Here is a 57,671-nt window from a genome sequence, read left to right on the forward strand (position 1 = left end):
GTACGCATGTCCGGTTCCAATGACGCCACGCTGTACGAGGTCCTGGACGACCGGTTCCGTACCGGGAAATGTGCCAGCGGCGACGACCGCCTCGAGAAGCTGCACGGCGGCTGCCGCTGGGCCGAAGGGCCGCTCTACCTCCCCGCCTGGCGCCAGCTGATCTGGAGCGACATCCCCAACGACCGCATGCTGCGCTGGGACGAGGAGACCGGGGCCGTCTCGGTCTTCCGCCGCCAGGCCGGGCACAGCAACGGCAACACACTTGACCGTGAGGGCCGCCTGATCTCCTGCGAGCAGGGCAACCGCCGGGTCACCCGCACCGAGCCCGACGGCACGGTGACCGTGCTCGCCGACCGCTATGACGGCAAGCGGCTCAACAGCCCGAACGACGCCGTCGTACGCTCCGACGGCTCGGTGTGGTTCTCCGACCCCGACTTCGGGATCACCAGTGACTACGAGGGCTTCCGCGCCGAGCGCGAACTCGACGGTCTGAACGTCTACCGGATCGACCCGAAGACGGGGGAGGTGCGTCTGGTCGCCGACTGCTTCGAGGCGCCGAACGGACTCGTCTTCTCGCCCGACGAGCGGCAGTTGTACGTCTCCGACACGCGGGCCCAGGTCATCCGCGTCTTCGACGTCCGCGACGACGGGACGCTCTCCGACGGCGAGGTCTTCGCCCGCGTCACGGACGGCGTGGGCAGCTTCGACAACATCCGTTTCGACGACGGCGGCCGGCTGTGGGCGGCGGCCATGGAGGGCGGCGTGCACTGCTACGCCCCGGACGGGACGCTCATCGGCCGCCTGAACATTCCCGAGCCGGTCTCCAACATCGCTTTCGGCGGCCCCAAGAACAACCGCCTCTTCATCACCGCGACGACCTCGCTGTACTCACTGGTGATGGGAATCACCGGCCAGCCGCGGGTGCCGCGCCGGCCCTGACCTCGGGCCGCCCCTGACCTCGCGCCGACCCAGGGCGTCGGGCCTTCCCTGACCGCGGGCCTTCCCTGACGCGCTGCCGGCCGGCGGCGCGCTCTTCCGGGGGACCGCGCCGCCAGGACTTCGTCCACGGCGACTCAAGGCCCACCGGCGCATGACCGCCCAGTACGCGGTGGCGGGCGCGCACGAGAGCCTGGTGGTCGGCCGGACCACGCCGCCGATGCGGTCTCCGGGTTCTTCGCCCAAGTTCGGCGACGGCGGCGCGGACGCCGTGCCGCGCGCCGGTCTCGCCAAGCGGCGGGTGCAGGCCGTGTGCCACGGGCCCTCGGCGCGCCGCCGTCCGCGCCGGTCGAGAACGTCCCGGCGGCGGATCCGGAGACCTGGCGCCGGGCACGCCGGACGACGAGGCGATCGGGGTCTCCCGCGATGACACCGACGGCACGGAAGGCAGCAACGTCATCGACGACTCCCTGGGGGCGGACCGGTGGCGGATGGCGCCGCCGCGGCTATCGTCACCATTACCGGCTCACCGAGCACAAGCGGCGGCCGCCGATCGCCGCCCGAGGCGTCGGCGACGCCGACGAGGAGGCGCCGTGCACCACGGCACACTGTCCCTGCCCGCCCGGATCCTCCTGCTGGCGTGGGACACGGACCGGGGCAAGTTCACCGGCGGCCCCGACCTCCACCTCGCCGTCCGCACGGGCGCCCTGGCCGAACTCGCCCAGCGCCGCGTGCTCGGCGAAGCGGGCGGGGTCGTCGTCACCCCAGCCACCGGCGCCCGCACCGGAGACGTGGTGCTCGACGCCCTCCTCGACCTCGTCGAGCGGTCGAAGCCGCGCAAGTGGCGGGGCTGGATGACGTACCGCTCCCGCACCACCCTCGCCGCGGTCCGCGACCAGCTCGCGGCCGAAGGCCATCTGCGGGAGGAGCGCAGGCGGGTCCTCGCCCTCTTCCCCTCCCGACGGTGGGTCCTGGAGCGCACCGGACACGCCGAGGCCCTACGAACGGACGCGCTGGCGGTACTCCGTGCTCAGCGGCCCGTCACGGAGGTGTCGCCCGGCGACGCGGCCCTCGTCGTGTGCGCGGCCACCGGCAAGGTGCGCACCTTCGTCGGCGCCAAGGACCGCAGGCGGTACAAGGACCGGCTGGCCGAGCTGACCGACCGCGCGGGCGGCGACGACCCGGAGCTGCGGACGCTGATGCGGAACCTGCGCAAGGCGCACGCCTCGGCGGTCACGTCCGCCGAGATGGCGCGTTCGTCGAGCGGCGGTGACGGAGGCGGCGACTGAGACCACTGCGGCCCCCGACGCAGATGTCGGATTCTCGCCAGACCCCGGGCGTGCGGCGTTGATTGAGTACGCCGCATGACGACGAACCTCCATGACGCCGCCCTCGCCTTCCACGCCCTGCACACCGCCGGCCGCCCCCTCGTGCTCGCCAACGCCTGGGACGCCGCCAGCGCCCGGATCATCGCGGCCGCGGGAGCCCCGGCGATCGCCACCACCAGCGCGGGCGTCGCCTGGGACCTCGGTGCCGCCGACGGCGACCGGCTCGACAGGGACCGCGCGCTCCACGCCGTGGCCACGATCGCCGCGGCGGTGGAGGTGCCGGTGACCGCCGACATCGAGAGCGGCTATGCCGCGGACCCGGCAGGCGTCGCCGAGACGGTGCGGGCGGTGCTGGCGGCGGGGGCGGTGGGCGTGAACATCGAAGACGCCGCAGACGCCGCAGACACTGCCCGCGCCGCGTACGAGGGGCACGCGCCGCTGAGGCCGGTGGCGGGGCAGGTGGAGCGGATCGCCGCGGCCCGCGAGGCGGCGGACGCGGCGGGCGTGCCGCTGTTCGTCAACGCGCGCGTGGACACGTATCTGCGGGGCGTGGGGGAGCCGGCGGACCGGCTGGCGCTCACCCTGGAGCGGGCCGCGGCCTATCGGGAGGCGGGAGCGGACGGGATCTTCGTGCCCGGCGCCGTGGACCCGGAGACGGTCGGGGCGCTCGTTGCGGGCGTCCAGGGGCCGCTCAACGTGATGGCGGGGCCGGGGGCACCGTCCGTCGCGGAGCTCGCCGCGCTCGGGGTCGCGCGGGTCAGCGTCGGCTCCGGCATCGCCCAGGCCGCGCACGCCGTCGTCCGGGAGGCCGCGCTGGAGCTGCTGTCGAAGGGGACGTACGGGCCGCTCGCGGGCGGCCTCGACTACGGGGAGCTCAACTCGCTGCTCGGCGGCGCCTGAGGGAGGCACCCGATGGGGCGGGCCGGGGGAGACCCGGTGGGGCGGACCGTGAGAGGCCCCGTGGGGCGGGCGCTCACCGGCATGGGCGTCAGCGCCTCAGCACGCGTCCCGCATCAGCTCGGCCAGGTCCTGGTCCAGGTCGACGTGGTGGTGCTCCTGGCCGACCGGCACCAGGGCCGTCGTACGGCGCAGGAAGCGGCGGAGCTCCCCGGTGCGGATGTGGACGATCGCGGTGCCCTCGGGCGCGTGGAACTCCACGACCGTGCGGTCGAAGCCGTACGGTCGCACCCGCACGTCGCCGTCGCCCACCGCGCGCTCCACGCCGTCCGTGAGCAGTTCGCGGGCGAAGGTCCAGTACACCTCGACGCCCTCCAGCGTCGCCGGGGCGGGAAAGCTCATCCGTACGGCGAAGGGGTCGCGCCGGTCGTAGTGGAGCGTTGCGGGAATGGTCGGCATCCGCGGCGCGGCGGCGACCAGGCGGGCCTCTACGGCTTGCTCGATGACGGTGGACAACGCCTGCTCCCTCACTGACTGCTGGACGACTGGGGTCGGCACTTGAATAGACGACGGAATGACGCGATCCGTGCACACGAAAGGCGGGTGAGACCGAGTGACCTCTGTCACCGCGACACCGTGGGAGCGCCCGCGGTTCCCGGAGCCGGTCGTGCAGGGGACGCCTTCAGGCCATCTGGACGAGGCCCGGCGGGTCGGCTAGCTTCGCCCGCCATGAGGGCCATGGGGAAGTCGAAGTCGATGCGTCGTGCGGTGCTGGTGGGACTGTGCGGGGCGGCACTGGCCGCGGCCGTGCCGACGGCCCCCGCCACCGCGACCACGGGGACCACCACGAGCACTGCCGGGCCCGGGGCCGCCCCTGGCAAGGGCCTGAGCTGGCGGCTCAAGGACAGCGGCACGGACGCCCGCTTCCGAGGCCTCGCCGCCGTCAGCCGTGACAGGGCCTGGGTGGCGGGAACCAACGGGACCGTGCTGCGCACCTCGGACGGCGGCAGGACCTGGCGCGATGTGTCCCCACCGGGAGGCGCCGGTCTCGAACTGCGGGACGTGGAGGCCTTCGACGGCCGGCGCGCGGTGGTGCTCGCCATCGGCGAGGGCGAGGCCTCCCGCGTGCTGCGCACCGACGACGGCGGCGCGACCTGGACGGAGTCCTTCCGCAACACCGACGCCAAGGCGTTCTACGACTGCATGACGTTCTTCGACCGCCGCCACGGCCTGGCGATGAGCGACCCGGTCGACGGGAAGTACCGGATCCTGTCCACGGCCGACGGCGGCCGCTCCTGGAAGGTCCTGCCGAGCGCCGGCATGCCGGCGGCGCAGGAGGGCGAGGCGGCCTTCGCGGCGAGCGGCCAGTGCCTGGTCGCCTCCGGGCCGCGCGACGTGTGGCTGGCCACGGGCGGGGCGGCACGCGCGCGTGTCCTGCACTCCGCCGACCGGGGCCTGACCTGGACGGCCACCGACGCGCCGATCCCGGCGGACGACCCGGCCCGCGGCGTCTTCGGCCTCGCCTTCCGCGACCGCACGCACGGCATCGCGGTCGGCGGCGACTACCGGCCAGGACAGGCCTCGCCCGAGGCGGCCGCGGTCACCGGGGACGGCGGCCGCACCTGGACCCCGGCCGGACGCCCGCCGCCCGCATACCGCTCGGGGGTCGCGTGGTTCCCGCACAGCCGTGCCACGGCCCTCGCGGTCGGCCCCACGGGCACCGACGTCACGAGGGACGGCGGGCGGAGCTGGCGGACGGTCGACGCGGGGTCGTTCGACACCGTCGACTGCGCCGGGGACCGCGGCTGCTGGGCGTCCGGCGAGAAGGGCAGGATCGCCCGCCTGGAGCCCCGCTGAGACAGGACCCCGGTCGTGGTCAGGAGGGCAGTTCCTCGCGGTACGGGGCGAGCGCCGGTGCCGTCTTCGTCGCGTAGAACTCCGTGATGCGATACGCGCAGACGCCGGCCAGCACGAACGGGTCCGCGGCGGTGATCTCCTCGATCCGCGCGCGGTCCTCCGCGACGGCGATGATCACGCCGCCGTCCCGGGGGTTCTTGCGTCCGGAGGCGATGAAGACCCCGGCCTCGTACAGCTCGTCGAGCCAGGCCACATGGGCGGCCAGCTGCTCGTCGACGGCGGAGACCGGGGCGGTGTAGGTCAATTCGAGAATGAACATGATCGCGAGGCTACCCGGGGCACCCGGCGGCGGCCCGGGGCGCCCGCACCATGAACACGTCCACCGGATCCTCGTCCTCCACCGTGAACCCGTGCCGCTCGTACAGCCGCCGGGCCGCGCTGCCCCGCAGCACGTCCAGGCGGACGGTGGAGCCCTCCGCGTCGGTGCGCTCGAGCAGCGTGCCGAGGACGGCGGAGCCGAGGCCCCGCCCTTGCCGGTGCGGGGCCAGATAGAAGTGTTCGAGCCAGTGGCCGCCCTCGGCGGGGCGCAGGGTGACGCACCCCGCGAAGGCGCCGTCCGTCTCGATCACCGAGGTTTGCTCCGCGGAGAAGGAGTCCCGCAGCCGCCGGCGCACGCGGTGCGGATCGAACCGGCCGAGCCGCTCCAGATCCGCCCGCATCACCGTCGCGCGCAGCTCCGCGATGATCTCTATGTCCGCCGTCCTCGCGGGGCGCAGGTTCCAACTCATGGCGGCAGTATGCCTAGTCGGTGACGTCGATCCTGCCGTTGACCGAGGTGGGAGCGGCCTCGGCGGGGGCCGGGGCCTTGCCGCCGGTGATGCCCCGCAGCAGCTCGGCGAAATCGACTCCCGTGGTGGAGCCGAGCAGTTCGATGCCCTGGGCCACGTTGCCGGCGACCGTGCGGGAGAGCTGGCTCGCCCCGTCCGTGGAGATCACCGTCATCTTGTCCACCGCGCTGAGCGGCTCGGACGCCTTCGCGACCACGCTCGGCAGGACCTCGACGACCATCTGGAGGACGGCGGCGTCACCGTACTGCGCGAACGCGTCGGCCTTCTTGCGCATCGCCTCCGCCTCGGCGGCACCCTTCGCGCCGATCGCGGCGGCCTCGGCCTCGCCCTCCAGGCGTACGGCGTCGGCGAGCGCGGCACGGTGCGCCTTCTCGCCCTCACCGGTGAGACGGGCCCGCTGCGCGTCGGCCTCGGCCTGCTTGACCAGGGCGATCCTGCGGGCCTCCGCCTCCTGCTCGGCCTGGTAGCGCGCGGCGTCGGCGGGCTTGCGGACCTTGGTGTCCAACTCGCTGTCGGTCAGGGCGGCCTGGCGCTGGGCGACCTTCTCCTGCTCGGTCAGGACGTCCTGCTGCCGCGCGGCCTCGGCGAGCGGGCCCGCGGCGCCGGCCCGTGCCGCCGCCTCATCCGTCTCGGCCTTGATCTCGGCCTGCTTGAGCGCGAACGTCCGCTGGGCGATCGCGATCTCCTCCTCGGCCTTCAGCCGCGCCTGCTCGGCGGCGCGGCGCGCCACGGCCTCGGCGATGTCCGCCTCCTGCTTGGCGCGGGCGGCCTCGGGGCGGCCGAGGTCCTCCAGGTAGGAGCCCTCGGTGGTGATGTCCTGGATCTGGAAGGCGTCCAGGACCAGGCCCTGCCCGGAGAGGCTGGCCTCGGCCTCCTCGGCGACCTGCCCGGCGAAGGCGGCGCGGTCACGGATGATGTCCTCCACCGACATGCGCCCCACGATGGAACGCAGTGCTCCGGAGAGCACCTCCTGGGTGAAGCCGACGATGCCGTCCTGCTGCACGAGGAAGCGCTGCGCGGCGGCGCGTATGGAGTCCTCGGTGCCGCCGACCTTCACGATGGCGACGCCTTCGAGGTTGGCCTTCACGCCGCGCAGTGTGACGGCGCCGCGCACCGCGATCGGGATGTGCCGCGAGGACAGGTCGAGCGTGAACTTCTGCTGCACGAACGGCACGACGAAGACGCCACCGCCGACCACGACCTTCTGGCCGCTGTTGTCGGTCATGACACGGCCGGTGTCGGGATCGGTGGACCTCTTGCCGCGCCGCCCGGTCACGATGAAGGCCTCGCTGGGCCCCGCGACCTTGTAGCGCGTGATGACGACGAGCGCCAGCAGGACGACGAGTACGACGACGCCGATGACGGCGGTCAGGACTGGACTCATGGTGCATTCCCCCCTGCCACCCGGGGACGGCAGATCGGTTACGTGATGGTGGTCGGCGCAGTGCAGTGCGGTGCGGTGCAGTGCTGTGGTGTCCGGTACGGGCGCGGGGTCAGCGCTCCACGGGCCGTACGGTCACCGAGGTCGGCGAGAGCGACGCGTCGACCCAGACCTCGGCGCCCCGCGCCACGGCCACGCTGCTGCGCGCCGCGAACTTCACGGGCTGGCCCCCGAGGCGCAGCAGCACCTCGCCGTAGCCGTCGGCCGGGATGGCGGTGACGACGGAGCCCGCGGTGCCGACGAGGTCGCCGCCGCGCGGTGTGGGCGCGCTCTGGTCGCGCATCAAGGCGCGGGTCAGTCTCAGTGTGAGCCAGCCGGCCCCGGCCCCGGCGCAGGTCCCCGCCGCAGTGGCGGGACCCGCGCCGAGACCCGTCGTACCGAGCACGATCGCTCCCCCGAAGCCGAGCATCGACACGAACCCGGCGACGACCGGCAGTGAAAGGAGCCCGTCGAAGAGCCCGTCCAGCACGCCCGCTCCCTCGAAGAGCCCTTCGAGCACTCCGTCGAGGACGAGCGAGAGCACCAGCAGCACGATGCCCGCGATGCCGAGACCCAGAAAGACCGTCATCGGACCACTTCCCCCGTCATGCCGTTCACCTCGGTACGGAAGGATCCTGGCATGCTGGTACGGCCGCTCACACTGCCTGCTTCCGGCAATCTTTACGCGTCCTTAATGCCGGTCGGCGCCGAGGGGCGCCCCACTAGGCTGGGCCGCACCATGATCGATTGCTCACTGCCCCGGGACTGGCCCACCGACGAGAAGACGGCACGCGCCGTCCAGGACGAACTGCGGACCCGCGTCGTCCTCGACGAACCCGGCCCGCCGCCCGGCACCGGACACGTGACCGGGGTCGACGTCGCGTACGACGACGAGCGGGACATCGTCGCCGCGGCCGTCGTCGTGCTCGACGCGGCCACGCTCGACGTGGTCGAGGAGGCGACGGCGGTCGGCACGGTGGCGTTCCCCTACGTGCCCGGACTGCTGGCCTTCCGCGAGATCCCCACCGTGCTGACCGCGCTGCGGGGCCTCAGGGCCGACCCGGGCCTCGTCGTCTGCGACGGCTACGGCGTGGCGCACCCGCGCCGCTTCGGCCTCGCCAGCCACCTCGGCGTTCTGACGGGCCTCGCGACGATGGGCGTCGCCAAGAACCCGTTCACCTTCTCCTACGAGGCTCCGGCCGCCCCGCGCGGAAGCGCCTCACCCCTCCTCGACGGCGCGGAGGAGGTGGGCCGTGCGCTGCGCACCCGCGAGGGCGTGAAACCGGTCTTCGTGTCGGTGGGCCACCGGGTGACGCTGGCGGGCGCGTGCGCCCACGCCCTGCGTCTCACCCCTCTCTACCGCCTGCCGGAAACCACCCGCCGCGCGGACGCCCTGTGCCGGTCGGCGCTGCGGGAAGCGACCGGTTGAACGATCAAAACAGGAGCGGGTTAGCATATGAGCGCCGCCTAGCTCGAAAGAGAAACCTGTGACTGTCAACGACGACTCGTTCACCAACTGGAAGCACCGCGAGGAGATCGCGGAGTCGATGATCCCGCTCATCGGGAAGCTGCACCGCGAGCGGGACGTGACGATCCTGCTGCACAGCCGCTCCCTGGTGAACAAGTCGGTGGTCAGCATCCTCAAGACTCACCGCTTCGCCCGGCAGATCGCCGGCGCGGAACTGTCGGTCACCGAGACGCTGCCCTTCCTCCAGGCTCTGACGGCGCTCGACCTCGGCCCGTCGCAGATCGACATCGGCATGCTCGCCGCGACGTACAAGACCGACGACCGCGGCCTGTCGGTGGCGGACTTCACCGCCGAGGCCGTCGCCGGCGCCACGGGTGAGAACAAGATCGAGTGCCGCCAGGGCCGCGACGTCGTCCTCTACGGCTTCGGCCGCATCGGCCGCCTCGTCGCCCGCCTCCTCATCGAGAAGGCCGGCTCCGGCAACGGCCTGCGGCTGCGCGCGATCGTCGTCCGCCAGGGCGGCGCACAGGACATCGTCAAGCGCGCCTCCCTGCTGCGCCGCGACTCCATCCACGGCCAGTTCCAGGGCACGATCACCGTGGACGAGGCGAACAGCACGATCATCGCCAACGGCAACGAGATCAAGGTGATCTACGCCAACGACCCCTCCGAGGTCGACTACACGGCGTACGGCATCAAGGACGCCATCCTCATCGACAACACCGGCAAGTGGCGCGACCGCGAGGGCCTCTCGAAGCATCTGCGCCCCGGTGTCGACAAGGTCGTCCTGACCGCCCCCGGCAAGGGCGACGTGCCCAACATCGTGCACGGCGTCAACCACGACATGATCAAGCCCGACGAGCGGATCCTGTCCTGCGCCTCCTGCACCACCAACGCGATCGTCCCGCCGCTGAAGGCGATGGCGGACGAGTACGGCGTGCTGCGCGGCCATGTGGAGACCATCCACTCGTTCACCAACGACCAGAACCTCCTGGACAACTACCACAAGGCGGACCGCCGCGGCCGCTCGGCGCCGCTCAACATGGTGATCACCGAGACCGGTGCCGCCTCCGCCGTCGCCAAGGCGCTGCCGGACCTCAAGGCGCCCATCACCGGCAGCTCGATCCGCGTCCCGGTGCCGGACGTCTCGATCGCCATCCTGAGCCTCACGCTCGGCCGCGAGGCCACCCGCGAGGAAGTCCTCGACTACCTCCGCGAGGTGTCGCTCACCTCGCCGCTCAAGCGCCAGATCGACTTCACCAGCGCCCCCGACGCGGTCTCCAACGACTTCATCGGCTCGCGCCACGCCTCGATCGTCGACGCGGGCGCGACCAAGGTCGACGGCGACAACGCGATCCTCTACCTCTGGTACGACAACGAGTTCGGCTACTCGTGCCAGGTCATCCGCGTCGTCCAGCACGTCTCCGGGGTGGAGTACCCGACGTACCCGGTGCCGGGCGCCTGATCCGCACGTGATCCTCATGGGTGCCCCGCCCCGCGCGGGGCGGGGCACCCGACTCCGCTCAGCGCACCGAGGCGACCCGGAAGGTGAGTCCCGCCGCGTCCAGGCGCGCGATGAGCGCGTCGCCCATCGCCTCGGCCGTGGTGACCTGCCCCGCGGCCGCCGGAAGCTCGTCGAGCGCGAGGCACAGCGCCGACTCGGCCAGCATCTTCGCCGTCTCGTCGTACCCCGGGTCGCCGCCCGAGACCTCGGTGAAGACACGCTTGCCGCCGCCCTCGCCGACGAACCGCACCGAGAACCACGTCCGGTCCCGGACCTCCTTGCTCGGTCCGTCGCCGGGCTTGAGGCGGCCGGACAACCACTCCCGCACGGGCGGCAGTTGGGCGGCCGCCAGCAGACCGCCGAGGGCGACCGGGCCGCCGAGGGCCATCGGCAGCGTCTTCACGGCCGCGTAGTGCCGGTAGCGGAAGTCCGGTCCGTACCGCTCAAGGGCGCGGGCCGAGCGCTGCACGACCTGCGGGTCGATCGTCGGCAGCGGCAACGCCCAGGCACCGACCTCACCCGCGTACCTCGGCGGGCTCGGCGGGGCGTACGCCTTGCGGCCGACGGGGCGGGGCTCGTGGCGCCGCCGCTCCTTCGCGGCGGCCAGCATCTGCCGCCCCCGCCCGAACTGGTTCAGCGCGGAGGCAAAGGTGCCGCCCGAGAACCGCCCGTTGGTCCGCACGAACCCGTCCACCCGCAACGGCACGCCCTCGGGCAGCTGCTTCACCGTGAAGTACGCGCCCAGGTCGTGCGGGACCGAGTCGAAGCCGCACGCGTGCACGAGGCGGGCCCCGGTCTCCCGCGCGCGGGCATCGTGCCGCACATACATGAGGTCGACGAACTCCGGCTCACCCGTCAGGTCCACGTAGTCCGTGCCCGCGTCCGCGCACGCGGCGACCAGTTCCTGGCCGTACGTCAGGTAGGGGCCGACGGTCGTGGCCACCACGCGCGCGTGGCCTGCCATCTCCCGCAGCGAGGCGGGGTCCGCCACATCGGCACGCACCAGAGGCAGTTCGGCGCACGCCGGGTCGAGCGCGGCCAGCCGCTCGCGCAGCTTCTCCAGCTTCGCGGTGTCGCGCCCCGCGAGCGCCCAGCGCAGCCCCTCGGGCGCGTGCGCGACGAGGTACTCCGCGGTGAGCACCCCCACGAAGCCGGTCGCTCCGAAGAGCACGATGTCGTACGCGCGATCCCTCTTCGCACTGCTAGCGGTGTTCCCGCTGTCCCTGTCGTCCTCGCTGCTCTCGCCGTGCTGACTGGTCATGGCACCTCTCCGTCGTGCGCCGGGGCGGTCGTGGGTGCCCGAGGCTAGCCTGCCCCCTCGGACACCGCGGCTACACCCCCGGGGCCGGCCGCACCACGATGCCGTTGCGTTCGAAGAGCGCCGCGGTCACTCCGTCGCCCGCCACCAACTCCCCGCCGAACGACCCGTCGTATACCGCCCCGTGCCCGCACGAGGGGCTGCGCGGCATCAGCAGGGCCTCGGTGCACCCGGCGCGCCACGCGGCCGCCAGCGCCCGCCGCGCGCCGTCCACGAACGCCGCCGTCACGTCGCGCCCCGTGTCCTCGACGACCCGCGCCCTGCCGTCCAGCACGTCGTGCCCGTCGCCGCCGACCAGCTCGGCGGGGCGGCGCGGCGTCGGCAGTCCGCCCGCGGCCTCCGGGCAGAACGACACGACCTCGCGCCCCGCCACGGCCGCGTCGAGTTCGGGTGAGGCCTTGTCGCGTCCGTCGTAGCGGCACGGAACTCCTCGCAGACACGCGCTGACCAGTACGGAATCCATGCCCTCAGGCTAAGCGCCGCCAGGCCGGGCACGGGCGGGCGGCAGAATTCGCTAAGCGCTTGCTCGCCAGGGGCTTGTGCACCGTGGAACACGTTCTTAGCATCACTGGTGTTACATCAGTTGTGTCATATGTGTCGTAGCGCTGGGGGCTCAATGGCAGTACCGGGCAAGGGCGTTAACGGTCCGCTCGCCGGGGTGCGTGTGGTGGAGCTGGCGGGCATCGGGCCCGGCCCGTTCGCGGCCATGCTCCTGGCCGACCTCGGCGCCGACGTCGTACGCGTGGACCGGCCGGGCGGCGGCGGCCTCGCCATCGACCCGGCGTACGACGTCACCAACCGCAACAAGCGCTCCGTGATCGTCGACCTGAAGGCCCCCGACGGCGCCGCGCACGTCCTCGACCTGGCCGAACGTGCCGACATCCTCATCGAGGGCTACCGCCCCGGCGTGGCCGAGCGCCTCGGCGTCGGCCCCGAGGCCTGCCACGCGCGCAATCCGCGGCTCGTCTACGGCCGGATGACCGGCTGGGGCCAGGAGGGGCCGCTCGCGCCCCGCGCGGGGCACGACATCGCGTACATCGCCATCACCGGCACCCTCGGCATGATCGGCAACGAAGGGGAGCCGCCCGCCATCCCCGCGAACCTCGTCGGCGACTACGCGGGCGGCTCGCTCTACCTCGTCGTCGGCGTCCTCGCCGCGCTCACCCACGCGCGCGCGGGGGGCGAGGGGCAGGTCGTGGACGCCGCGATCGTGGACGGGGCGTCCCACCTCTCCGCCATGATCCACGGCATGCTCGCGGCCGGCGGCTGGCAGGACCGCCGCGGCGCCAATCTCCTCGACGGCGGCTGCCCCTTCTACGGCATCTACGAGACCTCCGACGGCGGCCACATGGCCGTGGGCGCCCTGGAACAGCAGTTCTACGACGAGTTCATCGCGCTGCTCGGCCTGACCGAGGTGGCGCCCGCCCGCAAGGACATGTCCCGCTGGGGCGAACTGCGCGAGGCCGTCGCCGCCCGCTTCAAGGAACGTACGCGCGACGAGTGGACGGAAGTCTTCGAGAGCTCCGACGCGTGCGTGGCGCCGGTGCTGTCCCTGCGCGAAGCACCCGCACACCCCCACCTCGCCGCCCGCGGCACCTTCACCGACCACGGCGGCATCACCCAGCCCGCCCCCGCGCCCCGCTTCTCCGCCACCCCCACGCGCGTGCGCACCGGCCCCGCGCGGCCGGGGGCCGACACCGCCGACGTGGCCCGCGACTGGGACGTACCGGCCCTCACGCGGCCGACGCGGCCATGATGACCGTCAACCGCCAAGGGCAGGCCCGCACCGGGCCCCAGGAGGCCACGTACAGATGAAACGGCAGCTCTTCTCCGCCGAGCACGACGCGTTCCGCGAGACCGTGCGCACCTTCCTCGCCAAGGAGGTCCTCCCGCACTACGAACGGTGGGAGAAGGACGGCATCGTCTCCCGCGAGGCGTGGCTCGCCGCCGGCAAGCAGGGGCTGCTCGGGCTCGCCGTCCCGGAGGAGTACGGCGGCGGCGGGAACGCCGACTTCCGCTACTCCGCCGTCCTTGCCGAGGAGTTCACGCGCGCGGGCGCCGCCGGGCTCGCGATCGGCCTGCACAACGACATCATCGGCCCCTACCTGACCTCGCTCGCCACCGAGGAGCAGAAGCGCCGCTGGCTGCCCGGCTTCTGCACCGGCGAGATCATCACGGCCATCGCGATGACCGAGCCCGGCGCGGGCTCCGACCTCCAGGGCATCCGCACCAGTGCCGAGGACCGGGGCGACCACTGGGTGCTGAACGGCTCCAAGACGTTCATCTCGAACGGCATCCTCGCCGACCTCGTCATCGTCGTCGCCAAGACGTCCCCCGAGGGCGGCGCGCACGGTCTGTCCCTGCTGGTCGTCGAGCGTGGCATGGAGGGCTTCGAGCGGGGCCGCAACCTCGACAAGATCGGCCAGAAGGCCCAGGACACCGCCGAGCTGTTCTTCCACGACGTACGTGTCCCCAAGGAGAACCTCCTCGGCGAGCTCAACGGCGCCTTCGTCCACCTGATGACCAACCTCGCGCAGGAGCGCATGGGCATCGCCGTGGCGGGGATCGCCGCCGCCGAGCACCTCCTGGAGATCACCACGGCGTACGTGAAGGAGCGCGAGGCCTTCGGGCGGCCGCTGGCCAAGCTCCAGCACATCCGCTTCGAGATCGCGGAGATGGCCACCGAGTGCGCCGTCACCCGTACGTTCCTCGACCGGTGCGTCGTCGATCACTCGAACGGCGAGCTCGACGCGGTGCACGCGTCGATGGCCAAGTGGTGGGCCACCGAGCTGCAGAAGCGCGTCGCCGACCGCTGTCTGCAACTGCACGGCGGCTACGGCTACATGACGGAGTACCGCGTCGCGAAGGCCTTCACCGACGGACGCATCCAGACCATCTACGGCGGCACGACCGAGATCATGAAGGAGATCATCGGCCGTTCCCTGCTCGACTGAGCCCCCGCACCTCCACACCCCTCCCGGACACCCCCGAAAGGCTCACGCGTGACCACCGAAGCGTACGTATACGACGCGATCCGCACCCCGCGCGGACGCGGCAAGGCCAGCGGTGCCCTGCACGGCACCAAGCCGATCGACCTCGTCGTCGGCCTGATCCACGAGATCCGGGACCGCTTCCCCGACCTCGACCCGGCGGCCATCGACGACATCGTCCTCGGCGTGGTCGGGCCCGTCGGCGACCAGGGCTCCGACATCGCGCGGATCGCCGCCATCGCGGCCGGACTGCCCGACACGGTGGCGGGCGTGCAGGAGAACCGCTTCTGTGCCTCGGGTCTGGAGGCGGTCAACCTCGCCGCGATGAAGGTCCGTTCGGGCTGGGAGGACCTCGTCCTCGCGGGTGGCGTCGAGTCGATGTCGCGGGTGCCGATGGCCTCCGACGGCGGTGCCTGGTTCGCCGACCCCATGACGAACTACGAGACCAACTTCGCGCCGCAGGGCATCGGCGCCGACCTCATCGCCACCATCGAGGGCTTCTCGCGGCGTGACGTCGACGAATACGCGGCCCTCTCCCAGGAGCGCGCCGCCGAGGCCTGGAAGGACGGCCGCTTCGGCAGGTCCGTCGTCCCCGTCAAGGACCGCAACGGCCTCGTCGTCCTCGACCACGACGAGCACATGCGCCCCGGCACCACCGCCGATTCCCTCGCGGGCCTGAAGCCGTCCTTCAAGGACATCGGCGACATGGGCGGCTTCGACGCGGTCGCGCTCCAGAAGTACCACTGGATCGAGGAGATCGACCACGTCCACCACGCGGGCAACTCCTCCGGCATCGTCGACGGCGCCTCGCTGGTCGCCGTCGGCACCAAGGAGGTCGGTGAGCGGTACGGCCTCGCGCCGCGTGCGCGGATCGTTTCGGCGGCCGTCTCCGGCTCCGAGCCGCTGATCATGCTGACCGGGCCCGCGCCCGCGACCCGCAAGGCGCTGGCCAAGGCCGGGCTCACCATCGACGACATCGACCTCGTCGAGATCAATGAGGCGTTCGCGGCGGTCGTGCTGCGCTTCGTGAAGGACATGGGGCTTTCGCTGGACAAGGTGAACGTGAACGGGGGCGCGATCGCCATGGGCCATCCGCTGGGGGCGACCGGGGCGATGATCCTCGGCACGCTCGTGGATGAGCTGGAGAGGCGGGATCTGCGGTACGGGCTGGCCACGTTGTGTGTGGGCGGCGGGATGGGCATCGCGACGGTGGTGGAACGGGTGTAGCGCCGTAGGGGTGCGGGTGCGTCGCCGACCGCTGGTGCGTCGTGGTTGCTCGCGCAGTTCCCCGCGCCCCTGAGGCGACGGCTTCGCCGCGCCTCATGAAGGCGCACGCAGTGCGTCCTTCAGGGGCGCGGGGAACTGCGCGACCAGCCCCCACCGGCGGACAGCCGGTCACGAACCCAGCCGCCCCCCCCCCAGACTCCGACCCTCGCCCGACACAGACCTCCCGGAGACACAGACATGACCGAAAGCACGACCATCCGCTGGGAACAGGACGACACCGGTGTCGTCACCCTCGTCCTGGACGACCCCGACCAGTCCGCCAACACCATGAACCAGGCGTTCAAGGACTCCATCGCCGCGATCGCCGACCGCGCGGAGGCCGCCGTTGCCGCCGACAAGGACGCGATCCGCGGGTTCATCTACACCTCCGCCAAGAAGACCTTCTTCGCGGGCGGCGACCTCAAGGACATGATCAAGGTCGGGCCCGAGAACGCCCAGCAGGCGTTCGAGACGGGCAACGCCATCAAGAGGTCGCTGCGCCGCATCGAGACCCTCGGCAAGCCCGTCGTCGCCGCCATCAACGGCGCGGCGCTCGGCGGCGGTTACGAGATCGCCCTCGCCTCCCACCACCGCGTCGCCCTGGACGCCCCCGGCTCCAAGATCGGCCTGCCCGAGGTCACCCTCGGCCTGCTCCCCGCGGGCGGCGGCGTCACCCGCACCGTACGCCTGATGGGCATCACGGACGCGCTCCTGAAGGTGCTCCTCCAGGGCACCCAGTACAACCCGAGGCGCGCCCTGGAGAACGGCCTCGTCCACGAAGTGGCCGCCACCCGCGAGGAGATGATCGAGAAGGCCCGCGCCTTCATCGACGCGAACCCCGAGTCGCAGCAGCCCTGGGACAAGCCCGGCTACCGCATCCCCGGCGGCACCCCGGCCAACCCCAAGTTCGCGGCGAACCTGCCCGCGTTCCCCGCCAACCTCAAGAAGCAGACGGCGGGCGCCCCCTACCCGGCCCCGCGCAACATCCTCGCGGCGGCCGTCGAGGGCTCCCAGGTCGACTTCGAGACGGCGCTGACCATCGAGGCCCGGTACTTCACCGAGCTGGTCACCGGCCAGATCGCCAAGAACATGATCCAGGCGTTCTTCTTCGACCTCCAGGCCGTCAACTCCGGCGCCAACCGCCCGAAGGACATCGAGCCACGCCAGGTCCACAAGGTCGCCGTCCTCGGCGCCGGGATGATGGGCGCGGGCATCGCGTACTCCTGCGCCCGCGCGGGCATTGAGGTGGTCCTCAAGGACGTCTCCGAAGAGGCGGCAGCCAAGGGCAAGGGCTACTCCGAGAAGCTCTGCGCCAAGGCCGTCCAGCGCGGACGTACGACGCAGGAGAAGGCGGACGCGCTGCTCGCGCGCATCACGCCCACCGCCGACCCGCAGGCGCTCGCGGGCTGCGACGCCGTCATCGAGGCGGTGTTCGAGGACACCTCACTCAAGCACAAGGTGTTCCAGGAGATCCAGGAGATCGTCGAGTCGGACGCGCTCCTCTGCTCCAACACCTCCACCCTGCCGATCACCACCCTCGCCGAGGGCGTCACGCGCCCGGCCGACTTCATCGGGCTGCACTTCTTCTCGCCCGTCGACAAGATGCCGCTCGTCGAGATCATCAAGGGCGAGCGGACCGGCGACGCGGCGCTCGCCCGCGCGTTCGACCTCGTACGCCAGATCAACAAGACGCCGATCGTCGTCAACGACTCGCGCGGCTTCTTCACCTCGCGCGTCATCGGGCAGTTCATCAACGAAGGCGTCGCGATGGTCGGCGAGGGCATCGAGCCCGCCTCCGTCGAGCAGGCGGCGGCCCAGGCGGGCTACCCGGCGAAGGTCCTGTCCCTGATGGACGAGCTGACCCTCACCCTGCCCCGCAAGATCCGCAACGAGACGAAGAAGGCCGTGGAGGAGGCGGGCGGCACCTGGGCGGGCCACCCCTCGGACACCGTCATCGACCGCATGGTGGACGAGTTCGAGCGCCCCGGCAGGAGCGGGGGAGCGGGCTTCTACGACTACGAGGACGGCAAGCGCGGCAAGCTCTGGCCCGGCCTGCGCGAGCACTTCACCAAGCCGGGGCACGAGATCCCGTTCCAGGACATGCAGGAGCGCATGCTCTTCTCCGAGGCGCTCGACACGGTGCGCCTGCTGGAGGAGGGCGTCCTGACGTCGGTCGCCGACGCCAACATCGGCTCCATCCTCGGCATCGGCTTCCCCGGCTGGACGGGCGGCGTGCTCCAGTACATCAACGGCTACGAAGGCGGCCTCCCCGGCTTCGTGGCACGCGCGCGTGAGCTGGCCGAGCGCTACGGAGAGCGGTTCACGCCGCCCGCACTGCTCGTCGAGAAGGCGGAGAAGGGCGAGAAGTTCAGCGACGACTGACCTCGTGGCTTCCTGCGCGGGGGTGGCTCAGCTCTCCATGGGCTGTGCGTTCAGCTCTCCTTGAGCCACTCCCGCAGCTCCTCCTTCAGGGACCGCTGGAACGCCGTCACCAGCGCCTGCACCACCATCGGCTGCATATGGGCCGACAGCGACCGCATCGCCGCCACGTGCTCAGGGTCCGACTCACGCTCGCGGTAAGGACCCCACACCTCGTCACGGAAGAGACGGGACAGCTCGTGCGCGGCCGAACGCGTGTGCTCCATCAGGACCGTGCGCGCCGCCAGGATCGTCTCGTGCGCGATGGGCACGTCCAGCAGCCGCACCCCGAGGCGCAGCAGCCCCAGATCCACGCGGTACGTCCCAGGGACCTGTGTCCGGGCGATCACGCTCATCGCCGCCAGCCGGTCCAAGTCCTCTCCGCTCAGCGCGCGGCCCGCCCTGCGCTCCAACTCGGCGCGCGGCATGTCCTCGGCGGAGTCCGGCGCCCAGGAGGCCACCACAGCACGGTGGATCGCCAGGTCGTGCGCGCTCAGGCCGGGCGGCAGCTGCTCCAGATACCGCTCTATCGCCGCGAGCGTCATCCCCTGGTGCTGCAACTCCTCGATGAGCGCGAGGCGGGACAGATGGTCCTGGCCGTAGTGCCCGACGCGGCGCGGGCCGATCACCGGCGGCGGCAGCAGACCCTTGGTGCTGTAGAAGCGGATCGTGCGGACCGTCACGCCCGCGCGCGCGGCCAGCTCGTCGACCGTGAGCGTCGGTTCCTCGGCGCCGCGCCGCGCCGCCCCCGCGTCCGTCGACACGCTTTCGGTGTCCGTCGTCATCGCAGCGCCCTCCCTCCCCGGCCGGCTCCGGCGGACCTCTCGCCGGTCGTGCGGCAATCCGGTCCAACAGTATTGCTGGCACACCAGTGTTGTGAAACCCTCCGGGCCAGTCACATGCTCCGTCGCGCGTCCGGCGAAGCCCCGGTCGCGCGTCCGCTCACGCCCCAGCCGATGGCACCAGGAGGCGGTCATGACCACGATCCTGCGACTTCCCTCAGACCCCGCCGGCATCACGCTCCCCGCCCTGCTGCTCCGCAATGCCGAGGACCACGGAGACCTCCCGGCGCTCTCCTGGCGCTCGGGCGAGGGTTGGTCGACGCTCACCTGGCGCGAGGCACGGCGCGAGGTGGCCGTCCTCGCCGCCGGGTACGCGGCGCTCGGCGTCGAGCGCGGCGAGCACGTCCTGATGATGATGGGCAACCGCCCCGAGCACTGGCTGAGCGACCTCGCCCTGACGCACCTCGGCGCCGTCCCCGTCACCGTGTACGGCACCTCGGCACCCGAGCAGATCGCGCACATCGTCCGGCACAGCGGGGCCCGCCTCGCGATCGTCGAGGGCGCCCAGGAGCTCCCGCGCTGGGAGCCGCTGCTCACGGACGCCACGGCCCCTCTGGAGCGCCTCGTCGTGGTGGAGGCCGCCGATGCGGGCGAGCACCGGACGTACGGCCGGCTGCACGCCACGGGCAGCCGCCTCTTCGACCCCGAAACCTTCGAGAAGGCCTGGCACGCGATCCGGCCGGGCGACGCGCTGACCGTCGTCTACACCTCCGGCACCACCGGCGACCCCAAGGGCGTGCGCCTCACCCACCGCAACGTACTTGTGGGCGGCATCGCCCTGGACGCCGTCGTCGACTTCCCCGCGCACGTCGGCCACATCTGCTACCTGCCGTTCGCCCACATCGCGGAGCGGCTGCTCGGCATCTACCTGCCGGTGCTGCGCGCCGCGCATGTCTACCTGTGCGCCGACCCCGCACAGGTCGCCGCCACCGCGCGTGAGCTGCACCCCTTCCAGTTCTTCGGCGTCCCGCGCGTGTGGGAGAAGCTCGCCGCGTCCGTGCGGGCGGCGCTCGCCGGGCTGCCCGAGGAGCGGCGGCGCGCCGTCGAGGCGGCGAACGAGACGGCACGCGCGCACGTCGCCTGCCGCGAGCGCGGCGAGGAACCGTCCGCCGAGCTGGAGGCCGCGTACCGGCAGGCCAAGGAGCACGTACTGGACCCGCTGCTCGCGTCGGCCGGCTTCGACCGCCTGGTGTGGACCGCGAGCGCCTCGGCGCCGATGCCGCTGGACGTCGCCCGCTTCTGGGCCGGCTTCGGTCTGGTGATCATGGACGCGTGGGGGCTCACCGAGACCTCCGGAGTGGTCACGGCCAACACCCCTGACGCGTTCCGCCTCGGCTCGGTGGGCCGCCCGCTCCACGGCTTGGAGGTACGTGTCGCCGACGACGGCGAGATCCTCGTGCGCGGCGAGACGGTCTGCGACGGCTATCTGCGGCCCGACGGCGGTGCCGACAGCGCCCGCGACGCCGACGGCTGGTTCGCCACCGGCGACATCGGACGGATCGACGAGGACGGCTTCCTGTGGATCACCGACCGCAAGAAGGAAATGATCGTCACCTCGACCGGCAAGAACGTCTCGCCCGCCCTCGTCGAGAACGCGCTCAAGGAGCACCCCCTGATCGGCCAGGCCTTCGTGCACGGCGACGGCCGCTCCTACCTGGTGGCGCTCCTCGTCCTGGACCCGGAGCTGGCTCCCGCGTGGGCCGCCGCGCGCGGCATCGAGGGCGACCTCTCCGGCCTCGTCTCCCACCCGGCCGTACGGGAGGAGATCGACCGCGCCGTGGCCGCCGCCAACGCGCGCCTCAACCGCACCGAGCAGGTCAAGCGCCACCGTCTCCTCGCGGAGGAGTGGGGCCCCGGGACCGGCGAGCTGACCCCGTCCCTGAAACTGCGCCGCCGGGTCGTCCGCAACAAGTACGAGCAGGTCATCGATGCCCTGTACACCCCCTGACCAGCATGTGAGAAGTCCCGCTATGTGACGTGCGCCACCGCGTGGGCGCCGATCTCTGAGGGAAGGTGTCCCGTCGGTCCGCGCGCGTCAGGGGTGTCGTGGGCCGGAGCACCATCCGGACCCCGGAGCTCTTCCGGGCACCAGAGAGTAGATCCCCCACGTGAGCAAGGAAGCCGTAGATTCGGCCGCCCTGGACGCATCCCGCACAGATGCGTCCCAGGCCCCCGCGGACGCGGGCGACGCCGGTTACAGCAAGGACCTCAAGGCCCGTCACGTCAACATGATCGCCATCGGCGGCGCGATCGGCACAGGGCTCTTTCTCGGGGCGGGCGGCCGCCTCAACTCGGCGGGCCCCGCGCTCGCCCTCGCGTACCTCGTGTGCGGCATCTTCGCGTTCTTCGTCGTCCGCGCCCTCGGCGAGATGGTGCTCTACCGTCCGTCGTCCGGCTCGTTCGTGAGTTACGCGCGTGAGTTCCTCGGCGAGAAGGGCGCGTACTTCGCCGGTTGGATGTACTTCCTCAACTGGTCGACCACGTGCATCGCCGACATCACGGCGATCGCCCTGTACACGCACTACTGGAGCTTCTTCACCGACATCCCCCAGTGGGTGCTCGCGCTGATCGCCCTCGCGGTGGTGCTCTCCGTGAACCTCATCTCGGTGAAGTACTTCGGCGAGATGGAGTTCTGGTTCGCGATCATCAAGGTCGCCGCGCTGACGGCGTTCATGATCATCGGTGTCTTCCTGCTGGCGAGCCAGCACGAGGTGGGCGGCGGGAAGCCCGGCCTGAGCATGATCACCGACCACGGCGGCTTCCTGCCGAACGGCATGATGCCGGTCGTGATCGTGATGCAGGGCGTCGTCTTCGCGTACGCCTCCCTGGAGCTGGTCGGCGTCGCGGCGGGCGAGACCAAGGACCCGCAGAAGATCGTGCCCCGCGCGGTGAACTCGATCATGTGGCGCGTGGGCCTCTTCTACGTCGGCTCGGTCGTCCTCCTCGCGCTGCTGCTGCCGGGCTCCGTGTACTCGGCGGACCAGAGCCCCTTCGTGACGGTGCTGTCCAAGATCGGCGTACCGGCCGCCGGTGACGTGATGAACTTCGTGGTCCTCACCGCGGCCATGTCCTCGCTGAACTCCGGCCTGTACTCCACCGGCCGCATCCTGCGCTCGATGGCGATGGCGGGCTCGGCCCCCAAGTTCACGGCGAGGATGAACCGCAACCAGGTGCCCTACGGCGGCATCCTGCTCACCGCCTCCATCGGCGTGCTCGGCGTCGGCCTGAACCGCATCGTCCCGGACCAGGCCTTCGAGATCGTCCTGAACGTCGCCTCGCTCGGCATCATCGGCACCTGGGTCATGATCATGGTGTGTCACCTGGCCTTCGTGCGCCGCGCGAAGCAAGGCCTGATCACCCGGCCGAAGTTCCGCCTGCCCGGCAGCGGGATCACCGAGTACGTGACGATCGCCTTCCTGCTGGCCGTCCTCTGCCTGATGTGGCAGGACGCCGAGGTGGGCCGCAAGACGCTGTTCCTGATCCCGATCGTGGGCGTGGCCCTGGTCATCGGCTGGATCGGCGTCAGGAAGCGGGTGGACCGTGAGGCGCAGGGCCTCACGGAGCCGCAGGGCCTGACCGGGCCGCAGGAGAAGCGGGACCGGTAGAGCCGGACCGGTAGAGCCGGACTGTTAGAACGGTGGCGTCACGCCGGAGATCACGTCTCTCCGGGGTGACGCCACCGTGCTGTTCGGCGAGGCCTCGAAGGCTTCCCTCTCGCGCCGGCCCGGCGGGTTCCGGTCATGGACGCACGCATTCGGGCCCTCGCGAGGCGCGGCCCCTGGCGGCCTCGCCCTCGCCGCCACAGACTCGGCATATGGACGCGATGGTGTCGGTCAAGGACGGCGAAGTCTGGGCGCATGACTCGGGCGCACCGGGCGGGGGACCCGGCGGTACGGGCGGCGACGGCCTGCCCCTGGTCCTTCTGCACCCCGGGGTCGGCGACTCCCGCCTCTGGGACCCGGTCCTGCCCCGTCTCACGGAGCGGTACCGCGTGATCCGTTACGACGCGCGGGGGTACGGCAGGTCGCCGGCGCCCACCGCGCCGTACTCCCTGGTCGAGGACCTGATCGCGGTCCTCGACCATTTCGGCGTCACCCGGGCGGTCCTCGCCGGATCGAGCATGGGCGGCGCGACGGCCATCAGCCTCGCGCTCCGTGACCCGGCGCGGGTGGCGGGCCTCGCGCTGGTGGTCCCGGGCGTCACGGGCGCCGAGGACCTCGTCTCGCGGGAGTTCACGGCCGAGGTCGGCAGGCTCGCCGAGGCGGGGGACGTCGACGGCATCGTGGCGCTGGTGCTGCGCACCTCGGCCGCCGGGGGCTCCGGGGACGACCCGGAGGCCGAGGCGCACATCAGGTCGGCGATCCCGGCCTGGTTCGCCGGCCACCCGCACCATGTGCCCGATCCGCCCGCCTTCGACCGGCTCGGCGAACTCGACGTCCCGTGCGTTCTCGTCCTCGGCGAGCGGGACCAGCCCGAGGTGGTCCGGACGAACGAGATCATGGCCGAACGGATCCCCGGCTGCCGCCTCGTACGGCTCGCGCGCAGCGACCACTTCCCGACGCTGCGGGAACCGTCCGCCGTGGCGGACGCGATCGTGGAGGCGTACGCGGCCGCGCGGTGATCCGACGCGCGTGGGGCGGTGCGGTGGCTTCCCTTCCCTCACCCTCCGCCCCCGCGACCAGCCGACGCACTCCCGGTCGCATACTGGAACACGCACCACCGGGCACGGACCCCGCGGCCCAGATCCGCTCCGGCAGCCGGGCCCGACCCCGCAGCCGAGGAGCACGTCGCATGAAGCCCGACCATGTCCGCGACAGCGACCAGGATCGTGCCGGTGCCGGTGGCGGTGGTGACGCACACGCCGCCAGTGATGCCCACCACGACCACCACGACCGCGCCCGTAGCGACACACACCCCCGCCCCCACCGTCACCCCCACCACACCCACACCTCAGACCCCACCCCACCCCCACCCGGCGGCATCCTCTGGACCATCGCGGGTGACATTCGCGCGCTGCTGATGTTGCCCTCCGCGCTCACCATGCAGGTCGCGCATCCGGCGGTCGGTGCGGGCGTCGATGAGTACTCGGTGTTCCGGACCGACCCGTGGGGCCGCGGTGAGCGCTCCGTGCGCTCGGTCCTGCTGTGGGTGTACGGCGGCGACGAGGCGGCCGCGGAGGGCCGCAGGCTCCGCGTGCTGCACCGCACCATCCAGGGCACCGACACCCGCGGCCACCGCTACCACGCGCTCATGCCCGCCACCTACGCCTGGGTCCACGCCACCGGTTTCCCCGTCTACCGGCACGCGCAGCGCTACCTCGGCCGCCCGTTCACCGAGGCCGAGGAGCGGCAGCTGTACGCGGAGTGGCTCCAGGTCGGGCGGATCCTCGGCGTCCACGACCGGGACATGCCCCGGACGCCGGAGGAGTTCTGGCCGTACTACCGCAAGGTCCTGGCCGAGGAACTCGAACTGACGCCGGTGGCCCGGGAACTGACCGCCACCGACGCCTCCGTCCCACCGCCGGACCGGGGCCCGCGCCCCGTACGCGTCCTGCTCAGAGCCGTGTGGCCGCTGCTGCTGCCCCCACTGGCCCGCTTCCGCCGCTTCCTCACGATCGGCCTCATGCCCCCGGACGCACGCCAGGCACTCGGCCTGCCCTGGACAACCCGCCAGGAACGCGCCCTGCGCCGCTTCGGCCTCGTGGTCCGCACGCTCGTCCCGCTGCTGCCGGAGCGGCTGCGCTACCTGCCGTTCGCACGGCGGGCCCGGGCACGGCACCGCGCCGCCCGGCACTGAGACCGGGCGGCGTGGTTCACCAGACCCTCAGCGGCGGCTCACGCCACCACCGGTGACGCCGGCCACCGTTCAGTGGTCGTGACCGTCACCGTGGTCGTGCACACCGTTCGTGTCGGCGATCTGCTTCCATGACTTCGGCTTGGCCGGCGCCGCGGCCGACCGGGCGAACCCGGCGTCCCGCGCGGTCGGCGCGTCCGGCCGCGACGGCTGGTACAGCCACGTGTCGAAGAGCTCGGCGAGCGGCTTGCCCGAGATCTTCTCGGCGTACTTGACGAAGTCGCCCACCTTGGCGTTGCCGTACGCGTACTGCTGCGGCCAGCCCTTGAGAATGGCGAAGAAGTCCTCGTCGCCGATCTCGTTGCGCAACGCCTGGAGGGCGAGCGCGCCCCGGTCGTAGACCGCGATGTGGAACTGCTTGTCGGGCCCCGGGTCGCCCGGCTTGACCGTCCAGAACGGGTCGTCAGCGGACCGCTGCGCGTACACGTAGTCCGCGAGCTCCTGCGCCGTGCCCTCGCCCTCCTTCTCCGACCACAGCCACTGGCTGTAGCGGGCGAAGCCCTCGTTGACCCAGATGTCCTTCCAGCCGTGCACGGAGACGCTGTCGCCGTACCACTGGTGGGCCAGCTCATGGACGACGATGGAGGCGTTGGAGCCGTTCGCGAACGCGGCCGGGCTGTAGAAGGGCCGCGTCTGGGTCTCCAGGGCGTAGCTGGTCTTCACGTTCGGGACGTATCCGCCGAGCGCGTTGAAGGGATACTTGCCGAAGACGGTCTCCAGCCACTCGGCGACCTCGGTCGTCCGCTCGATGCTGGCCCGCGCCGCCCCCGCGTTGTCGCCGAGGTCCTTGCTGTAGGCGTTGAGGACCGGCAGGCCGCTCTCGGTCTTGTCGGTCGTGATGTCGAACTTGCCGACCGCGAGCGTGGCGAGATAGCTCGCCTGCGGCTTGTTGGAGCGCCAGTTGAAGCGGGTCCAGCCGAGCCGGGAACTCTGCGACTGGAGGACGCCGTTGGAGATCGCCTGGGTGCCGTCGGGCACCGAGACCGAGATGTCGTACGTCGCCTTGTCCAGCGGGTGGTCGTTGGAGGGGAACCACCACGCGGCGGCCTCCGGCTCCTGCGCCGCGACGCCGCCGTCCGGCGTGCGGTGCCAGGCCGTGTAACCGCCGATCTTCGTCTCGGACGGCTTGCCCGCGTACCGCACGACGACGGTGACCGGCGTGCCCTTGGTGAGGCCGGCGGTCGGGGTGATCTCCAGCTCCTGGTCGCCGGTCTTCTCGAACTTCGCCTTCTTGCCGTTGACCCGCACCTCGGAGACCTTCAGGCCGAAGTCGAGGTTGAAGCGCGAAAGGTTCTGCGTGGTGCGGGCGTTGATCGTCGCCGTGCCTTCGAGGAGGTCGGTCGCGGGCTGGTACTTCAGCCTCAGGTCGTAGTGTGAGACGTCGTAACCGCCGTTGCCGCTGGCCGGGTAATAGGGATCGCCGATGCCCGGGGCCCCGGGGGAGAAGTCCGCGGCCGATGCCGGGATCGCCAGCAGAGCGAGGGAGGCCGCGAGCGCGCCCGGGGCGATGAGTCTGCGGTGCACGTCAAGCTCCAAGTCGTAGGGGCACAAAAACGTTTCGTCTTGATCGACGACCCTATTCAGCCCCTCCCACGTGCGTCATGTCCATGGTCCCGGCTGTCACACGATCGCCATTCGGCCGACATGTGCCTTGATGTCCCATGCGCCTGTCGCGGTCCGTGCGGCCCTCTGTCGCGCGGCAGTTCACCGGTGTACCTTCCGCGCCATGCCGATACGTGCGCGACGCGCCCGCCTCCTCAGGCGACCGCTGCTGCTGGCGGCCCTGGCCGCCCTGCTGGCCACCCTCATGTCCCCGGGCGCCGCGCAGGCCTCGGGCGCGCCGGACCAGGTGCCCCGCCGCGCGGGCGAGAGCCGGCCCGTGTACTCGTACGAGGACGCCATACGTGAATCCGTCTGGGTCGACACCGGGATCGACGGCGACGCGGACGGCAGGACCGACCGCGTCGCCGTCGACATCATCAGACCCCGCGAACCGGACCGCACCGGCCGCCGCATCCCGGTGATCATGGACGCCAGCCCGTACTACGCGTGCTGCGGGCGGGGCAACGAGAGCCAGAAGAAGACGTACGACGAGAACGGCGACCCGGTCCGCTTCCCGCTCTACTACGACAACTACTTCGTCCCCCGCGGCTATGGCTACGTCGCCGTCGACCTCGCCGGAACCAACCGCTCCGACGGCTGCGTCGACATCGGCGGCCGCTCCGACGTCCAGTCGGCCAAGGCCGTGGTCGACTGGCTGAACGGCCGCGCCCGCGGCTACACCAGCCGCACCGGCGACGAACGCACGCGGGCGTCCTGGAGCAACGGCCGCACCGGGATGATCGGCAAGAGCTACGACGGCACCGTGGCGAACGGCGTGGCCGCCACCGGCGTCAAGGGCCTGAAGACGATCGTGCCGATCGGCGCCATCTCCTCCTGGTACGACTACTACTTCGCCAAGGGCGCCCCGCTCTTCGGCAGCGGCCCCGACGGCCTCGCACGGGCCGTGGAGAGCCCCGAGGCCCGCACCCGCTGCGGCGCCGTCAAGCAGCGCCTGATCGACGGCGCGCCCCGCAGCGGCGACTGGACCCGCCTGTGGAGCGAGCGCGACCACGTCCCCGACGCCGGCAAGGTGCGGGCCAGCGTCTTCGCCGTCCACGGCATGCAGGACCTGAACGTCCGCACCAAGCACTTCGGCCAGTGGTGGGACGCCCTCGCCGAGCACGGCGTCGACCGCAAGCTCTGGCTCAGCCAGGCCGGCCACGTCGACCCCTTCGACTTCCGCCGCGCCGAGTGGGTACGTACCCTGCACCGCTGGTTCGACCACGAACTCCTCGGCATCGACAACGGCGCCGACCGCGAACCGATGGCCGACATCGAGCGCGCCCCCGACCGCTGGACCACCGACCGGGTCTGGCCCCCGCGCGGCACGGACACCGTCAAGCTCCGCCCCGCCAAGGGCACCTCCCCGGGCGTCGGCACTCTCGGCCCGCGCCCCGGCAAGGGCACCGAGACCTTCACCGACGACCGGAGGCTGAGCGAGACCGACTGGGCCGCGAGCGTCCACACCACCACCCCCGCCAAGGCCGGATTCATCAGCAAGCCGCTCGCCCGCGACCTGCGCCTGTCCGGCTCCTCCCAGGTGACGGTCACCGCGACCCCCACCACCCGCACCGCCCACCTCTCCGCCGTCCTCGTCGACCTCGGCCCCGCCACCATCCGGGACTACGCCCACGACGACGAGGGCATCACCACCCTCCCCGAACGCACCTGTTGGGGCGCGAGCACCGCGGGTGACAGCGCCTGCTTCAAGGAGACGGAGGCGAAGACCGCCGCCGTCGAGCACACGATCTTCAGCCGCGGCTGGGCCGACCTCGGCAACTGGGCCGACGCTGACCGCGGCCGGCCGCTCACCCCGGGCAAGCCCCACACCATCACCCTCGACCTCGCCGCGAGCGACCACGTCGTGCCCAAGGGCCACCGCCTCGCACTGATCGTCGCGGGCACCGACAGGCACCTCATCGAACCGCCCGCCGACACGCCGACGCTCACCATCGACCTGGCCCGCACCTGGGCGAAGGTGCCCCTGGCCGGCGGCGCGAAGGCGTTCACCACCTCCACATCCGTCACCCCCCGCGAGTCCCGTCTCGACGGCGTGGCCCCGCCGCGTCCGCTCAACCCCGTCCCGGGAGGCAGTACTTCATGACACCGCGCATCCGCACCCTGGCGCTGGCCTGCGCCACCGCCGCGCTCGCCGCGCCGCTCCTGACGGCGCCCGCCCAGGCGACGCCGACCCCACCCCGTACCGGCTTCGAGGAGAGCGACGGCGCCCGCTGGACCAGCCTGCCCGAGGAACAGCGGCTCCTGGCCACCGTCGACAAGGCGAGCGACCGGGTCTCGGTCTCCCGCATCGGCACCACCAAGCAGAACCGCCCCCTGCAACTGGTCCGCATAGCCGAACGCCCCACCCGCAGCACCGTGTTGCTGATATGCAGCCAGCACGGCGACGAACCCTCGGGCCGCGAGGCCTGCCTGTCGACGGTCCGCGACCTGGCATACGCGAAGGACAAGAAGACCCGGCGCTTCCTTGAGCGAACCACGCTCCTGGTCGTCCCCACCGCCAACCCGGACGGCCGCGCCGCCGACACCCGCGGCAACTCCGACGGCGTCGACATCAACCGCGACCACATCGCCCTGAAGACCGCCGAGGGCCGCGCCCTGGCCGCCGTGATCCGCGACCGCGAGCCCGACGTCATCTACGACCTGCACGAGTACGGCGCGACCCCCAAGTACTACGACAAGGACCTCTTCGACCTCTGGCCGCGCAACCTCAACACCGACGAGGCGGTGCACAAGGAGGCGCAGACTCTCTCGAAGGCGTACGTACGACCGGCCGCCGAGGCCGACGGATACACCACCGGTACCTACGGCATCTGGACCGACCCCGTCACCGGCGAACCCATCAAGCAGACCGCGGGCGACGGTCAGGAGCGCATCCTGCGCAACGTCTCCGGCATCAAGCACGCGGCGGGCCTGCTCATCGAGAGCCGCGTCGACCCCGTCACCGAGGCCGAGAAGAAGGACGAGGCGCTCAACAACCGCCGCCGCGTGAAGTCCCAAGTCTCCGCACTCGACGGGCTCTTCGGCTACTCGGACGAGCGACGCGCCCGCCTGGAGCGTGCCACCGGCGCGGCCCGCGCCGAGGGCTACCGCGACCACGGCCCCGTCTACCTCGGCGGCGCCGACAACGACCCCGCCGAGCCGTCCGAGGTCATCCAGGACCCGCCCTGCGGCTACCGCCTGGACGCCGCCCAGTACGCCGACATCAAGGACGAACTGGCGCTGCACGGCGTCACGGTGAAGCGCCAGAAGTCCGGCGCCTACGTCCCGCTGCGGCAGTCCGCGCGGGCCCTCATACCACTCCTGCTAGACGAACGTGCGCCGTATCACATGGTCACAGCTCGGCCCGACATGAGCTGTTGAAGCGGGGAGATGTGCGTCACGTGTGGTAGGGGGTAGCGGGAACAAAATCTCGACGTATTCGATCGACCCCTTTGAAAGGTGTCACTTGTGACGCAGGATCAGCGACAGGCGGACGACGGGGGAGGGGCCCAGGAAATCATGGCGCCCGCCCCCGGCGGCCGGTCTCCCCGCACGGACCGGGTGGTGTTCGGCGTGACCGCCGCCGTCACCCTGGCGTTCGTGGTCTGGGGCGCGGTGGCGACGGACTCGCTCAAGAACGTCACCACGGACATGCTCGACGGCCTGATGCACAACGGCGGTTGGTTCTTCATGCTGACCGCCACGGGCTTCGTGGTCTTCGCGCTCTGGCTGGCCGTCAGCCGGTACGGGAAGATCACCCTCGGCAAGGAGGGGGAGGAACCGGAGTTCCGCACCGTCTCCTGGGTCGCCATGATGTTCAGCGCCGGTATGGGCATCGGCCTGATGTTCTACGGAGTGAGCGAGCCCCTGGCCCACTTCACCGCGCCACCGCCGGGCACCGACCCGGCCGACTCGGCCGCGGCGATGGAGACGTCGATGGCCACCACCCTCTTCCACTGGACGCTCCACCCGTGGGCGATCTACGCGGTCGTGGGTCTCGCCATCGCGTACAGCACCTTCCGGCGCAACCGGCGCCAGACCATCAGCGCCGTCTTCGAACCGCTCATCGGCAAGAAGCACGCCCACGGCGCCTGGGGCAGGGTCATCGACATCCTCGCCATCTTCGCCACGCTCTTCGGCTCGGCCGCCTCGCTCGGCCTCGGCGCCCTGCAGATCGGCAGCGGGATCGAGGTGCTCGACTGGATGGAGGACGCGGGCACCGGTCTGCTCGTCGTGATCATCGCCGTGCTGACCCTGGCCTTCGTGGCGTCCGCCGTCTCCGGTGTGGAGAAGGGCGTCCAGTGGCTGTCCAACATCAACATGGTGCTCGCGCTGCTGCTCGTCGTCTTCGTGTTCATCGCGGGCCCCACGGTCATCATGCTCGACATGCTGCCGACGTCGCTCGGCGCCTACCTCGATGACCTGCCCCAGCTGATCGGCCGCACCGAGGCCTCCAGCGGCAAGGGCGTCGCGGACTGGCTGAGCAGTTGGACGGTCTTCTACTGGGCGTGGTGGATCTCCTGGACGCCCTTCGTCGGCATGTTCATCGCGCGGATCAGCCGCGGCCGTACGATCCGTCAGTTCGTCGGCGGCGTCATCCTGGTGCCCAGCACGGTCAGCCTCATCTGGTTCGCGGTCTTCGGCGGCAGCGCCATGACGGTCGCGGACCGTGGCGGCCTCAAGGACCAGACGACCCCGGAGGCGCAGCTCTTCGGCCTGCTCCACGAGTACCCGATCGCCACCGTCACCAGCCTCCTCGTGATGATCCTCGTGGGTATCTTCTTCGTGTCGGGCGCGGACGCCGCGTCGATCGTCATGGGCACGCTCTCCCAGAAGGGCGCACTCGAGCCGGGCCGGTTCATGGTGATCTTCTGGGGCATGGTGACCGGCGCCGTGGCGGCGATCATGCTGCTGATCGGCGACGGCACGGGCGACGCGCTGACCGGCCTGCGCAACCTCACGATCCTGGTCGCAGCACCCTTCACGCTCGTCATGATCGGGATGTGCGTGTCCCTGATGAGGGACCTGCGCCACGACCCGCTGATCGTGCGCGGCGAGCACGGCACGGAGGCCGTCGAGAAGGCCGTGATCGCGGGCCACGCGCAGTACGACGGCGACTTCGAGATCCGTATCGGCCCCGCCCAGGACGACGAGGGCGACGGCCTGGAGACGGACAACGACCCGGTCAAGACCACCTGACCGCTCCGCGGAGGCGGCACGCACGAGCCGTGTCGCCTCCGCCACGAGCCGAATGTGTCATGCCGCGCTCACATCACCCTCCGGGTGGGGATACTCACAGCATGTCTGCCGAGTACGCGACCTTCGGTCTGGCACCGGCCATGCGCGCCGGTGGAGTTCTCGCCAACGGCGACTTCCAAGTGCACCGGGATTTCGTCGACTTCATCGTGAACGGGCGCCCCCTGCTCTTCCAGCTCTCCGACCTCGACGCGGTGTCGCCGCTGGCCGCCGACATCCCGCCCGCCATCTTCACGGCACACGTACGCCGTCTCCTCCTGGAGGCCCAAGCACCGCTGCGCGACGGGCGTTACGTCATCTACGGCTGCCCCGAATGCGAGGACCTGGCCTGCGGCGCGGTCACCGCGGTCATCGAGAAGGCCCCGGACGGCGACGACTTCATCTGGCGCGACTTCGCCTGGCAGACCGCGGAACCGGCCGACCTGGAGCTCAACGGCTACCAAGGCATAGGGCCCTTCCGCTTCCGGGGCGCCGAATACCGCGAGGCGCTCGGCCAGTTGCTCGCCGCCGACGAGCCGCGGAACCGCCGCCGGGTCCTGCTGATCGGCGCCCGCGTCGCGCTCCTCGCCAAGCTGGCGGCGGCCCTGCGCACGATCGGCATCGGCGCGGAGATCGCGGCGGACGCGGCGGACGTCCCACCCGACGAACTGCGCACCTACGGCGCCGTCGCCTTCGGCCGCAAGGTCACCGACGAGACCCGGCAGTCGGTGCGCGCGGCGTTCGACCAAGCGCGGGCGGAGGTGGCGTACGTCGACGGCCTCGCCCCGATCGTGCCGCTCCTGGTCGCCCAGATCGAGCACGCCCTGGACCGCAGCCCCCAGGAACAGCGCCGCCTCACGGCCCTGGCGGCGTGCCGTGAGGCGGCACGGCTCGAAGTCACCTCGACGTGCCGGGTCCAACTGATCGCCTACCGCATGGACCGCCTGTCCCGCACCCACGTGCACGAGATCTTCGACGAGGTCCTGGAGCCCGGCGAGCACCGCGTCCCCCTGACCCCGAAGGCCACAAAGGGCGACTCCTACGTAGTGGCCCGCACAACAACCAGCGTCCTGGTGACCCCCACAGCCACCCCATAGCCCGCCCCGCAGCCACGACCGCCCCGCAGAGGACGCGCACCGACGACGCCCCGCAGCCGCGACCGCCCCACAGAGGACGCGCACCGACGATGGCCGGCAGCCGCGACCGCACCAGAGGGGACGTGCACTGACGACGGCCCGCAGCCGCGAGCGCACCGGAGGGGACGCGCACCGACGAGGCCCCGCAGCCGCGAGCGCACCAGAGGGGACGTGCACCGACGAGGCCCCGCAGCCGCGAGCGCGCCGGAGGGGCCGTGGGGGTAGGTGCGCGCGGAGCACAGTGGTGGTCATAAGGGCGCCGAAGCAGCAAAGGCTCCGCGCCAAGATGGCGAGCACGGACCTACCCCCGCGGCCCCGCCCCCAAGGCAACAAGATGGCGAGCACGGACCTACCCCCGCGGCCCCGCCCCCAAGGCAACAAGATGGCGAGCACGGACCTACCCCCGCGGCCCCGCCCCACCCAACACCCTCAGGCGCCCGAACCACGAACGCCCCTGAGGCGCACAAAGACCGAACACCCCCCACCCGTAGAATCACCCCCCTGATGACCGCAACCCTCGTCGCCAAAGACCTCACCGCCGCCCACGGCGACCGCACCCTCTTCTCCGGCCTGGAGCTGGTCGTCGCCCCCGGCGACGTCATCGGCCTGGTCGGCGCCAACGGCGCGGGCAAGTCCACCCTCCTGAGGCTGCTCGCCGGCCTGGACACCCCAGAAGCGGGAGAGCTGAGGCTGTCGCCCTCGTCCGCTGCCGTGGGCCACCTCCCCCAGGAGCCGGACCGCCGCCCCGGCGAGACGATCCGCGCGTTCCTGGCCCGCCGCACCGGCGTCGCCGAAGCCCAGCGGATCATGGACGACGCCACCCAGGCCCTGGTCGACGGCGCCCCGGGCGCGGACGACGCCTACGCGGACAGCCTGGAGCGCTGGCTGGCGCTCGGCGGCGCGGACCTCGACGAGCGCGCCGAGGAGGTCACCGCGTCCCTCGGCCTGACCGTCGGCCTGGACCAGGAGATGACGTCCCTGTCCGGAGGCCAGGCGGCCCGCGCCGGCCTCGCCTCCCTCCTCCTCTCCCGCTACGACGTCTTCCTCCTCGACGAGCCGACCAACGACCTCGACCTGGCGGGCCTGGAACGCCTGGAAGGCTTCGTCCGGGGCCTGCGCGCCGGCACGGTCGTCGTCAGCCACGACCGCGAGTTCCTCAGCCGCACCGTCACCAAGGTCCTCGAACTCGACCTGGTCCAGCAGGAGATCAACCTCTACGGCGGCGGCTACGACGCGTACCTGGAGGAGCGCGAGGTGGCCCGCCGCCACGCCCGCGACGAGTACGAGGAGTACGCGGACAAGAAGTCGGCGCTCCAGAGCCGCGCCCAGATGCAGCGCTCCTGGGCGGACAAGGGAGTCAAGAACGCGCGCCGCAAGGCCGCCAAGGCAGGCGGCGGCGACAACGACAAGATCGGCCGGAACTTCCGCAGCGACGCCAGCGAGAAGCAGGCCGCCAAGGCCCGCCAGACCCAGCGCATGATCGAACGCCTCGACGTCGTCGAGGAACCGCGCAAGGAATGGGAACTCCGCATGGAGATCGCGGCGGCACCCCGCTCCGGCGCGGTCGTCGCGAGCCTGCGCGACACGGAGGTGCGCCGAGGCGGCTTCACCCTGGGCCCGGTCACCCTCCAGATCGACTGGGCGGACCGCGTGGCGATCACCGGCGCGAACGGCTCGGGCAAGTCGACGCTGCTCGGCGCCCTCCTGGGACGCGTCCCGGTGGACGCGGGCCACGCGACCCTCGGCTCCGGCGTCCTCGTCGGCGAGGTGGACCAGGCCCGCGCGCTGTTCCACGGCGAGGAGTCCCTGCTCGACGCGTTCTGCGCGGCCGTGCCGGACACCGAACCCGCGGAAGTCCGCACGCTCCTGGCCAAGTTCGGCCTGAAGGCGGACCACGTCCTGCGCCCGGCGGGGACGCTCTCACCCGGCGAACGCACGCGCGCGGCCCTCGCCCTGCTCCAGGGCAGAGGCGTCAACCTCCTGGTCCTCGACGAGCCGACCAACCACCTCGACCTGCCCGCGATCGAGCAGCTGGAGTCGGCTCTGGAGGCCTACGAGGGCACGCTCCTGCTGGTCACGCACGACCGCCGCATGCTGGACGCGGTGAGCGTGACGCGCCGCCTGGAGGTGACGGAGGGCAGAGTGACGGAACTGTCACTCTGACCTCCGCCCCTCCCCGGACTCAGCGCCGCTTCGGATCGAGCAGACCGGCCCGCCGCAGCGCCTCGGCCATCGCGTCGTTGGCGGGCGGCGGGCCCTGCCGCTGCGGCTTCTGCCCACGCTGGCCCTGGCCACCGCGCTGCCCCTGGCCACCCTGCCCCTGGCGCCGCTGCTGAGGCGGACGCCCGCCGCGCTTCGGCCGCTCCCCACCGGCCTCGCCCGAGGAACCCGACCCCGAGGAACCCGACCCCGAACCCGAGGGATTCGCCTCGTCATCGAGCCGCAGAGTCAGCGAGATCCGCTTGCGCGGGATGTCGACATCCATGACCTTCACCTTGACGATGTCGCCGGGCTTGACGACATCGCGCGGATCCTTGACGAAGTTCCTGGACATGGCCGAGACGTGCACCAGACCGTCCTGGTGGACACCGACGTCCACGAACGCCCCGAACGCGGCGACGTTCGTGACGACGCCTTCGAGCACCATCCCGGCGGCCAGGTCGGAGATCTTCTCGACGCCGTCCTTGAAGGTGGCCGTCTTGAACGCGGGACGCGGATCGCGCCCGGGCTTCTCCAACTCCTTCAGGATGTCGGTAACCGTGGGCAGCCCGAAGACGTCGTCCACGAAATCGTCCGGCTTCAGCGAGCGCAGCACAGCCGTGTTCCCGACCAGCGAGGAGACCGCGCCGCCCGCCGACTTCACCATCTTGCGCACCACCGGGTAGGCCTCCGGGTGCACGCTGGAGGCGTCCAGCGGGTCGTCGCCGCCGCGGATGCGCAGGAAGCCGGCGCACTGCTCATACGCCTTCGGGCCGAGCCGGGGCACGTCCTTGAGGCCCTTGCGGCTCTTGAACGGGCCGTTCGCGTCGCGGTGGGCAACGATGTTCTCCGCGAGGCCCGCGCCGATGCCCGAGACCCGGGCGAGCAGCGGGGCGGAGGCGGTGTTCACGTCCACTCCCACGCCGTTCACACAGTCCTCGACGACGGCGTCGAGCGAACGCGACAGCTTCACTTCCGACAGGTCGTGCTGGTACTGGCCGACGCCGATGGACTTCGGGTCGATCTTCACCAGCTCGGCGAGCGGGTCCTGGAGCCGCCGCGCGATGGAGACCGCGCCGCGGATGGACACGTCGAGATCCGGCAGCTCCTGCGAGGCGAAGGCCGATGCGGAGTACACGGAGGCGCCCGCCTCGGAGACCATCACCTTGGTGAGGTTCAGCTCCGGGTGCTTCGCGATGAGGTCGGCGGCGAGCTTGTCGGTCTCCCGCGAGGCCGTGCCGTTGCCGATGGCGATCAGGTCGACCGCGTGCTCCTTGGCGAGCCTCGCGAGCGTGGCCAGGGACTGGTCCCACTTGTTGGCCGGGACGTGCGGGTGGATCGTGTCGGTGGCGACGACCTTGCCCGTGGCGTCGACGACGGCGACCTTCACACCCGTACGGAAACCGGGGTCGAGGCCCAGCGTCGCGCGCGTGCCTGCGGGCGCCGCGAGCAGCAGGTCCCGCAGGTTCGAGGCGAAGACCCGCACCGCCTCGTCCTCGGCGGCCGTGCGCAGCCGCAGCCGCAGGTCGATGCCGAGGTGTACGAGGATGCGGGTCCGCCAGGACCAGCGCACCGTGTCCTGAAGCCACTTGTCGCCGGGACGGCCGCGGTCGGCGATGCCGAAGCGCTGGGCCACGATCCCCTCGTACGACGAAGGCACCCCCGGCGCGGCGTCGGTCTCCTCGGGCTCCAGGACGAGGTCGAGAACCTCCTCCTTCTCGCCGCGCAGCATGGCGAGGACGCGGTGCGAGGGCAGCTCCTTGAAGGGCTCGGCGAAGTCGAAGTAGTCGGCGAACTTGGCGCCCGCCTCCTCCTTGCCCTCGCGGACCTTCGCGACGAGGCGACCGCGCACCCACATGCGCTCGCGCAGCTCACCGATCAGGTCGGCGTCCTCGGAGAAGCGCTCGGCGAGGATCGCGCGCGCTCCGTCAAGGGCGGCCTGCGGGTCCGCGACGCCCTTGTCGGCATCCACGAACGCCGCGGCGGCGGCCTGCGGCTCCACTCCCGGATCGGCGAGGAGACCGTCGGCCAGCGGTTCGAGCCCCGCCTCGCGGGCGATCTGCGCCTTGGTACGCCGCTTCGGCTTGAACGGCAGGTAGATGTCCTCCAGGCGCGCCTTGGTGTCCGCCTCGCGGATCCGCGCCTCCAGCTCGTCGGTGAGCTTGCCCTGCTCACGGACCGAGTCGAGGATCGCGGCGCGCCGGTCCTCCAGCTCACGCAGGTAGCGCAGGCGCTCTTCGAGCGTGCGCAGCTGCGCGTCGTCGAGCATCTCGGTCGCTTCCTTGCGGTAGCGCGCGATGAAGGGCACCGTCGAGCCGCCGTCGAGCAGGTCGACGGCGGCCTTCACCTGCCGCTCCCGCACGCCGAGTTCCTCGGCGATCCTGCCTTCGATGGACGAGGGAGTGGACGTCGTCAAAGCTGCCACGTTCCGGTACCGCCTTCTCACTGAGGTTGCCGGGCAATTGTGGCAGGTGGCGCTGACAGTGGGTGATCAGACCCGGCGGGCGCGGCCCATGCGGCCGGAACCCCGGCCGGCGCTCCGGCCGCCCCGCCCCGCGGAACTGGACGCTCCGCCGAACAGCCGGGCCACCGCACGGAACGGCAGCGTGACGACGGTGGCGATGGCGCCGGCGATCTGACGCAGTATGTCCGCGATGGCACGGAACATGAGGATTCCCCTTTCGTCTCCCGGCGCGGCCGGGGTGGCGGCCAGGAGACGGACGGGTACCTCGCAGCCGCTGGGCCATGCCGCCGTGCCCGCAGGAGTGCGCCTCAGCCCTTGCCGACCAGATCCGCCGGAAACGCCCCGGCCCGCAGCGCCGCACCGGTGAACGCGCTCCCCAGCTCCGTCAGACGCTCGACACCAGCCGTGCCGAGGTGTGCGTAGGGTGCCCGGTCCAGACGGTCCGTCTCCGCCTCGATGTCCTTGCGCAGCGCCATGCCGGCCTCGGTCAACTCGCCGTCGGCGCCGAGCAGTCCGCGCCCGCGCAGCCGCTCCTCGGCGGCGTCCCACTCCTCCTGGGACCAGCCGCGGCTTTTCAGGACCCACTTAGGGGCGATGCCCTTGCCAGTGGCGGTGTGGGTCACCATCGCCTCCAGGCCGTCGAGTTCGGCGCCGAGCAGCACGGTCAGGTGTCCGTCGCCGCGGTGCTCGCGCAGCAGCGTCGCCGCGTGCCAGTACGCGAGGTGCGGCTCCTCGGGGACGGGCAGATCGGCGTGCGCGGAGTACAGGGGACGCGCGGTGCGTGTGCAGGCCTCGGCGGCGCGCAGCGCGAGCCCGGCGGCCTCCGCCATCTCCGGTGAGGCGACGGCCTCCTCGCCGAGCAGCCTGCGCAGCGTGGCGTCGACGGCACGCAGGCGCGCGGCGAGGACCTCCTTCGGCGCGGCGGTGCTCCACACCTCGGGGACGTGGGCCGCGACGAGCTCGTGCTTGTAGTTGTAGAAGGCGGCGGTCACGGTGCCCGCGCCGACGGCGCCCAAGGCCGCCGCGCGCACGGCGAAGTTGACGGCGCTGGGATGCGTTATCCCGAGCCCGGCCAGCTCCCGCGTCACGTCCGGCGAGAAGTAGTGCGTCGAGTGCAGGGAGTTCAGGACGTTGTGGCAGCGGCGTCCCGCGCGCGGGTGCGGCGTGGCGGCCGAGGACGAGGTCGTCGAGGGGTCCGTCGAAGAAGTCGTCGAGGAGGACGTCGAAGAGGTCATGGGGGCACGGTACCTACTGGTTGGTATGGCGCTCCTCGGTGGCCGCCGGATGGCAGGAAAGGTGGGGTACTCGTCATTGCGGCCATCCTCCCCGAGGCCAAGAATCGGGGCATGGAGCAACGAACCGTCCTGGTCGTCCTCTTCGACGACGTCCAGAGCCTCGACGTCACGGGCCCCGTGGAGGTCTTCACGGGCGCGGCGCGCTGCCTCGACGGCGCCGACGGCGGATACGTCGTCCGCACCGCCTCCCTGGACGGCGCCCCCGTGCGGACGTCCAGCGGCCTGACGCTGGTCCCGGACGGCGCGCTGCCCGCCGCCCCGGACGCCCCGGCTCCGGACACGCTGCTCGTACCCGGCGGCATGGGCACGCGTTCCCCGGACCCGGAGCTGACCGGCTGGCTGCGCGTCCACGGCCCGCGCGCCCGGCGCCTGGTATCGGTCTGCACCGGCGCCGTCCGGCTCGCGGAGGCGGGGCTCCTAGAGGGCCGCAGGGCGACGACGCACTGGGCGTACTGCGCCAAGCTCGCCGAGGACCATCCCGGCGTCGACGTCGACCCGGACCCGATCTACGTGCGAGACGGCCACGTCGCGACGTCCGCCGGGGTCACCGCGGGGATCGACCTCGCCCTGGCGCTCGTGGAGGAGGACCTGGGCCGCGCGGTGGCGCTGACCGTCGCCCGGCACCTGGTCGTCTTCCTGCGCCGCCCGGGAAACCAGGCGCAGTTCAGCGCCCAGCTCTCCGCCCAGACGGCGCGGCGCGAACCGCTGCGCGACGTCCAGCAGTGGATCACCGAGCATCCGGCGGGCGACCTGTCGGTCGACGCGCTCGCCGCGCGTGCCCGCCTCTCGCCCCGCCACTTCGCCCGCGCCTTCCAGGCCGAGACCGGCCTGACACCGGGCAAGTACGTCGAGCGCGTCCGCGTCGAACACGCCCGCAGGCTCCTGGAGGACACCTCCGACGGGGTGGAGGAGGTGTCACGCGCGTGCGGCTACGGCACACCGGAGGCCATGCGCCGCGCCTTCGTCAAGGCACTCGGCGCGGCGCCCGCGGAGTACCGCCGCCGCTTCCGCCCCGGCACGGCGCCGACCGGCACGACCACCACGTCGCCCACTCGCCCACACCCATAGGGAACGGACACACCATGCAGATAGCCATCGCCCTCTACGAACGCTTCACCGCCCTGGACGCCATCGGTCCGTACCAGACGCTGAAAGACCTCCCCGGCGCCGAGACCGTCTTCGTCGCCGAACAGACGGGCCCGGTGCGCGACGAGAGCGGCACCCTCGCGCTCGTCGCCGACAAGTCCTTCGCGGACGTCCCGCGCCCCGACATCGTGGTCGTCCCCGGCGGCCCCGGACAGAGCGACCAGATGGAGAACGATCAGCTCCTCGGCTGGCTCCGCACCGTCGACGCCACCACGACCTGGACGACCTCGGTCTGCACCGGTTCCCTGGCACTCGCCGCCGCGGGCCTCCTCACGGGCCGCCGCGCCACCTCGCACTGGCTCGCGCTGCCGATGCTGGACCGGCTGGGCGTGCGGTCCACGGGGGAGCGGGTGGTCTTCGACGGGAAGTACGTCACCGGGGCCGGTGTCTCGGCGGGCATCGACATGGGGCTCACGCTGGCCGGCAGGATCGCGGGCGACGAGCACGCGCAGAGCGTGCAGCTCCTGACCGAGTACGACCCGCAGCCGCCCTACGACGCCGGCTCCCCGGAGAAGGCCCCCGCGCACCTCGTGGCGCGCTTCCGCGACCGCAGCCGCTTCGAGCAGTAGCCGCGAAGAACCGCCTTTCGCGCCGGGCCCTTCGAGAAATAGGGTGTGGGGACACCGTGTGACCCATGAGGACATGAGGAGCCGAGGCATGCCCGGTCGCCCGAGCGCGCGTTGACGTCGTAGGCCCTGACCGGGGCCTTGACCGGCCTGTCATCGCGTGCTGCCCCTGATACGCGGCACAGCGAGCCCTTCCCCGCCCGCACCGCCCCACGCGCCTCGTGCGCGCGGGGCGGCGGGCCTCGTTCGCCTGCGTTCCCAGGGGTCCGTGTGCCGTCCGCTTCCTTCGATGAACCCGCCGCGTCCGATGGACGCGACCTGTGGCGGGACAGTGACTTCCGCCGGCTCTGGCTGGGTCAGAGCGCCTCCCAGCTGGGTGAACACGCCGGCCTGGTGATCCTGCCGCTCTACGCCGTCCTGACCCTCGACGTCGGCGCCGATCAGCTGGGCGTCCTCCGCGCCGTGGGCCAGGCGCCGATCCTGCTGCTCTCGCTCCTCGCCGGCGCGTGGGTGGACAGGTGGCGTACCCGCACCGTGATGGTGTGGGCGGACGCCGGCCGGGCCCTGGCCTTCGGCGCCGCCGCCGTGTCGGCCCTCCTCGGAGGGCTCGGCCTGCCCGCGCTCCTCGCGGTCACCTTCGCCGTCGGCGCGCTGTCCGTCTTCTTCGACGTGGCCTATCAGTCGTCGCTCGTACGGCTGGTGAGGCGCGATCAGTTGGTACGGGGCAACAGCGCCCTGGAGGGGAGCCGGTCCGCCGCACAGATCGGCGGCCCCGCCCTCGGCGGAGCCCTGGTGTCGCTCCTGTCGGTGCCGGTCGCCGCCGTCTCCGGCGCGCTGTTCTTCGCCCTGTCGTTCCTGTCGATCAGGCGGATCCGCCGTAGCGAAGAGATCCCGGAGCGGTCGGCACGTCCTGTCCGGACGGGACGGCGGATCCTTGAAGGCCTCCGCTTCGTCGCCACGAGCCCGCTGCGGACCGTGTGTCTCGCCTCGGCCGCCTTCCAGCTCTTCCTCGCGGCCATGATGACCGCCTACCTGCTTTTCCTCCCCAGGGAACTGCACCTGACGGGGACCGCCGTCGGACTCGTGCTCGCGGCGACGGGGCCGGGCGCGCTCCTCGGCTCGGTGCTGGCCGCACGCCTGCCGGGCCGGTTCGGCCACGGCCCGGTGCTCGTCACCGCGGCCGCGGTAGGCGACGGCGTGCTGCTGTGCGTGCCGGCGCTGCACGGCTCATCGGCGACGACCCTGGCCGCGCTCCTCGCGGTCAACTTCGTGTTCGGGACCTTCGGCCAGTTGGTGAACGTCACGGTGATGGCGGTGCGCCAGGCCCTCACACCGGCCGGGATGCAGGGCCGCGCGGCCGCGACGGTCACCTTCGTCGGCATGGGCATGACCCCCCTCGGCTCCCTCCTCGGCGGGTTCCTCGCGCAGGAGTGGGGGCTGCGCACCGCCCTCCTGGTGACGGCCGCGGGGATGATGCTCTCCCCGGTGCTGATGGCGGCGTCCCCGCTCGCCCGCCTGGGCCCGGTGCTCGACGACCCGTCGGACGGCGCCGAGCGCCCGGGAAAGCCCGCTCAGTCGGCCTGAACGCGCCAGGTGAAGCGGGGCTGCCTGCGCTCCAGGAAGGCGGCGACCCCCTCGGCGGTCTCGCCGCTGCCAAGCGCCTGGTCCCGCCAGTACGCCTCCCGGCCGGTGTGCCCCGCGGCGAACTCCTTGGCCGCCGCCTGCGTCAACCGGGAGCGCGACGCGAGGGTCCGGGCGAACTCCGCGACCCGCTTGTCGAGGCCGCCCGAGGGCAGCACCTCGTCCACGAGGCCGGTGCGCAGCGCGCGCTCGGCGTCGATCAACTCCCCCGAGAAAAGCAGGTACTTGGCGGTGGCCGGCCCCACCAGTGAGACGAGTCGCCGGGTGGACGACGCCGAGTAGACGATCCCGAGCTTGGCCGGAGTGATCCCGAACGAAGCGTCCTCGTCCGCGAAGCGCAGATCGCACGCCGCGGCCAGCTGGCAGCCGCCACCCACGCAGTAGCCCCGCACCGCGGCGAGCGTCGGCTTGGGGAAGGCCGCGAGCGCCTCCTCGGCCCGAACCGCCAGATCCTGCGCCGTCTGCGCCGACCCCCGCAGGGAGGAGATGTCCGCGCCCGCGCAGAAGGTGCCGCCCTCGCCGGTGAGCACGACGGTGCGTACGGTCGGATCGGCGGCCAGCTCCGCCAGCAGCGGCGGCACCCGGCGCCACATGTCCTCGGTCATGGCGTTGCGCTTGGCCGGATGGTCGATGACGACGGTGGCGACGCCGTCCGTGACGGTGTGCCTCAGCTGGGGCTCCATGCGCCGGATGCTATCCGCACCCCTCGAACGTACGATCAAGAAGGGGCGCCGAGCGATACGGAGACGCTGATGGCCAGACGCAAGGACCCCAAGTACGTGCGGCCGCGGACCACGACGGCGCAGGCCCAGGGCAAGCGTCTGAGCCGCGGCTTCGGCTGGCTCGCGGTGCTGGGCGTGGTCCTGGCGGTCGCCGGGATCATCGGCCTGGTCTACACCGGTCTCGCCACGCTGACCTCGATGCTGCTCTTCGGCTGGCTCCTGCTGGTCGGCGGCCTGGTCGGCCTGCTGCACGCCGTCCAGTCGCGGGGCAGCAACTTCTTCTGGCTGGGCGTGGTGGTCGCGGCGCTGAACCTCGCGGCGGGCGTGGTGATCATCCGCAGGCCCGAGGTGGCGGCGGAGGCGCTGACCATGTTCGCGGCGCTGCTCTTCCTCACGGGCGGGGTGTTCCGCCTGGTCGGCAGCCTGGTGGTGCGCGGCCCGCAGTTCGGCTGGACGCTGGTGCAGGGCGCCTTCGGCCTGCTGCTCGGCATCCTCGTCCTCGCCGAATGGCCCAGCAGCAGCCAGTACGTCATCGGCTGCTTCTTCTCCCTGGCGCTGCTCTTCGACGGCCTGGGACTGATCGCCACCGGCATCGGGGGCCGCGGGATCGTCAGCCTCGTACAACCTGAAGAAACCGTGAAGGGCGAACAAGGGGGACAGGATCAGTCGTACGACTGACGCTGGCATACGCCCCCGATCAAATCGCGTCGATAATCGCTGACTTCTGGTCAGTAGCGCGGTCCGAACCAGTGCGTTCCCAACACTCGATGTGTGGTGACAATCGAGCGCGAGGGCGGCGACCGGACGATGGAGAACGACGGGAGGGGGCCGGGCCCACTTCCCAGCGGTGACGCACGGGTGCCGTACGAAGGGGTGTGGCGCTTCACCGCCCCCTCCGTCGACGCCTCCGTCCCCCAGGCACGGCACGCGGTGCGCGACCTGCTGGCCCGGCAGGGCGTACCGGCATCGGACGAGCTGATCCAGGGGCTACTGCTCATCGTCTCGGAGCTGGTCACCAACGTGGTGCGCCACGCTGCCCTGCTCTCGCCGATGCTCGCGGTGGAGGTCGCGGTCGGCGCCGAATGGGTGCGGGTCTCCGTCGAGGACAACCACCCCTACCGCCCGACGGCCCTGGAGGCGGACCACGGGCAGACGGGCGGCCGTGGACTCCTCCTCGTCCGCGAGATCACGCGGGAGGCGGGCGGCGCCTGCGAGGTCGAGCACACCGCGAGCGGGGGCAAGGTCATCTGGGCGGCCCTGCCCCTGAAACCGTGCCCCTGAAGTCCGGCGGCTACCAGCCCGCGGAGGGGCCCGTCAGCTCCCTGATGGCGGGCCGCGCCGCGTCGAGCACGGTCATGAACCACGCGGAGAACGGCCCCTTCTCGTGCCGGGCCGCCAGCTCCTCGGCCGTCACGAACGCGGTCTCACCGACCTCGGAGGGGTCCGGGCGCAGCGGCGACTGGACCATCCCCACGAAGAGGTGGTTGTACTCCTGCTCCACCAGGCCCGAGTCCGGGTCGGGGTGGTTGTAGCGCACGGTGCCCGCCTCGGCGAGCAGCGACGGCGACACCCCCAGCTCCTCGTACGTGCGCCGGGCGGCCGCGGCGAAGGGCGCCTCGCCCGGGTAGGGGTGGCCGCAGCAGGTGTTCGACCAGACGCCGGGGGAGTGGTACTTGCCGAGGGCGCGCTGCTGGAGCAGCAGCCGCCCCCGCTCGTCGAAGAGGAAAACGGAGAACGCCCGGTGCAACTGCCCGGGCGCCTGATGAGCGGAGAGTTTCTCCGCCGTGCCGATCGTCCTGCCGTCCTCGTCGACGAGTTCGAGCAAGATCGCTTCTCCGGTGCCGTTCGACGAGCTGTTCGCCGCGGTGGCAGGTGTGATCGGCATACCCATCCTTCGCTTCGGTCTTCGAGCCTCAAGTCTGCCGTACGTTCCGGACACTCCAGGCACTCCGGGGACCGCATGTCCCGGCGCGCACCAGCGCGCCGGGACATGCGGCCGGACACCGCCCGTGAGGGCGCCCGGAGGGGTCTCAGACCCCGAAAGCGGCCGGATACTTGATCGTGCCCTGTGGCAGCGGCGCGGAATCACCGGGCTCGTTCAGGACAAGGGCCATCATGGCCCCGTCGGGAACCTCGAACCCTGGCCTGATCCCGTATCCCGAAGCGGGCTCGAAACCGAACCTCGGGTAGTACGCCGGATGCCCCAGTACGAGGACCAGCCGCTCCCCACGCGCGCGTGCCGCGTCCAGCACCGCACGGACGACGGCCGATCCTGCCCCCGTCCGCTGATGCTCCGGGCGCACGGCGACGGGCGCGAGGGCCAGCGCGGGCGCCCCGCCCACCCGGCAGCGGGTGAGCAGCGCGTACGCGGCGACCGAGCCGTCCGGCGCCTCGGCGACGTACGACAGACCGGGGAGCCAGGCCTCCGGGTCCGCGCGCAGCGCCTCCACGAGGTCGGCCTCCGCCCCGGTCTCGAACGCCGCGCCGTTCACGGCGTGCACGGCGGCCGCGTCGGCGGCGCTCTCCGGCCGGGTCGGCCAGGAGCCGGACGCGACGGGACGCAGGACGTAGCCGGTGTAACCGAACTCCGTCCCGTGCTCACGCCGCATCGCGATCTCCTCGCGCGTGGCGGCGAGCGCCTCGGCCATACCGGGCGAGCCGGGGTCCGCGGCGTCCGCGCGGGCGGCCAGCGGACCGTAGTACTCGTCCCAGTCCGACTCGGGCTGCTGGTGCGTCCCGAGCACGGAGTACCCGGCGGCGGTGGCGGCGCGGGCATTCTCCTCGCCGGTACGCAGCGTGTAGTGCCGCTCCCAGAAGGCGCGCGCGGCGGCGGACGGCTCGGCGGCCGTCCACTCGCACTCGGTGACGACGAGCGTCCCGCCGGGTGCGAGCAGCCTGCGCCAGGCACGCAGCGCGTTGTCGAAGCCGATGCTGTAGGCCGAGCTCTCGGCCCACACGAGGTCGAACGACCCGTCGGGGTAGGGGAGTTCGGCCATGTCGGCCTTGACGGCGGTGATCGAGCCGGCGAGCCCGCGCGCCCGCGCGGAAGCCCGGAGCTCGTCGAGGAACGGCTCGTGCAGATCGACGGCGGTCACCTCGGCACCCGCTTCGGCGGCGAGCAGGAGCGCGGCCCGGCCGGGCCCGCAGCCCAGATCCAGCACGCGCGGGCGCTCCGGCAGCGTCCCCGCGAGGGAGAGCAGCCGCCGGGTGGTGTCGTCGGAGCCCGGGCCCTGCCGCGGCAGGCCGTGGTGCAGGGCGAAGAAGGCGTCGGTGATCTCAGTGATGGAAGCGTTGTCGGTCAACGTCGGAACCCTTGGGTGAGGGGCCCGCGGACGTGCGAGAAACGTCAGGCGCGAGCCCGGGAAGCGGGGATGCACTGTCGCCGCGCAGGGCGGCGTCGGCCGCGACAGACATCGACCCACCTCCTCGGATCCCAAAGTTCGGACGAATATAGCACCGCCGGTCGCGCCGTTCAGTGACAGAGCTTCGACTCGTGCTCCGCGTGACCGCTCGGTTCCAGCTGGAAGGTGCAGTGCTCCACGTCGAAGTGGTCGCCCAGGCAGCCCTGGAGTTCGTGGAGCATCTTCTCGTGGCCGATGGAGTCGAGGGTGTCGGAGCCCACGACGACATGCGCGGAGAGCACGGGCATGCCCGAGGTGATCGTCCAGGCGTGCAGGTCGTGGACGTCCTCGACGCCCGGCAGGTCGAGTATGTGGGCTCGCACCTCGGCCATGTCGACGCCCTTGGGGGCCGACTCCAGGAGGACGTTCAGGGTCTCCTTCAGGAGCTTGACGGTGCGCGGGACGATCATGACGCCGATGACGAGCGAGGCGATGGGGTCCGCCGCCTGCCAGCCGGTGAGCATGATGACGGTCGCCGAGACGATGACCGTGACGGAGCCGAGGGTGTCCGCCACGACCTCCAGGAAGGCGCCGCGCACATTGAGGCTCTCCTTCTGGCCGCGCATCAGCAGGGACAGCGAGATCATGTTCGCGACCAGACCGAACGCGCCGAAGAAGACGGCGAGGCCGCCCTGGGTCTCGGCGGGCGTGATGAACCGCTCGATGGCCTCGTACAGGACGTAGCCGCCCACGCCGAGCAGCAGCAGACAGTTGGCGAGCGCGGCGAGTATCTCGGCGCGGGCGTAGCCGAAGGTGCGGCTCTCGGTGGGCGGTCTGTTCGCGAAGTGGATGGCGAGCAGGGCCATGCCGAGCCCCAGCGCGTCGGTCGCCATGTGCGTGGCGTCCGCGATGAGCGCGAGCGAATCCGCCATGAGGCCGCCCACGATCTGGGCGAACATCACGATGACCGTGATGGCCAGCGCTATCCGGAGCCGCCCCTTGTGGGCCTGGGCCGCCGTCCCCGTCGCCGCCCCGTGTGTGTGTCCGTGATCGTGCCCAGCCCCCATGGAGCCCGCCTCCCGTGTCGGTCGTCGGTCTGCTGTTCGGTCGTCGCGCGACCACAGTGAACTACGGGTGGGGGGTATCTGGCAACGCGGCACTGAACACCGTTGTCATCTCCCTGACCTGCGAAAATGGCAACGATTGCCGTCTGGGGAAGGGGTGCAGGTCAGGGCTCCCCGATGATCGGATGATCAGTCGCGAGGGGCCGGAGCGTGGTGCAGGCACCAGCCCGCCCACGCCGACTCGACCATCTCGCGCACCCCGCGCCGAGCCGTCCAGCCCAGCTCCTCGGCGGCCCGCCGCACGTCGGCCACGGCCCGCGGCGCGTCACCGGCGCGCACCGGCTCCACCAGCGCCGGCCGACGGTCACCGCTCACCTCGCCGATGAGATCGATCAGTTCGCGTACGGAAACGCCTTCGCCGCGGCCGATGTTCACCGTCAGGTCGCCCGTGGCACCGCCCGTGAGCCGCCGGGCCGCCGCCAGGTGCGCCTCCGCGAGGTCGGACACATGGATGTAGTCGCGTACGCACGTCCCGTCCGGCGTCGGATGGGTGTCGCCGAAGATGCGCGGCGGTTCGTCACGGGTGAGACGGTCGAAGACCATCGGGATCACGTTGTGGACCCCCGTGTCCGCGAGTTCGGGGGCCGCGGCGCCCGCCACGTTGAAGTAGCGCAGGCACACCGTCCCGATGCCGTGCGCCCGCCCGGCCGCCCGCACCAGCCACTCCCCGGCGAGCTTCGTCTCGCCGTAGGGACTGACGGGCGCGCAGGGCGTGTCCTCCCCGATGAGATCCACGTCCGGCGGGTTGCCGTACACCGCGGCCGACGAGGAGAACACGAACCGCCGCACCCCCGCCTCGGCCACCACCTCCAGCACCGCCGCCAGGCCGCCCACGTTCTCCCGGTAGTAGCGCAGCGGCTGGGCCATGGACTCCGCGACCTGCTTCCGGGCCGCGAGATGCACCACACCCGTGACGCCGTGCTCGGCGAGGACGCGGCGCAACAGCTCGGCGTCGAGTGCCGAACCCCTGATGAGGGGGACGTCCGGGGGCAGCCGCCGGGGCACTCCCGAGGAGATGTCGTCCAGGACGACGACGTCCTCCCCGGCGCCGGCCATGACGCGCGCCACATGTGCCCCGATATATCCGGCCCCGCCGGTGATCAGCCAAGTCATGGGCGCCCACCCTAAGCGAACGCTATGGGGGCAAGCCGGGCGCGATCCGGGCACGGTTTGGAGGGGCGGCCCCCCATCCACCATGATGATCGCGAAGGCCGAGGCCCTCGCAGGCCGCCCTTATCGGGGCGTGAACGGGTGGTGAACGCCCGCTTCTCATCATCCGATAGCCTCTGCCGACGTGCCGCCCGGCCGCTGTGGCCAGGGGCGCCCCCCTTACGCACGTGCCCGGCGCGAGCCGCGCCGGGAATCAAGGAGTGAGTTCGTCTGTCGACCGCCATCCTCACCGGTCAGCCGGTCCCCGGGTCGCCGCTCGAAGGCGATCTGCGGTCCCTCGGCTTCGACGTGCGGGTCGCCTCCAACGCGGCGGACGTCGAGACGCTGCTCGCCGCCTTGCCGGGTGACCAGCGGGTCGCCATCGTCGACGCGCGCTTCGTCGGTCACGTCCACGCCCTGCGCCTCGGCCTGACCGACCCCCGCTTCGCCGCCTCCGCGGTGCCCGGCGCCGTCACCGCCAAGCCGGAGGCGCGCACGGCCCTCACCCACGCGCTGCGGACGAGCGCCGAGGCCACCGCCTCGCTCCCGGACTCCCTCGCCGAGGCCATGGAGTCCGGCGCGACGGACGTGCACCGCCCCGAGCTCGGCACCCTCGTGGCCACCGTCCCCACCGACCCGCAGACCCGCAACGAAGCGCGCCAGGCCGTCGCCACCGTCGATGACGAGGCCGTCCGCCTGCGCACCGCGGTCAAGTCGCGGGACGGCTTCTTCACGACGTACTGCATCTCCCCGTACTCCCGCTACATCGCCCGATGGTGCGCCCGCCGGGGCCTGACCCCGAACCAGGTCACCACCGCCTCGCTGCTCACCGCCCTGATCGCGGCGGGCTGCGCGGCCACCGGGACGCGCGGCGGCTTCGTCGCGGCCGGTCTGCTGCTGATCTTCTCCTTCGTCCTTGACTGCACGGACGGACAGCTCGCCCGCTACTCCCTCCAGTACTCCACGCTCGGCGCCTGGCTCGACGCGACGTTCGACCGCGCCAAGGAGTACGCCTATTACGCGGGCCTCGCGCTCGGCGCCGCCCGCGGCGGAGACGACGTATGGGCGCTGGCGCTCGGCGCGATGGTGCTCCAGACCTGTCGGCACGTCGTCGACTTCTCCTTCAACGAGGCGAATCACGACGCCACCGCCAACACCAGCCCCACCGCGGCCCTCTCCGACAAGCTCGACAGCGTCGGGTGGACGGTGTGGGTGCGCCGGATGATCGTGCTGCCCATCGGCGAGCGCTGGGCGCTGATCGCCGTGCTCACCGCGGTCGCCACCCCCCGCGTCACCCTCGTCGTCCTGCTCGTCGGCTGCGCGCTCGCCGCCTGCTACACCACGGCAGGCCGCGTCCTGCGCTCGCTGACCCGCAAGGCCACCCGCACCGACCGCGCCGCCGCAGCCCTGGCGGACCTCGCCGACAACGGCCCGCAGGCCTCGGCGTTCGCCGCGCTCAAGCCCGGGGCCTGGCTGCGCGCCGCCCCCGTGCTCGCCTTCGCCGGCGGCGCCGCGCTCGTCGGCACGGCGCTGAGCAATCCCTACGGCAGCCCTGTGGTCGTGGCCGCCGCCGCGCTGTACATCGCCCTGTCGGGCCTCGCCCTGGCCATGCCCCTCAAGGCCCCCCTGGACTGGCTGGTCCCGCCGTTCTTCCGCGCCGCCGAGTACGGCACGATCCTCGTCCTGGCGGCCAAAGCGGACGTGAACGGGGCGCTTCCGGCGGCTTTCGGACTGGTGGCCGCGGTCGCCTACCATCACTACGACACGGTGTACCGCATCAAGGGCGGTACCGGCGCGCCGCCGGCCTGGCTGGTGCGCGCGATCGGCGGCCAGGAGGGCAGGACCCTCGTGGTCGCGCTGGCAGCGGCCCTGCTGTCCGCCACAGATTTCACCGTCGCGCTCACGGCACTCGCCGTGGCCGTGGCACTCGTGGTGCTCGTCGAGAGCATCCACTTCTGGGTGACCGCTCACAAGCGCGGCGCACCCGCCGTACACGATGAAGGAGAACCCGCATGATCGGCCTCGTGCTGGCGGCCGGCGCCGGACGGCGTCTTCGCCCTTACACGGACACCCTGCCCAAGGCCCTGGTGCCCGTCGACGGCGACACGACCATCCTCGACCTGACGCTCGGCAACTTCGCGGAGATCGGTCTGACCGAGGTCGCGATCATCGTCGGCTACAAGAAGGAGGCCGTCTACGAGCGCAAGGCGGCCCTGGAGGCGAAGTACGGCCTCAAGCTGACGCTGATCGACAACGACAAGGCCGAGGAGTGGAACAACGCCTACTCCCTGTGGTGCGGCCGTGACGCCATCAAGCACGACGTGATCCTCGCCAACGGCGACACCGTGCATCCCGTCTCCGTCGAGAAGACGCTGCTCGCCGCCCGCGGCAACGGCCAGAAGATCATCCTCGCCCTCGACACGGTGAAGCAGCTCGCCGACGAGGAGATGAAGGTCATCGTCGACGACGCCAAGGGCGTCCAGCGCATCACCAAGCTGATGGACCCCTCCGAGGCCACCGGTGAGTACATCGGCGTCACCCTCATCGAGGGCTCCGCCGCCGACGAGCTGGCCGACGCGCTGAAGACCACCTTCGAGCGGGACCCCGACCTCTACTACGAGGACGGCTACCAGGAGCTCGTCAACCGCGGCTTCAAGGTCGACGTGGCCCCGATCGGCGACGTCAAGTGGGTCGAGATCGACAACCACGACGACCTCGCCAAGGGCCGGGAGATCGCGTGCCAGTACTGACGAGGCTCATCCCCTCGCCGGTCGTCGTCGACATCCGGCCGGGGGCGCTCAACGACCTGGCCGGGGTCCTCGCCGACCAGCGGATCTGCTCGTCGACCGGCAAGCTCGCCATCGCCATCAGCGGTGGCTCCGGTGCGGTCCTGCGCGACCGCCTCATGCCGTCGCTGCCCGGCGCCGAGTGGTTCGAGGTCGGCGGCGGCACCCTCGATGACGCCATCAAGCTCGCCGACGCCATGAAGAAGGGCCGCTACGACGCGGTCGTCGGCCTCGGCGGCGGCAAGATCATCGACTGCGCCAAGTTCGCCGCGGCGCGCGTGGGCCTGCCGCTGGTCGCCGTCGCGACGAACCTGTCGCACGACGGCCTCTGCTCGCCCGTCGCGACACTCGACAACGACGCGGGCCGCGGCTCGTACGGTGTGCCGAACCCCATCGCGGTCGTCATCGACCTCGATGTGATCCGTGAGGCACCCGTCCGCTTCGTCCGCTCCGGCATCGGCGACGCCCTCTCCAACATCTCGGCGATCCGGGACTGGGAGCTGGCCGCCCGCGAGCGCGGCGAGGACATAGACGGCCTGGCGGCCGCCATGGCCCGCCAGGCAGGCGAGGCCGTGCTGCGCCACCCCGGTGGTGTCGGCGACGACGGCTTCCTCCAGGTACTCGCCGAAGGCCTGGTCCTCACCGGCATCGCGATGTCCGTGTCGGGCGACTCCCGCCCGGCGTCCGGCGCCTGCCACGAGATCAACCACGCCTTCGACCTCCTCTACCCCAAGCGCGCCGCCAGCCACGGCGAGCAGTGCGGCCTCGGCGCTGCCTTCGCGATGCACCTGCGCGGTGCCCGCGAGGAGTCCGCGTACATGGCCTCGGTGCTGCGCCGCCACGGCCTGCCCGTGCTGCCGGAGGAGATCGGCTTCACCGTGGAGGAGTTCGTGAAGGTCGTGGAGTTCGCTCCGCAGACCCGTCCGGGCCGCTACACGATCCTGGAACACCTCGACCTGTCCACCGACCAGATCAGGGACGCATACGCCGACTATGCAAAAGCCATCGGTAGCTGAGCTCCGCCCGGTCGTTCACCCCCCGGGGGTGAAGGACCGGCGCAGCGGCGAACACTGGGCCGGCCGGCTCTACATGCGCGAGGTCTCCCTGCGCATCGACCGGCACCTGGTGAACACGCGGGTCACGCCCAACCAGCTGACCTACGTGATGACCGTCGCCGGCGCCCTCGCCGCCCCTGCCCTGCTGGTGCCGGGGATCACGGGCGCCGTGCTCGGCGTGCTCGCGGTCCAGCTCTACCTGCTGCTCGACTGCGTGGACGGTGAGATCGCCCGCTGGAAGAAGCAGTACTCGATGGCGGGCGTCTACCTCGACCGGGTCGCCGCCTACCTGTGCGACGCCGCGGTCCTGGTCGGCTTCGGCCTGCGCGCCGCCGACCTGTGGGGCAGCGGCCGCATCGACTGGCTGTGGGCCTTCCTCGGCACCCTGGCCGCCCTCGGCGCGATCCTGATCAAGGCCGAGACCGACCTCGTCGGTGTCGCCCGCCACCAGACGGGCAAGGAACCGGTCAAGGAGTCGGCGTCCGAGCCGCGCTCCTCCGGGATGGCGCTGGCCCGCAAGGCCGCCGCCGCGCTGAAGTTCCACCGGCTGATCCTCGGCGTCGAGGCGTCCCTGCTGATCCTGGTCCTCGCGATCGTGGACCAGGCCCGCGGCGACCTGTTCTTCTCGCGCGTCGGGGTCGCGGTCCTCGCGGGCATCGCGATGCTCCAGACCCTGCTCCACCTCGTGTCCATCCTCGTATCGAGCAGGTTGAAGTGAACACCCCGGCACAAGAGCTGACCGTCGGCGCCGTCATCATCACGATGGGCAACCGGCCGCAGGAGCTGCGCGCCCTCCTCGACTCGGTCGCCAAGCAGGACGGCGAGCGGGTCGAGGTGGTCGTGGTCGGCAACGGCGCCCCGGTGCCGGACGTCCCCGAAGGCGTCCGCACCGTCGAACTCCCCGAGAACCTCGGCATCCCCGGCGGCCGCAACGTCGGCATCGAGGCCTTCGGTCCCGGCGGCACCGACGTCGACATCCTGCTCTTCCTGGACGACGACGGCCTGCTGGCCCACACGGACACGGCCCAGCTGTGCCGCGAGGCCTTCGCCGCCGACCCGGAGCTCGGCATCATCAGCTTCCGCATCGCCGACCCGGACACAGGCGTCACCCAGCGGCGCCACGTGCCGCGGCTGCGGGCCTCCGACCCGATGCGCTCCTCACGCGTCACGACCTTCCTCGGCGGCGCCAACGCGGTGCGTACGAAGGTCATCGCCGAGGTCGGCCCGCTGCCCGGCGAGTTCTTCTACGCCCACGAGGAGACCGACCTCGCCTGGCGCGCGCTGAACGCCGGCTGGATGATCGACTACCGGTCCGACATGGTGCTCCTGCACCCGACGACCGCCCCCTCCCGGCACGCGGTCTACCACCGCATGGTGGCCCGCAACCGCGTCTGGCTGGCCCGCCGCAACCTCCCCGCCCTCCTGGTCCCGGTCTACCTGGGCGTCTGGCTGCTGCTCACCCTCGCCCGACGCCCCTCGGGCCCGGCCCTGAAGGCCTGGTTCGGCGGCTTCAAGGAGGGCTGGACGACGCCGTGCGGCCCGCGTACTCCCATGAAGTGGCGTACGGTGTGGCGGCTGACGCGACTGGGCCGACCTCCTGTCATCTGACAAGCTCGGATCTGAGAGCATCTGGGCCATACCCCGGTCCCTGGCCCATGCCTACGCCCGACCGGCTGCGCATCTGAAGACGAAAGTTTCCACTCGTGAGTGAGACAACGCATGACGGCGGAGTCGCGGTGACAGCATCCCCGTCGACACCGCCGCCCGATGACGGGCTCTCCCGCGCCGAACTCGCCGCCAAGTACGGTCTGACCGTCAGCGGCGCACGGCCCGGACTTTTCGAGTACGTCCGCCAGCTCTGGGGACGGCGCCACTTCATCCTCGCCTTCTCCCAGGCGAAGCTGACCGCGCAGTACAGCCAGGCGAAGCTCGGCCAGCTGTGGCAGGTCGCGACGCCGCTCCTGAACGCGCTCGTCTACTTCCTGATCTTCGGCCTGATCCTGGAGGCCGACCGGGGCTTCGAGCGCCACGTCTACATCCCGTTCCTCGTCACGGGCGTCTTCGTCTTCACCTTCACGCAGAGCTCGGTGATGGCGGGCGTCCGGTCGATCTCGGGCAACCTCGGCCTGGTGCGCGCGCTGCACTTCCCGCGCGCCTCGCTGCCGGTCTCGTTCTCGCTCCAGCAGCTCCAGCAGCTGCTGTTCTCGATGATCGTGCTGTTCGTCATCACGATCGGCTTCGGCCACTATCCCCGGCTGTCGTGGCTGCTGATCATCCCGGTCCTGGCGCTGCAGTTCCTCTTCAACACCGGCCTCGCGATGATCATGGCCAGGCTGGGCAGCAAGACCCCCGACCTCGCGCAGCTGATGCCTTTCGTGATGCGTACGTGGATGTACGCGTCCGGCGTGATGTTCTCCATCCCCGTCATGCTGGAGGGCAAGCCCGCCTGGATCGCGGACGTGCTCCAGTGGAACCCGGCGGCCATCTACATGGACCTGATGCGCTTCGCGCTCATCGACGGCTACGGCAACGACTACCTGCCCAACCACGTCTGGGCGGTCGCACTCGGCTGGGCCGTGCTGCTCGCCGTCGGCGGCTTCGTGTACTTCTGGAAGGCTGAGGAGCGGTACGGCCGTGGCTGACGACAAGAGCACCGACAAGAGTGCCGCGGACAGCGCCGGCAAGAACTTCGGCAAGGGGCACATCCCCACCGTCATCGCCGACGAGCTGCACATCGTCTACCGCGTCAACGGCGCGAAGACGGGCAAGGGCAGCGCCACCTCCGCGCTGAGCCGCATCCTCCGGCGCGGCGAGGAGCGCGGCGTCCGCAAGGTGCACGCCGTGCGCGGCGTCAGCTTCACCGCCTACCGCGGCGAGGCCATCGGCCTGATCGGTTCGAACGGCTCGGGCAAGTCCACCCTGCTGCGCGCCATCGCGGGCCTGCTCCCCGCCGAGCAGGGCAAGGTCTACACCGACGGCCAGCCCTCCCTGCTCGGTGTGAACGCGGCCCTGATGAACGACCTGACGGGTGAGCGCAACGTCATCCTCGGCGGACTCGCGATGGGCATGTCCCGCGAGCAGATCAAGGAGCGCTACCAGGAGATCGTCGACTTCTCAGGGATCAACGAGAAGGGCGACTTCATCACCCTGCCGATGCGGACCTACTCCTCCGGTATGGCGGCCCGCCTGCGGTTCTCCATCGCGGCGGCCAAGGACCACGACGTCCTGATGATCGACGAGGCCCTGGCCACCGGCGACCGCAAGTTCCAGAAGCGCTCCGAGGCCCGCATTCGGGAGCTGCGCAAGGAGGCCGGCACGGTCTTCCTCGTCAGCCACAACAACAAGTCCATCCGTGACACCTGCGACCGCGTGCTCTGGCTGGAGCGCGGCGAGCTGCGCATGGACGGCCCGACCGACGAGGTCATCAAGGAGTACGAGAAGTTCACGGGCAAGTAGTCCGTTTGCGCCATCGCTGACGTACTCGTTCGGCGGCAGGGCCCCGCAGGGATCTTCCCGGCGGGGCCCTGCCGTGTCTCCGGTCCCGCCGCGCCCCACCCGGCTCCCAACTCGTCGGCGTACGGGGAAGGTTGACGCCAATCGGTGTGTTGTTGTGATGTGCCGAACACCCCGACGATGCGTGCGGGGTTGTACAACGTAAGCTGTACCGGTGCTGATTCGCGGCAAGTGGGGCGATATCGCGCGGCGCCCCCGGCCGGGCCACGGCCCGCCTCGGCCAGGGCTGGGCGGCGTGTCCGAAATAGGATGTATTGGGTCGGCAGTGTAGAACGGGAGATGTGACGGCAATGGCTACGGATGATCTCCAGTTCCGCGATGCGTCCGCCGTCCTCGACAAGGCCGCGCACGAGAACTTCCCCGTGGCCCCTTTTTTCCTGCCCCGGGCCTGGCGCGAGGAGCTCATGGCCGTCTACGGCGTCGTGCGGCTCATCGACGACATCGGCGACGGCGACCTCGCTCCCGGAGCCGGTCACGCCCGCTGCCTCGGTGTGGACCCGGCCGACGCCCGCGACCCGCTGCGGATGCTCGACGCCGTCGAGGCCGACCTGGGCACGGTCTTCGAGGGCGGCGTCGCGGGCCATCCGCTGGTGCGGGCGCTGGGACCGGCGGCCGAGCGCGGTGTCCTCACCCCCGGCCCCTTCCTCGACCTGATCGCGGCCAACCGCCAGGACCAGCACGTCTCCCGCTACGAGACGTACGACGACCTCGTGGCGTACTGCGCGCTCTCGGCGAACCCCATCGGCCGCCTGGTCCTCGCCATCACCGGCACCGAGACCCCCGAACGCCTCCGCCGCTCGGACGCCGTCTGCACCGGCCTCCAGATCGTCGAGCACATCCAGGACGTCGCCGAGGACCTGCGACGCGACCGCATCTACCTGCCCATCGAGGACATGTCGCTCTTCCACGTCAGCGAGGCCGACCTGGCCGCGCCCACAGCAGGCGCATCGGTGCGCGCACTGGTCGCGTACGAAACGGAACGCGCCCGCGGCCTCCTGAATGAAGGCACCCCCCTGGTGGGTAGCGTCCACGGCAGGCTGAAGCTGCTGCTGGTCGGTTTCGTGGCAGGGGGGAGGGCGGCGATCCAGGCGATCTCCGCCGCCGGACACGACGTACTTCCCGGTCCGCCCAAGCCCACCAGGCCCCGCCTGTTGCGCGAGGCGGGGGCGGTTCTGCGAGGAGAGGGGTGAGCCGGGAGGTGGAGCCGGACCAGCACGTGTCCGCGCCGGTACTCGCCGCGTACAGCTACTGCGAGACCGTCACCGGACAGCAGGCGCGGAACTTCGCGTACGGCATCAGGCTGCTGCCGGCGCCCAAGCGGCGCGCCATGTCCGCGCTGTACGCCCTCTCCCGCCGCGTCGACGACATCGGCGACGGAGCGCTCCCGCCGCAGGTCAAGGCGGAGCGGCTCGACGACACGCGCCGACTCCTCGCCCGGATCCGCGAGGGCGCCGTGGGCGAGGACGACACCGACCCGGTGGCGGTCGCCCTCGTGCACGCCGCCACGCACTTCCCCATCCCGATGGGCGGCCTCGACGAACTCATCGACGGTGTCCTGATGGACGTACGCGGCGAGACGTACGAGACCTGGGAGGACCTGAAGGCGTACTGCCGCTGCGTCGCCGGAGCGATCGGGCGGCTCTCCCTCGGCGTGTTCGGTACGGAACGGGGGGCGCTCCATGCCGAGCGCGCGCCGGAGTATGCCGACACGCTCGGCCTCGCGCTCCAACTCACCAACATCCTCCGGGACGT

General features: G+C 71.6%; 50 protein-coding genes and 1 pseudogene (1 of these 51 cut by a window edge). 34 read left to right on the forward strand and 17 right to left on the reverse strand.

Annotated features, from left to right (window positions below; translation table 11 throughout):
* Positions 1–6: 6 nt before the first annotated feature.
* From ACF062_RS11820 to ACF062_RS11835, 4 genes are all read left to right on the forward strand, one after another.
* The gene (locus ACF062_RS11820) at positions 7–939 is read left to right on the forward strand and encodes an SMP-30/gluconolactonase/LRE family protein (protein WP_392137573.1); all 933 of its coding nucleotides are present in this window, start codon (positions 7–9) and stop codon (positions 937–939) included.
* Between the two features lie 151 nt (positions 940–1,090).
* Complete coding sequence (locus ACF062_RS11825) at positions 1,091–1,366, forward strand: hypothetical protein (protein WP_392137574.1); 276 nt, start codon at positions 1,091–1,093, stop codon at positions 1,364–1,366.
* Positions 1,367–1,529: 163 nt separating this feature from the next.
* A complete protein-coding gene (locus ACF062_RS11830; RefSeq protein WP_392137575.1) occupies positions 1,530–2,225 on the forward strand; it encodes a GPP34 family phosphoprotein in 696 nt (231 codons plus the stop codon).
* A gap of 75 nt (positions 2,226–2,300) precedes the next feature.
* The gene (locus ACF062_RS11835; protein ID WP_392137576.1) at positions 2,301–3,164 is read left to right on the forward strand and encodes an isocitrate lyase/phosphoenolpyruvate mutase family protein; all 864 of its coding nucleotides are present in this window, start codon (positions 2,301–2,303) and stop codon (positions 3,162–3,164) included.
* A gap of 96 nt (positions 3,165–3,260) precedes the next feature.
* On the opposite strand, the gene ACF062_RS11840 is transcribed toward ACF062_RS11835, so the two are convergent.
* Positions 3,261–3,677, reverse strand: coding sequence for an SsgA family sporulation/cell division regulator (locus tag ACF062_RS11840; RefSeq protein ID WP_392137577.1), 417 nt, complete (start codon positions 3,675–3,677; stop codon positions 3,261–3,263).
* Positions 3,678–3,890: 213 nt separating this feature from the next.
* Here ACF062_RS11840 and ACF062_RS11845 point away from each other — a divergent pair, with 213 nt between their 5' ends.
* Positions 3,891–5,018 (forward strand): WD40/YVTN/BNR-like repeat-containing protein, encoded by a 1,128-nt coding sequence (locus ACF062_RS11845; RefSeq protein WP_392137578.1) that lies wholly within the window; start codon positions 3,891–3,893, stop codon positions 5,016–5,018.
* A gap of 19 nt (positions 5,019–5,037) precedes the next feature.
* Here the strand turns inward: ACF062_RS11845 and ACF062_RS11850 are convergent, their stop codons facing one another.
* From ACF062_RS11850 to ACF062_RS11865, 4 genes are all read right to left on the reverse strand, one after another.
* A complete protein-coding gene (locus ACF062_RS11850; RefSeq protein WP_392137579.1) occupies positions 5,038–5,337 on the reverse strand; it encodes a YciI family protein in 300 nt (99 codons plus the stop codon).
* A gap of 10 nt (positions 5,338–5,347) precedes the next feature.
* On the reverse strand, positions 5,348–5,806 hold the full coding sequence (locus ACF062_RS11855; protein WP_392137580.1) for a GNAT family N-acetyltransferase: 459 nt from the start codon (positions 5,804–5,806) through the stop codon (positions 5,348–5,350).
* 13 nt (positions 5,807–5,819) lie between these two features.
* Entirely contained in the window at positions 5,820–7,250 is a 1,431-nt protein-coding gene (locus ACF062_RS11860) for a flotillin family protein (protein ID WP_392137581.1), read from the reverse strand.
* Positions 7,251–7,359: 109 nt separating this feature from the next.
* Positions 7,360–7,875 carry a hypothetical protein gene (locus ACF062_RS11865; RefSeq protein WP_392137582.1) on the reverse strand — a complete coding sequence of 172 codons (516 nt, stop codon included), beginning with the start codon at positions 7,873–7,875 and terminating at the stop codon, positions 7,360–7,362.
* Positions 7,876–8,025: 150 nt separating this feature from the next.
* Here ACF062_RS11865 and ACF062_RS11870 point away from each other — a divergent pair, with 150 nt between their 5' ends.
* Both ACF062_RS11870 and ACF062_RS11875 read left to right on the forward strand, forming a co-directional pair.
* Entirely contained in the window at positions 8,026–8,715 is a 690-nt protein-coding gene (locus tag ACF062_RS11870; protein ID WP_392137583.1) for an endonuclease V, read from the forward strand.
* Positions 8,716–8,773: 58 nt separating this feature from the next.
* Positions 8,774–10,219 carry a glyceraldehyde-3-phosphate dehydrogenase gene (locus tag ACF062_RS11875; RefSeq protein WP_392137584.1) on the forward strand — a complete coding sequence of 482 codons (1,446 nt, stop codon included), beginning with the start codon at positions 8,774–8,776 and terminating at the stop codon, positions 10,217–10,219.
* Between the two features lie 58 nt (positions 10,220–10,277).
* On the opposite strand, the gene ACF062_RS11880 is transcribed toward ACF062_RS11875, so the two are convergent.
* Positions 10,278–11,519, reverse strand: coding sequence for a saccharopine dehydrogenase family protein (locus ACF062_RS11880; RefSeq protein WP_392137585.1), 1,242 nt, complete (start codon positions 11,517–11,519; stop codon positions 10,278–10,280).
* 70 nt (positions 11,520–11,589) lie between these two features.
* Entirely contained in the window at positions 11,590–12,039 is a 450-nt protein-coding gene (locus tag ACF062_RS11885) for a DUF523 domain-containing protein (protein ID WP_392137586.1), read from the reverse strand.
* 153 nt (positions 12,040–12,192) lie between these two features.
* On the opposite strand from ACF062_RS11885, the gene ACF062_RS11890 reads away from it, so the two are divergent.
* The 4 genes from ACF062_RS11890 (at position 12,193) to ACF062_RS11905 (ending at position 18,214) form a co-directional block, all read left to right on the forward strand.
* On the forward strand, positions 12,193–13,332 hold the full coding sequence (locus ACF062_RS11890; RefSeq protein WP_392137587.1) for a CaiB/BaiF CoA transferase family protein: 1,140 nt from the start codon (positions 12,193–12,195) through the stop codon (positions 13,330–13,332).
* A 55-nt stretch (positions 13,333–13,387) separates the two neighbouring features.
* Positions 13,388–14,530, forward strand: coding sequence for an acyl-CoA dehydrogenase family protein (locus ACF062_RS11895; protein ID WP_392137588.1), 1,143 nt, complete (start codon positions 13,388–13,390; stop codon positions 14,528–14,530).
* Positions 14,531–14,578: 48 nt separating this feature from the next.
* On the forward strand, positions 14,579–15,793 hold the full coding sequence (locus tag ACF062_RS11900; protein ID WP_392137589.1) for an acetyl-CoA C-acetyltransferase: 1,215 nt from the start codon (positions 14,579–14,581) through the stop codon (positions 15,791–15,793).
* A 237-nt stretch (positions 15,794–16,030) separates the two neighbouring features.
* The gene (locus ACF062_RS11905) at positions 16,031–18,214 is read left to right on the forward strand and encodes a 3-hydroxyacyl-CoA dehydrogenase NAD-binding domain-containing protein (protein WP_392137590.1); all 2,184 of its coding nucleotides are present in this window, start codon (positions 16,031–16,033) and stop codon (positions 18,212–18,214) included.
* Between the two features lie 50 nt (positions 18,215–18,264).
* Here ACF062_RS11905 and ACF062_RS11910 read toward each other — a convergent pair whose 3' ends face one another.
* Positions 18,265–19,035, reverse strand: coding sequence for a MerR family transcriptional regulator (locus tag ACF062_RS11910; RefSeq protein ID WP_392137591.1), 771 nt, complete (start codon positions 19,033–19,035; stop codon positions 18,265–18,267).
* 190 nt (positions 19,036–19,225) lie between these two features.
* Here ACF062_RS11910 and ACF062_RS11915 point away from each other — a divergent pair, with 190 nt between their 5' ends.
* From ACF062_RS11915 to ACF062_RS11930, 4 genes are all read left to right on the forward strand, one after another.
* Complete coding sequence (locus ACF062_RS11915; protein WP_392137592.1) at positions 19,226–21,040, forward strand: AMP-dependent synthetase/ligase; 1,815 nt, start codon at positions 19,226–19,228, stop codon at positions 21,038–21,040.
* A 160-nt stretch (positions 21,041–21,200) separates the two neighbouring features.
* Positions 21,201–22,697, forward strand: a complete 1,497-nt coding sequence (locus ACF062_RS11920; RefSeq protein ID WP_392137593.1) for an amino acid permease — start codon at positions 21,201–21,203, stop codon at positions 22,695–22,697.
* 209 nt (positions 22,698–22,906) lie between these two features.
* Positions 22,907–23,713 carry an alpha/beta fold hydrolase gene (locus tag ACF062_RS11925; protein WP_392137594.1) on the forward strand — a complete coding sequence of 269 codons (807 nt, stop codon included), beginning with the start codon at positions 22,907–22,909 and terminating at the stop codon, positions 23,711–23,713.
* Between the two features lie 170 nt (positions 23,714–23,883).
* Positions 23,884–24,888 (forward strand): oxygenase MpaB family protein, encoded by a 1,005-nt coding sequence (locus ACF062_RS11930; RefSeq protein WP_392137595.1) that lies wholly within the window; start codon positions 23,884–23,886, stop codon positions 24,886–24,888.
* 69 nt (positions 24,889–24,957) lie between these two features.
* Here ACF062_RS11930 and ACF062_RS11935 read toward each other — a convergent pair whose 3' ends face one another.
* Positions 24,958–26,469, reverse strand: a complete 1,512-nt coding sequence (locus tag ACF062_RS11935) for a M1 family metallopeptidase (protein ID WP_392137596.1) — start codon at positions 26,467–26,469, stop codon at positions 24,958–24,960.
* A gap of 202 nt (positions 26,470–26,671) precedes the next feature.
* Between ACF062_RS11935 and ACF062_RS11940 the strand changes: the two genes are divergently transcribed.
* From ACF062_RS11940 to ACF062_RS11960, 5 genes are all read left to right on the forward strand, one after another.
* Entirely contained in the window at positions 26,672–28,651 is a 1,980-nt protein-coding gene (locus tag ACF062_RS11940; protein WP_392137597.1) for a Xaa-Pro dipeptidyl-peptidase, read from the forward strand.
* Entirely contained in the window at positions 28,648–29,928 is a 1,281-nt protein-coding gene (locus tag ACF062_RS11945) for a M14 family metallocarboxypeptidase (protein ID WP_392137598.1), read from the forward strand. Before ACF062_RS11940 ends, ACF062_RS11945 begins: the two co-directional genes overlap by 4 nt.
* Before the next feature lie 138 nt (positions 29,929–30,066).
* On the forward strand, positions 30,067–31,746 hold the full coding sequence (locus ACF062_RS11950; protein ID WP_392137722.1) for a BCCT family transporter: 1,680 nt from the start codon (positions 30,067–30,069) through the stop codon (positions 31,744–31,746).
* 101 nt (positions 31,747–31,847) lie between these two features.
* A complete protein-coding gene (locus ACF062_RS11955) occupies positions 31,848–32,879 on the forward strand; it encodes an oxidoreductase (protein WP_392137599.1) in 1,032 nt (343 codons plus the stop codon).
* Positions 32,880–33,422: 543 nt separating this feature from the next.
* Positions 33,423–35,081 carry an ABC-F family ATP-binding cassette domain-containing protein gene (locus ACF062_RS11960; RefSeq protein ID WP_392137600.1) on the forward strand — a complete coding sequence of 553 codons (1,659 nt, stop codon included), beginning with the start codon at positions 33,423–33,425 and terminating at the stop codon, positions 35,079–35,081.
* A 19-nt stretch (positions 35,082–35,100) separates the two neighbouring features.
* Here ACF062_RS11960 and ACF062_RS11965 read toward each other — a convergent pair whose 3' ends face one another.
* The 3 genes and pseudogenes from ACF062_RS11965 to ACF062_RS11975 all read right to left on the reverse strand — a co-directional run bounded on the left by ACF062_RS11965 (position 35,101) and on the right by ACF062_RS11975 (position 38,816).
* The gene (locus ACF062_RS11965; protein ID WP_392137601.1) at positions 35,101–37,542 is read right to left on the reverse strand and encodes a Tex family protein; all 2,442 of its coding nucleotides are present in this window, start codon (positions 37,540–37,542) and stop codon (positions 35,101–35,103) included.
* 111 nt (positions 37,543–37,653) lie between these two features.
* Positions 37,654–37,785 (reverse strand): annotated as a pseudogene (locus ACF062_RS11970) (LPFR motif small protein); the annotation flags it as partial.
* Positions 37,786–37,889: 104 nt separating this feature from the next.
* The gene (locus tag ACF062_RS11975; protein WP_392137602.1) at positions 37,890–38,816 is read right to left on the reverse strand and encodes a hypothetical protein; all 927 of its coding nucleotides are present in this window, start codon (positions 38,814–38,816) and stop codon (positions 37,890–37,892) included.
* 111 nt (positions 38,817–38,927) lie between these two features.
* Between ACF062_RS11975 and ACF062_RS11980 the strand changes: the two genes are divergently transcribed.
* The 3 genes from ACF062_RS11980 to ACF062_RS11990 all read left to right on the forward strand — a co-directional run bounded on the left by ACF062_RS11980 (position 38,928) and on the right by ACF062_RS11990 (position 42,172).
* Entirely contained in the window at positions 38,928–39,944 is a 1,017-nt protein-coding gene (locus tag ACF062_RS11980; protein ID WP_392137603.1) for a GlxA family transcriptional regulator, read from the forward strand.
* 14 nt (positions 39,945–39,958) lie between these two features.
* Positions 39,959–40,591, forward strand: a complete 633-nt coding sequence (locus tag ACF062_RS11985) for a DJ-1/PfpI family protein (RefSeq protein ID WP_392137604.1) — start codon at positions 39,959–39,961, stop codon at positions 40,589–40,591.
* Between the two features lie 267 nt (positions 40,592–40,858).
* Positions 40,859–42,172: an MFS transporter gene (locus ACF062_RS11990; RefSeq protein WP_392137605.1), complete on the forward strand. Its 1,314-nt coding sequence runs from the start codon at positions 40,859–40,861 to the stop codon at positions 42,170–42,172.
* Here the strand turns inward: ACF062_RS11990 and ACF062_RS11995 are convergent.
* On the reverse strand, positions 42,160–42,912 hold the full coding sequence (locus tag ACF062_RS11995; RefSeq protein WP_392137606.1) for an enoyl-CoA hydratase/isomerase family protein: 753 nt from the start codon (positions 42,910–42,912) through the stop codon (positions 42,160–42,162). The two genes, ACF062_RS11990 and ACF062_RS11995, sit on opposite strands and share 13 nt — an antisense overlap.
* Before the next feature lie 69 nt (positions 42,913–42,981).
* Between ACF062_RS11995 and ACF062_RS12000 the strand changes: the two genes are divergently transcribed.
* On the forward strand, positions 42,982–43,629 hold the full coding sequence (locus tag ACF062_RS12000) for an HdeD family acid-resistance protein (protein ID WP_392137607.1): 648 nt from the start codon (positions 42,982–42,984) through the stop codon (positions 43,627–43,629).
* A gap of 129 nt (positions 43,630–43,758) precedes the next feature.
* Positions 43,759–44,232 carry an ATP-binding protein gene (locus tag ACF062_RS12005; protein WP_320591872.1) on the forward strand — a complete coding sequence of 158 codons (474 nt, stop codon included), beginning with the start codon at positions 43,759–43,761 and terminating at the stop codon, positions 44,230–44,232.
* 10 nt (positions 44,233–44,242) lie between these two features.
* Here ACF062_RS12005 and idi read toward each other — a convergent pair whose 3' ends face one another.
* The 4 genes from idi to galE form a co-directional block, all read right to left on the reverse strand.
* The gene (idi, locus tag ACF062_RS12010) at positions 44,243–44,836 is read right to left on the reverse strand and encodes an isopentenyl-diphosphate Delta-isomerase (RefSeq protein ID WP_392137608.1); all 594 of its coding nucleotides are present in this window, start codon (positions 44,834–44,836) and stop codon (positions 44,243–44,245) included.
* 145 nt (positions 44,837–44,981) lie between these two features.
* On the reverse strand, positions 44,982–46,253 hold the full coding sequence (locus ACF062_RS12015; protein WP_392137609.1) for a GNAT family N-acetyltransferase: 1,272 nt from the start codon (positions 46,251–46,253) through the stop codon (positions 44,982–44,984).
* A 170-nt stretch (positions 46,254–46,423) separates the two neighbouring features.
* Complete coding sequence (locus ACF062_RS12020; RefSeq protein WP_392137610.1) at positions 46,424–47,359, reverse strand: cation diffusion facilitator family transporter; 936 nt, start codon at positions 47,357–47,359, stop codon at positions 46,424–46,426.
* A 186-nt stretch (positions 47,360–47,545) separates the two neighbouring features.
* Positions 47,546–48,529, reverse strand: a complete 984-nt coding sequence (gene galE, locus ACF062_RS12025) for a UDP-glucose 4-epimerase GalE (RefSeq protein ID WP_392137611.1) — start codon at positions 48,527–48,529, stop codon at positions 47,546–47,548.
* Between the two features lie 267 nt (positions 48,530–48,796).
* Here galE and ACF062_RS12030 point away from each other — a divergent pair, with 267 nt between their 5' ends.
* The 9 genes from ACF062_RS12030 to hpnD form a co-directional block, all read left to right on the forward strand.
* Positions 48,797–50,581 carry a DUF5941 domain-containing protein gene (locus ACF062_RS12030; RefSeq protein WP_392137723.1) on the forward strand — a complete coding sequence of 595 codons (1,785 nt, stop codon included), beginning with the start codon at positions 48,797–48,799 and terminating at the stop codon, positions 50,579–50,581.
* The gene (locus ACF062_RS12035; protein WP_127909537.1) at positions 50,578–51,315 is read left to right on the forward strand and encodes a sugar phosphate nucleotidyltransferase; all 738 of its coding nucleotides are present in this window, start codon (positions 50,578–50,580) and stop codon (positions 51,313–51,315) included. The genes ACF062_RS12030 and ACF062_RS12035 overlap by 4 nt, the downstream gene beginning before the upstream one ends.
* Positions 51,303–52,367, forward strand: a complete 1,065-nt coding sequence (locus tag ACF062_RS12040) for an iron-containing alcohol dehydrogenase family protein (protein ID WP_392137612.1) — start codon at positions 51,303–51,305, stop codon at positions 52,365–52,367. The genes ACF062_RS12035 and ACF062_RS12040 overlap by 13 nt, the downstream gene beginning before the upstream one ends.
* Entirely contained in the window at positions 52,345–53,124 is a 780-nt protein-coding gene (locus ACF062_RS12045; RefSeq protein WP_223778111.1) for a CDP-alcohol phosphatidyltransferase family protein, read from the forward strand. The genes ACF062_RS12040 and ACF062_RS12045 overlap by 23 nt, the downstream gene beginning before the upstream one ends.
* 44 nt (positions 53,125–53,168) lie before the next feature.
* Complete coding sequence (locus tag ACF062_RS12050; protein ID WP_223779302.1) at positions 53,169–54,014, forward strand: glycosyltransferase family 2 protein; 846 nt, start codon at positions 53,169–53,171, stop codon at positions 54,012–54,014.
* Between the two features lie 95 nt (positions 54,015–54,109).
* Positions 54,110–55,048 (forward strand): ABC transporter permease, encoded by a 939-nt coding sequence (locus tag ACF062_RS12055; protein WP_392137613.1) that lies wholly within the window; start codon positions 54,110–54,112, stop codon positions 55,046–55,048.
* Positions 55,049–55,109: 61 nt separating this feature from the next.
* Positions 55,110–55,862 (forward strand): ABC transporter ATP-binding protein, encoded by a 753-nt coding sequence (locus ACF062_RS12060; RefSeq protein WP_223779303.1) that lies wholly within the window; start codon positions 55,110–55,112, stop codon positions 55,860–55,862.
* A 347-nt stretch (positions 55,863–56,209) separates the two neighbouring features.
* The gene (hpnC, locus tag ACF062_RS12065) at positions 56,210–57,109 is read left to right on the forward strand and encodes a squalene synthase HpnC (RefSeq protein WP_392137614.1); all 900 of its coding nucleotides are present in this window, start codon (positions 56,210–56,212) and stop codon (positions 57,107–57,109) included.
* On the forward strand, positions 57,106–57,671 hold the 5' portion of the coding sequence (hpnD, locus tag ACF062_RS12070) for a presqualene diphosphate synthase HpnD (protein ID WP_392137615.1). It continues 385 nt past the right edge of the window; 566 of the gene's 951 nt are visible here — the first part of the coding sequence; the start codon lies at positions 57,106–57,108; its stop codon lies off the right edge, out of view. Before hpnC ends, hpnD begins: the two co-directional genes overlap by 4 nt.

This window comes from Streptomyces sp. NPDC015345, assembly GCF_043078805.1.
Taxonomy (GTDB): Bacteria; Actinomycetota; Actinomycetes; order Streptomycetales; family Streptomycetaceae; genus Streptomyces.

Coding starts and splice junctions, on each gene's coding strand:
- hpnC (WP_392137614.1), top strand. CDS start 56,210: ATGGCTACGGATGATCTCCAGTTCCGCGATGCGTCCGCCGTCCTCGAC.
- ACF062_RS11850 (WP_392137579.1), bottom strand. CDS start 5,337: ATGTTCATTCTCGAATTGACCTACACCGCCCCGGTCTCCGCCGTCGAC.
- ACF062_RS11865 (WP_392137582.1), bottom strand. CDS start 7,875: ATGACGGTCTTTCTGGGTCTCGGCATCGCGGGCATCGTGCTGCTGGTG.
- ACF062_RS11930 (WP_392137595.1), top strand. CDS start 23,884: ATGAAGCCCGACCATGTCCGCGACAGCGACCAGGATCGTGCCGGTGCC.
- ACF062_RS11940 (WP_392137597.1), top strand. CDS start 26,672: ATGCCGATACGTGCGCGACGCGCCCGCCTCCTCAGGCGACCGCTGCTG.
- ACF062_RS11915 (WP_392137592.1), top strand. CDS start 19,226: ATGACCACGATCCTGCGACTTCCCTCAGACCCCGCCGGCATCACGCTC.
- ACF062_RS11845 (WP_392137578.1), top strand. CDS start 3,891: ATGAGGGCCATGGGGAAGTCGAAGTCGATGCGTCGTGCGGTGCTGGTG.
- ACF062_RS11995 (WP_392137606.1), bottom strand. CDS start 42,912: ATGGAGCCCCAGCTGAGGCACACCGTCACGGACGGCGTCGCCACCGTC.
- ACF062_RS11985 (WP_392137604.1), top strand. CDS start 39,959: ATGCAGATAGCCATCGCCCTCTACGAACGCTTCACCGCCCTGGACGCC.
- galE (WP_392137611.1), bottom strand. CDS start 48,529: ATGACTTGGCTGATCACCGGCGGGGCCGGATATATCGGGGCACATGTG.
- ACF062_RS11975 (WP_392137602.1), bottom strand. CDS start 38,816: ATGACCTCTTCGACGTCCTCCTCGACGACTTCTTCGACGGACCCCTCG.
- ACF062_RS11910 (WP_392137591.1), bottom strand. CDS start 19,035: ATGACGACGGACACCGAAAGCGTGTCGACGGACGCGGGGGCGGCGCGG.
- ACF062_RS11945 (WP_392137598.1), top strand. CDS start 28,648: ATGACACCGCGCATCCGCACCCTGGCGCTGGCCTGCGCCACCGCCGCG.
- ACF062_RS11925 (WP_392137594.1), top strand. CDS start 22,907: ATGGACGCGATGGTGTCGGTCAAGGACGGCGAAGTCTGGGCGCATGAC.
- ACF062_RS11880 (WP_392137585.1), bottom strand. CDS start 11,519: ATGACCAGTCAGCACGGCGAGAGCAGCGAGGACGACAGGGACAGCGGG.
- ACF062_RS11950 (WP_392137722.1), top strand. CDS start 30,067: ATGGCGCCCGCCCCCGGCGGCCGGTCTCCCCGCACGGACCGGGTGGTG.
- ACF062_RS11905 (WP_392137590.1), top strand. CDS start 16,031: ATGACCGAAAGCACGACCATCCGCTGGGAACAGGACGACACCGGTGTC.
- ACF062_RS11885 (WP_392137586.1), bottom strand. CDS start 12,039: ATGGATTCCGTACTGGTCAGCGCGTGTCTGCGAGGAGTTCCGTGCCGC.
- ACF062_RS11980 (WP_392137603.1), top strand. CDS start 38,928: ATGGAGCAACGAACCGTCCTGGTCGTCCTCTTCGACGACGTCCAGAGC.
- idi (WP_392137608.1), bottom strand. CDS start 44,836: ATGCCGATCACACCTGCCACCGCGGCGAACAGCTCGTCGAACGGCACC.
- ACF062_RS11855 (WP_392137580.1), bottom strand. CDS start 5,806: ATGAGTTGGAACCTGCGCCCCGCGAGGACGGCGGACATAGAGATCATC.
- ACF062_RS12045 (WP_223778111.1), top strand. CDS start 52,345: ATGCAAAAGCCATCGGTAGCTGAGCTCCGCCCGGTCGTTCACCCCCCG.
- ACF062_RS12005 (WP_320591872.1), top strand. CDS start 43,759: ATGGAGAACGACGGGAGGGGGCCGGGCCCACTTCCCAGCGGTGACGCA.
- ACF062_RS11960 (WP_392137600.1), top strand. CDS start 33,423: ATGACCGCAACCCTCGTCGCCAAAGACCTCACCGCCGCCCACGGCGAC.
- ACF062_RS12035 (WP_127909537.1), top strand. CDS start 50,578: ATGATCGGCCTCGTGCTGGCGGCCGGCGCCGGACGGCGTCTTCGCCCT.
- ACF062_RS11890 (WP_392137587.1), top strand. CDS start 12,193: ATGGCAGTACCGGGCAAGGGCGTTAACGGTCCGCTCGCCGGGGTGCGT.
- ACF062_RS11860 (WP_392137581.1), bottom strand. CDS start 7,250: ATGAGTCCAGTCCTGACCGCCGTCATCGGCGTCGTCGTACTCGTCGTC.
- ACF062_RS11825 (WP_392137574.1), top strand. CDS start 1,091: ATGACCGCCCAGTACGCGGTGGCGGGCGCGCACGAGAGCCTGGTGGTC.
- ACF062_RS12020 (WP_392137610.1), bottom strand. CDS start 47,359: ATGGGGGCTGGGCACGATCACGGACACACACACGGGGCGGCGACGGGG.
- ACF062_RS12000 (WP_392137607.1), top strand. CDS start 42,982: ATGGCCAGACGCAAGGACCCCAAGTACGTGCGGCCGCGGACCACGACG.
- ACF062_RS11835 (WP_392137576.1), top strand. CDS start 2,301: ATGACGACGAACCTCCATGACGCCGCCCTCGCCTTCCACGCCCTGCAC.
- ACF062_RS12050 (WP_223779302.1), top strand. CDS start 53,169: ATGGGCAACCGGCCGCAGGAGCTGCGCGCCCTCCTCGACTCGGTCGCC.
- ACF062_RS11955 (WP_392137599.1), top strand. CDS start 31,848: ATGTCTGCCGAGTACGCGACCTTCGGTCTGGCACCGGCCATGCGCGCC.
- ACF062_RS11820 (WP_392137573.1), top strand. CDS start 7: ATGTCCGGTTCCAATGACGCCACGCTGTACGAGGTCCTGGACGACCGG.
- ACF062_RS11870 (WP_392137583.1), top strand. CDS start 8,026: ATGATCGATTGCTCACTGCCCCGGGACTGGCCCACCGACGAGAAGACG.
- ACF062_RS11895 (WP_392137588.1), top strand. CDS start 13,388: ATGAAACGGCAGCTCTTCTCCGCCGAGCACGACGCGTTCCGCGAGACC.